41 protein-coding genes (2 of these 41 running past the window's edge) are annotated in these 57,671 nt (G+C 42.3%); 16 read left to right on the top strand and 25 right to left on the bottom strand.

The genetic code is table 11. From position 1 onward, the window contains the following. Together G3569_RS00615 and G3569_RS00610 are read left to right on the top strand one after the other, a co-directional pair. Positions 1 to 239, top strand: partial view of an efflux RND transporter permease subunit gene (locus tag G3569_RS00615; RefSeq protein WP_165265022.1) — the 3' portion only. The gene continues 2,797 nt to the left of window position 1, outside the view; 239 of the gene's 3,036 nt are visible here — the last part of the coding sequence; the start codon falls outside the window, past its left edge; its stop codon occupies positions 237 to 239. A 455-nt stretch (positions 240 to 694) separates the two neighbouring features. Then, complete coding sequence (locus G3569_RS00610) at positions 695 to 1,411, top strand: acyl-[acyl-carrier-protein] thioesterase (protein ID WP_165265020.1); 717 nt, start codon at positions 695 to 697, stop codon at positions 1,409 to 1,411. An 86-nt stretch (positions 1,412 to 1,497) separates the two neighbouring features. Here G3569_RS00610 and G3569_RS00605 read toward each other — a convergent pair whose 3' ends face one another. The 8 genes from G3569_RS00605 to G3569_RS00570 form a co-directional block, all read right to left on the bottom strand. Then, positions 1,498 to 2,316, bottom strand: a complete 819-nt coding sequence (locus G3569_RS00605) for an aldo/keto reductase (RefSeq protein ID WP_165265018.1) — start codon at positions 2,314 to 2,316, stop codon at positions 1,498 to 1,500. Positions 2,317 to 2,426: 110 nt separating this feature from the next. Continuing rightward, positions 2,427 to 2,630, bottom strand: coding sequence for a PID-CTERM protein-sorting domain-containing protein (locus tag G3569_RS00600; protein ID WP_205719983.1), 204 nt, complete (start codon positions 2,628 to 2,630; stop codon positions 2,427 to 2,429). Between the two features lie 17 nt (positions 2,631 to 2,647). Further along, positions 2,648 to 5,644, bottom strand: a complete 2,997-nt coding sequence (locus tag G3569_RS00595) for a lamin tail domain-containing protein (RefSeq protein WP_165265016.1) — start codon at positions 5,642 to 5,644, stop codon at positions 2,648 to 2,650. A 104-nt stretch (positions 5,645 to 5,748) separates the two neighbouring features. Next, positions 5,749 to 6,657, bottom strand: a complete 909-nt coding sequence (locus G3569_RS00590; RefSeq protein ID WP_165265014.1) for a tetratricopeptide repeat protein — start codon at positions 6,655 to 6,657, stop codon at positions 5,749 to 5,751. A gap of 58 nt (positions 6,658 to 6,715) precedes the next feature. Next, positions 6,716 to 8,026 (bottom strand): dicarboxylate/amino acid:cation symporter, encoded by a 1,311-nt coding sequence (locus G3569_RS00585; RefSeq protein ID WP_165265012.1) that lies wholly within the window; start codon positions 8,024 to 8,026, stop codon positions 6,716 to 6,718. Further along, a complete protein-coding gene (locus G3569_RS00580) occupies positions 8,023 to 8,832 on the bottom strand; it encodes a DUF92 domain-containing protein (protein WP_205719964.1) in 810 nt (269 codons plus the stop codon). The genes G3569_RS00585 and G3569_RS00580 overlap by 4 nt, the downstream gene beginning before the upstream one ends. A gap of 10 nt (positions 8,833 to 8,842) precedes the next feature. Continuing rightward, on the bottom strand, positions 8,843 to 9,082 hold the full coding sequence (locus G3569_RS00575) for a DUF3098 domain-containing protein (protein WP_165265008.1): 240 nt from the start codon (positions 9,080 to 9,082) through the stop codon (positions 8,843 to 8,845). Positions 9,083 to 9,238: 156 nt separating this feature from the next. Further along, positions 9,239 to 13,075, bottom strand: a complete 3,837-nt coding sequence (locus G3569_RS00570; protein WP_165265006.1) for a PAS domain S-box protein — start codon at positions 13,073 to 13,075, stop codon at positions 9,239 to 9,241. A 309-nt stretch (positions 13,076 to 13,384) separates the two neighbouring features. On the opposite strand from G3569_RS00570, the gene G3569_RS00565 reads away from it, so the two are divergent. The 6 genes from G3569_RS00565 to G3569_RS00540 all read left to right on the top strand — a co-directional run bounded on the left by G3569_RS00565 (position 13,385) and on the right by G3569_RS00540 (position 21,511). Further along, positions 13,385 to 13,990, top strand: a complete 606-nt coding sequence (locus G3569_RS00565) for a Maf family protein (protein ID WP_165265004.1) — start codon at positions 13,385 to 13,387, stop codon at positions 13,988 to 13,990. A 7-nt stretch (positions 13,991 to 13,997) separates the two neighbouring features. Next, entirely contained in the window at positions 13,998 to 15,929 is a 1,932-nt protein-coding gene (locus G3569_RS00560) for a tetratricopeptide repeat protein (RefSeq protein WP_165265002.1), read from the top strand. A 1-nt stretch (position 15,930) separates the two neighbouring features. Beyond that, positions 15,931 to 17,199 carry an asparagine synthetase B gene (locus G3569_RS00555; RefSeq protein WP_165265000.1) on the top strand — a complete coding sequence of 423 codons (1,269 nt, stop codon included), beginning with the start codon at positions 15,931 to 15,933 and terminating at the stop codon, positions 17,197 to 17,199. A 206-nt stretch (positions 17,200 to 17,405) separates the two neighbouring features. Beyond that, complete coding sequence (gene mazG, locus G3569_RS00550; RefSeq protein WP_165264998.1) at positions 17,406 to 18,188, top strand: nucleoside triphosphate pyrophosphohydrolase; 783 nt, start codon at positions 17,406 to 17,408, stop codon at positions 18,186 to 18,188. A gap of 554 nt (positions 18,189 to 18,742) precedes the next feature. Then, positions 18,743 to 19,906, top strand: a complete 1,164-nt coding sequence (locus G3569_RS00545) for a citrate/2-methylcitrate synthase (protein WP_165264996.1) — start codon at positions 18,743 to 18,745, stop codon at positions 19,904 to 19,906. A gap of 177 nt (positions 19,907 to 20,083) precedes the next feature. Then, positions 20,084 to 21,511 (top strand): GH3 family acyl-acid amido synthetase, encoded by a 1,428-nt coding sequence (locus G3569_RS00540; RefSeq protein WP_165264994.1) that lies wholly within the window; start codon positions 20,084 to 20,086, stop codon positions 21,509 to 21,511. A gap of 113 nt (positions 21,512 to 21,624) precedes the next feature. On the opposite strand, the gene G3569_RS00535 is transcribed toward G3569_RS00540, so the two are convergent. The 5 genes from G3569_RS00535 to G3569_RS00515 all read right to left on the bottom strand — a co-directional run bounded on the left by G3569_RS00535 (position 21,625) and on the right by G3569_RS00515 (position 29,309). Next, positions 21,625 to 22,563 (bottom strand): sodium:calcium antiporter, encoded by a 939-nt coding sequence (locus tag G3569_RS00535; RefSeq protein WP_165264992.1) that lies wholly within the window; start codon positions 22,561 to 22,563, stop codon positions 21,625 to 21,627. Between the two features lie 393 nt (positions 22,564 to 22,956). Continuing rightward, positions 22,957 to 25,542, bottom strand: coding sequence for a leucine--tRNA ligase (gene leuS, locus G3569_RS00530; protein ID WP_165264990.1), 2,586 nt, complete (start codon positions 25,540 to 25,542; stop codon positions 22,957 to 22,959). A 442-nt stretch (positions 25,543 to 25,984) separates the two neighbouring features. After that, positions 25,985 to 27,730: a Na/Pi cotransporter family protein gene (locus G3569_RS00525; protein WP_165264988.1), complete on the bottom strand. Its 1,746-nt coding sequence runs from the start codon at positions 27,728 to 27,730 to the stop codon at positions 25,985 to 25,987. A 272-nt stretch (positions 27,731 to 28,002) separates the two neighbouring features. After that, complete coding sequence (locus G3569_RS00520) at positions 28,003 to 28,698, bottom strand: DUF3307 domain-containing protein (RefSeq protein WP_165264986.1); 696 nt, start codon at positions 28,696 to 28,698, stop codon at positions 28,003 to 28,005. Next, a complete protein-coding gene (locus tag G3569_RS00515; RefSeq protein WP_165264984.1) occupies positions 28,698 to 29,309 on the bottom strand; it encodes a SatD family protein in 612 nt (203 codons plus the stop codon). The genes G3569_RS00520 and G3569_RS00515 overlap by 1 nt, the downstream gene beginning before the upstream one ends. A gap of 189 nt (positions 29,310 to 29,498) precedes the next feature. On the opposite strand from G3569_RS00515, the gene G3569_RS00510 reads away from it, so the two are divergent. Continuing rightward, positions 29,499 to 31,625, top strand: coding sequence for a M3 family metallopeptidase (locus tag G3569_RS00510; protein WP_165264982.1), 2,127 nt, complete (start codon positions 29,499 to 29,501; stop codon positions 31,623 to 31,625). Positions 31,626 to 31,761: 136 nt separating this feature from the next. Here G3569_RS00510 and G3569_RS00505 read toward each other — a convergent pair whose 3' ends face one another. Together G3569_RS00505 and G3569_RS18290 are read right to left on the bottom strand one after the other, a co-directional pair. Beyond that, positions 31,762 to 32,586, bottom strand: coding sequence for a DUF4382 domain-containing protein (locus tag G3569_RS00505; protein ID WP_165264980.1), 825 nt, complete (start codon positions 32,584 to 32,586; stop codon positions 31,762 to 31,764). Between the two features lie 42 nt (positions 32,587 to 32,628). Further along, entirely contained in the window at positions 32,629 to 32,799 is a 171-nt protein-coding gene (locus G3569_RS18290) for a hypothetical protein (RefSeq protein WP_205719963.1), read from the bottom strand. Between the two features lie 414 nt (positions 32,800 to 33,213). Between G3569_RS18290 and G3569_RS00500 the strand changes: the two genes are divergently transcribed. Continuing rightward, complete coding sequence (locus G3569_RS00500) at positions 33,214 to 34,662, top strand: sensor histidine kinase (RefSeq protein WP_205719962.1); 1,449 nt, start codon at positions 33,214 to 33,216, stop codon at positions 34,660 to 34,662. A 34-nt stretch (positions 34,663 to 34,696) separates the two neighbouring features. Here the strand turns inward: G3569_RS00500 and G3569_RS18670 are convergent, their stop codons facing one another. Next, complete coding sequence (locus tag G3569_RS18670) at positions 34,697 to 34,831, bottom strand: hypothetical protein (protein WP_276611260.1); 135 nt, start codon at positions 34,829 to 34,831, stop codon at positions 34,697 to 34,699. Positions 34,832 to 35,268: 437 nt separating this feature from the next. Here G3569_RS18670 and G3569_RS00490 point away from each other — a divergent pair, with 437 nt between their 5' ends. The 3 genes from G3569_RS00490 (at position 35,269) to G3569_RS00480 (ending at position 40,112) form a co-directional block, all read left to right on the top strand. Further along, a complete protein-coding gene (locus G3569_RS00490) occupies positions 35,269 to 36,183 on the top strand; it encodes a glutaminase (protein WP_165264976.1) in 915 nt (304 codons plus the stop codon). Between the two features lie 131 nt (positions 36,184 to 36,314). After that, on the top strand, positions 36,315 to 36,647 hold the full coding sequence (locus G3569_RS00485; RefSeq protein ID WP_165264974.1) for a cupin domain-containing protein: 333 nt from the start codon (positions 36,315 to 36,317) through the stop codon (positions 36,645 to 36,647). 225 nt (positions 36,648 to 36,872) lie between these two features. Continuing rightward, positions 36,873 to 40,112, top strand: coding sequence for a VPS10 domain-containing protein (locus G3569_RS00480; RefSeq protein ID WP_165264972.1), 3,240 nt, complete (start codon positions 36,873 to 36,875; stop codon positions 40,110 to 40,112). Positions 40,113 to 40,733: 621 nt separating this feature from the next. On the opposite strand, the gene ppsA is transcribed toward G3569_RS00480, so the two are convergent. From ppsA to G3569_RS00435, 9 genes are all read right to left on the bottom strand, one after another. Next, positions 40,734 to 43,175, bottom strand: coding sequence for a phosphoenolpyruvate synthase (ppsA, locus tag G3569_RS00475; protein ID WP_165264970.1), 2,442 nt, complete (start codon positions 43,173 to 43,175; stop codon positions 40,734 to 40,736). A 171-nt stretch (positions 43,176 to 43,346) separates the two neighbouring features. Next, the gene (locus tag G3569_RS00470; protein ID WP_165264968.1) at positions 43,347 to 44,420 is read right to left on the bottom strand and encodes an acyl-CoA reductase; all 1,074 of its coding nucleotides are present in this window, start codon (positions 44,418 to 44,420) and stop codon (positions 43,347 to 43,349) included. Positions 44,421 to 44,435: 15 nt separating this feature from the next. Then, positions 44,436 to 45,440, bottom strand: coding sequence for a LuxE/PaaK family acyltransferase (locus G3569_RS00465; RefSeq protein WP_165264967.1), 1,005 nt, complete (start codon positions 45,438 to 45,440; stop codon positions 44,436 to 44,438). A gap of 61 nt (positions 45,441 to 45,501) precedes the next feature. Beyond that, entirely contained in the window at positions 45,502 to 46,800 is a 1,299-nt protein-coding gene (gene purB / locus G3569_RS00460) for an adenylosuccinate lyase (protein WP_165264965.1), read from the bottom strand. 157 nt (positions 46,801 to 46,957) lie between these two features. Further along, positions 46,958 to 48,451 (bottom strand): M48 family metalloprotease, encoded by a 1,494-nt coding sequence (locus tag G3569_RS00455; RefSeq protein WP_165264963.1) that lies wholly within the window; start codon positions 48,449 to 48,451, stop codon positions 46,958 to 46,960. A gap of 73 nt (positions 48,452 to 48,524) precedes the next feature. Then, entirely contained in the window at positions 48,525 to 50,429 is a 1,905-nt protein-coding gene (locus G3569_RS00450; RefSeq protein ID WP_165264961.1) for a DUF2779 domain-containing protein, read from the bottom strand. A gap of 1 nt (position 50,430) precedes the next feature. After that, positions 50,431 to 51,468: a UDP-N-acetylmuramate dehydrogenase gene (murB, locus tag G3569_RS00445; protein ID WP_165264959.1), complete on the bottom strand. Its 1,038-nt coding sequence runs from the start codon at positions 51,466 to 51,468 to the stop codon at positions 50,431 to 50,433. 19 nt (positions 51,469 to 51,487) lie between these two features. Beyond that, positions 51,488 to 52,885, bottom strand: a complete 1,398-nt coding sequence (locus G3569_RS00440) for a hemolysin family protein (protein WP_165264957.1) — start codon at positions 52,883 to 52,885, stop codon at positions 51,488 to 51,490. 118 nt (positions 52,886 to 53,003) lie between these two features. Beyond that, on the bottom strand, positions 53,004 to 53,450 hold the full coding sequence (locus G3569_RS00435) for a single-stranded DNA-binding protein (RefSeq protein WP_165264955.1): 447 nt from the start codon (positions 53,448 to 53,450) through the stop codon (positions 53,004 to 53,006). Positions 53,451 to 53,670: 220 nt separating this feature from the next. On the opposite strand from G3569_RS00435, the gene G3569_RS00430 reads away from it, so the two are divergent. The 3 genes from G3569_RS00430 to G3569_RS00420 form a co-directional block, all read left to right on the top strand. Further along, on the top strand, positions 53,671 to 56,391 hold the full coding sequence (locus G3569_RS00430) for a S9 family peptidase (RefSeq protein WP_165264953.1): 2,721 nt from the start codon (positions 53,671 to 53,673) through the stop codon (positions 56,389 to 56,391). 181 nt (positions 56,392 to 56,572) lie between these two features. Further along, on the top strand, positions 56,573 to 57,127 hold the full coding sequence (locus tag G3569_RS00425) for a transposase (RefSeq protein ID WP_165264951.1): 555 nt from the start codon (positions 56,573 to 56,575) through the stop codon (positions 57,125 to 57,127). A gap of 100 nt (positions 57,128 to 57,227) precedes the next feature. After that, positions 57,228 to 57,671, top strand: partial view of a DUF2207 domain-containing protein gene (locus G3569_RS00420; RefSeq protein ID WP_165264949.1) — the beginning only. The gene runs 1,341 nt beyond the window's last position; the window shows 444 of its 1,785 coding nt (coding positions 1-444); the start codon lies at positions 57,228 to 57,230; the stop codon falls past the right edge of the window.

Raw genomic sequence — 57,671 nt, 5'->3', positions numbered from 1 at the left:
ATCGTATGCGCCCAATTTTGATGACCGCTGCCACTACGGTGCTGGGGCTTCTCCCCCTCTGTTTTGGAAATACCCAAATTGGCGGTGACGGACCTCCCTACTTTCCAATGGCTCGTGCCATTGTGGGTGGCTTAACCTTCTCTACCGTTGTGACTTTGGTTATCTTACCGGCAATTTATCTTATCCTTGATGATATTAAACTCTGGGGTAGTCGGGTTTGGCAGGCAGGTACAAAATGAGCCTGATAGCCTGCCGATCTTAGCCCATTCCTACTGGTAACCATGTGTGTTGGGCTACAATACAAACATTCCAAGTTTTGAAAACTTGGAATGTTTATTACAGAGATCATTCCCAAAAAGCATTGTAAAGGGCTTTGCAAAACTAGTCACATCTTGTGATACATGAACCATGTACTGAGTTTATCAGCCGAAGCCAGACCTACACCTTAGGTTTCAGTAGGTTATACCCTGGCGCAGGTTGGCCTGTCGAAGTATCTCTTTCAGCATCTCGTATACAGTTATTAACTTTAAAAACCGAGATCCTGAACTCATTACTACTACGCCAAGGTGTAATCTGTCGAAACCCTTAAGTGCAGGTATGGCTTCGTAGCACAGGTTCAGGATAACATACCGAATTTTGCAAAACTCCCATTTAAAAGTTTACTTTGTCCTTTCTTTCTAAAAGCCCCATTCCTATGACAACTAAAAAATCAATTTACGAGGAATCATTTAAAATTCGTGCCTCTGAGGTAGATAATAACCATCAGGCTACCCTCCCCGCAATTTGTGATCTACTGCAAGAGATTGCCGGAAATCATGCCCGTAAACTCTCCTTTGATATCACTGATTTGCAACAGGATAAACGGACTTGGGTACTTCACCGCTTGCAGATTCAAATAAATCGATTCCCCGAATGGCGAGAATCGATCCGTATCAAAACCTGGCCATCCGGTGGTGATGGCCTCCGGGCACATCGTGATTTTTTACTGCTAGACGATAATGAAAATATCATTGGAAGAGCCTTGAGCTATTGGCTAATACTGGATCTAAAAAGTCGTCTCCCAGTAAGAATTCCCAAGAAGATCCTGGAATTGGTGCCTCGGGATAGCGAGCATCTACTTTCGCCAACAGAAGCTGAATTTGAGACTTTTGAAGAAGTCGAGTCAAATCACACTTATAATATTCGAAAAACAGATTTAGATCTTAACAACCACCTAAATAATGTTAAATATATAGAATGGATGTGTGCTTGCCTGCCTAAAGAAACAAGAATAAACAACCTTGATGTTATTTTTAAGGCTGAAGCGATGCTGGGAGATACCGTAGAAGCATTATATCAATTGAAAAAAGACCAGCACCAATTTCAAATAAGAAAAACCAATGGCAAGATTTTAGCATTGGCCCATTCTTAGTCTAAGATATCTTGATATCAAAGCTATAAAAAAAGGGGAACGAATAAATCGTTCCCCCTAAAAAGAAATATGCTATGTACTAAGCTCTATCCCCAGTCCGGAGCAAAGCTTGGATTCACCAATCGAGTGCCTTTCTCCAGTTGGTCGATCCTTTCGAAATCCTCATCTTCAAGATAGAAATCAAACACTTCAAAGTTTTCTTTGAGGTGTTCTTCACTTGAGGCTTTAGGGATAGCCACCACATTTTCCTGTTCGATCAACCAGCGTAAAGAGATCTGCGCAGGTGATTTATCGTACTTTTGGGCAATCTCCTGCATTTCATTGTTTTCCGTAACCTTCCCTTGAGCCAGCGGACTATAGGCGGTAACCATAATATCTTTCTCCAGGGCATAATCAAGCAGATCCAGCTGGTCGATAAACGGATGGAATTCAACTTGGTTACAAAAAATAGGTGCTCGAATCTCATCATTAACTACTTTGAGTAGATCCAGCGGAAAGTTACTGACCCCTATATTCATTGCCTTACCCTGATCGCGGAGTACCAACATAGACTCAATGGTTGCTCGAAGGTCGTACTGGTTATTGGGCCAGTGAATCATTAGCAGATCTACGTATGGAGTATCCAGCTGTCTAAGGCTCTCTTCAGTAGATTGTAAAACGTCATCGGCATCGAGGTTGGTGTGCCAGATCTTTGTACTCAGAAAGATATCTTCTCTGGGTACATTAGAAACACTGAGTGCCTCCCCGATTTCACGCTCATTTTTGTACATCTGAGCAGTATCAATATGTCTGTAACCAAGATCGAGTGCTGTTCGAACTATTTTAGAACACTCTCTGTCGTGTAGCTTATAAGTCCCGAGGCCAATTTCCGGGACCTCAAGTCCCTGTATGTTTTTATATTGCATTTTTATTAAAAGAAATACTCCGTATTTATTGAGATTTAAGTAAAGCTATGAATTCTTTTGAATTAATCAACGATGAACTAAAATATATAAACTAAAACGGATCTGAAAGGCTATTTCTGTTTCCGTAATTTCTTAATAGCATATCCTCCGCCTATAGCTGCCAATATTCCTAATCCCCCGTCAATAGGTGTTTGCTCAGGGTTACCGGGAAGGCTCGGTTGAGCAACAGAGTCGCCGGGTAATCCAAGGATTATGATAATTAACAGACACAGTACCGTAACCAGTAATAAGGAGTAATTCTTTTTTATTCCCACTTTTGTAATAATAAACTTTATTTGATTAGTGTCATTTTTCGGGTATAAACCGCTCCACCTACCTCAAAACGTGCGATATAAATACCACTTGGCATATTACTGGCATTCCAGGTGACTTCTTTTTCACCCGCTTCTACCGGCCCATCAACAAGTGTTGCTACTTTTTGACCAATCATATTCCAAACCGTCAACGTCACTTCCATATCTTTAGCAAGTTCATATGAAATAGTTGTAGTAGGATTAAATGGATTGGGATAATTGGGATTTAGTTTAGCAGAATTGGGTATTTCGTCAGAAGATAGTTCGTTTGGATTGGGTCGAACTGAGAGTACAAACCGAGTGTCAGAATCCGCTTCGCCCTTCCCTTTATTTAGTAACTGTCTGTTTCCATTCGTTTTTTGCGGCTGCCCTTCGGTATAATTTTTGAACTCATACTTATTTGAAGTTCGTAAATTTATTTCCCGATTGGTCGTTTTATCTACAAGTACAAACTCCCAATCTTTTGGAGCACCTTGGAGGTCTCCCCACTTAAATACCAGTTCATTGATACTGCCAACTTGAAACTGAAGTGGAATCTCCACCGTGACATCCAGATTAGCAGGCAACACATTTTTCTGCAGACGATTGTTATTCAACGTACTAAAAATATTTATAGAGCTCGGATCTAAAGAAAACAGGTGGTACCCATCAAAACGATCTAAATCGATGGCCCCGTTCTCATTAAACTCCAACTGATAGGCATCATGCTTTTGCCCGGCATGGAGCTTCAGGGCAAAACGGAAAGAAGGCTCAGCAGTTTCTTTATAAAAAGCGGTTCCGGTATTTGCTATCAAATCATCTCTATCAAAAGCAACATCCGTATCAATACCACTTTGAGTGTAGCGGACCCAAAAGGCCTGGTAAGGGGCCAGGAGTTCGCCATCCCCTTTTGACAATTCCACATAGTCTGCCCCTCCACTGTTGTCGTTATCCCAAACATAAATATTGGCATTAACAGTACCGGCAGTCTCCAAAGCCGTAAATAGCGCGTCTACCGAAATATCTGCATCAAAAGGATTCCCCAAAAGATTCCATCCCTCGTTTTCATCAATACCGTTTACACCATTAGCATCATTTGATGAAACAGGCACATTGACCGTTCCACTGTTTTCAGTATTTGTTGATTTAATAATTTTTGGGAATCCCCCTTGGATACCGGAAGTACTAAATTCATCATCTTCAAAAACGTAAATGATATATCCTTTACCGGCCTCCAAAGTAGAAGACATACCGGATGGCGCAGAAAATGCCCCACCACTCGACTCCGTCCACGAAAAGACCGTTTCACTCCCCGAGGGATCATCAGAGCCGGATAGCCCCTGCACCCAGAAGTCGCCAATCATAGTATCAAATGAAGCTCCCTGAACCGGAGATGATATCATGCGCCAGCCCTCACTGCCCCGGATTGCTATCGCATGGCCAGTGCCAAAAGAACTGCCATCTACTTCGGTACCGGGAGAAAAGGGGGCGCCACCACTACCGGACACCCCTGCATGCTTACTGCCAAGTGCACCCGACACATCAGGATCACGGGTTAAAGATTCATCTTCACCGGCCTCACTGCCATAAGAGAAATTATCAACAATAGTACCGGAGGCATCTAGCAATGTTACCTGTCCCGAACTGTTTGACAAACTCAAACTACTTGCAGCATGCACCAATGCGCTGCCGAACTGCCCCGATGGCGAACCTCCTCCAAAAACAACAATTGCTCTACCCGCCGACAACACCGTCCCCTCAGGAAAAGTATAAGTTTTACTGCTTCCCCCATCATCAGAAAGCTGCCAACCCGAAATGTCAATATCTTTAGTTTCGGAATTAACAATTTCAACAAATTCATCATCATAAGTATCCCTGGTACCATCTCCATTGGCATCTCCCGCACTTCCGGATGGCGGATCCGCTAAAAACTCATTGATTACAACTTTGGCAGCATCGTTATCCTCAATAGTCAAGGTCAATACGCCCGGCTTTATAATAGCACCGCCGGTATTATTACTTAATTCAAATACTGCCTTTTCGCTCCCTTCAAAATCGCTGTCATCCGAAAGGGTTATAGATACATCCTGAGTAGTTCCGTCCGCAGCACCGGCTCCAAAACTTACAGTAGTATTAGCATAATTATCAATATCTGAAACATCAGCAGTACTAGCGGTACTCAAAAATTTCACCTCTACATCAACTGCCAAGCCGTTTGATTCCAATAATTTAACGGTAATGGAAGCCGTGCCCCCCTCAGTTCCACTAGCTTTATCAGACGAGAATGCTATGGTGGGTGCCGAAACAATAGTGAAAGGCTCAGTATTAAATGGTAACACTTGAGACGCCTGGCTTCCAGAGCCATTTTCTTCTTGCCACTTGGCATTGTCATTTAACTGAGACAGATACCCTATTGGGGTATTCCCGCTTCGGTCTCCGATATATTCATGAACATCAACAGCATCGGAAAGCAAAATAGCCTCATCATTTTGTGATAGCCCGGTCCCGGTCAAGGTTCCTTCAGTTCCGTTGTATTCATCCACGGAATTTGCCGCCGCAGCCAATATGGTATCGGGTGTATCTTTATCCGATCCGGTATAGGCATAAATGACACTGCTGCTTCCTGATAAATTAATATTCGAATCATCAGTGATTGTACCCGTATTTACAGACGGAGTACTATTTACATCGCTAAAGGCAAGTACGGTACCCGCAGAGATTCCACCCGAAGGTGCCACCCATGTTAGGTCGCCGGCATTGCTGTCAAATGCACTGCCTTCCCAAGGTCCTTCACTAAAATGAATCTCTTCACCGGCTGCAATATTTTTAAACACGACCACTGCAAACCCGTCAGGCGAATCTGCATTAAATCCAGTAAATGCAACATCTCCGGCAGTCAACGATTGTCCGTACCCTACTTGCAATCCCCCCAATACAAGGAAAACTGAAAAAAGAATAGCTTTAAATTTTACCTCAAAAAGTAGCCTTGGGGCCATATAATTCTAGTCATTTCTAATTATCAGCGTCTGTAGTTATAATTAATACTTTTTTAAAGTCATTTTCAATTAAATGAATGTTAAATATTGATTAATAATGCCTGTCAAAAAGAGTTAAATTGTTGTAGGCGTCGGCGACTTTTCTCTTTCAATGATTCAAGATAAACGGTGTCCATTGTTAAGATTCTTTGATATATATTGCTTGCTTTTGCATGGTTTCCGCATTTCTGAAGAATGTTCGCAATGTTATACTGAAATATCATATTTGAGGGATATTCTGATACCAGATCTTGCAAGAATGGCAATGCCTTACGAGGTTGCTCTTCTCTCTCGTAAAGATAGGCCAAGATCATTTTAGCATCATTACTTACATAACTTTGAGAGACAGCTGCTTTCTCCAAAGCTGCAAATCCCGTTTGAATATCTCCCGAAAATCCAATCATATTTGTTACCCATTGCAAACCTTTTGGTACACTACCAACCATGTAATAAAACATCCCTTTGCCAATGAGAGCCCGGGGATCATCAGCATCAAGTGTGAGCAACTGCCGGGTATATTTAAAACCGGTCATGCCACTTTCTACGGCGGTACGGTACTCATTTTGGCTGGCTGCCACCAAACTGCGATATCCGTAGAGACCACTCAGCATGAGAACCATCGTGGTATCTTGAGGATTCTTTTGCAGCTGCTTGCGACTTACCTGAATAGCTTTTTGGGACCGTTCCAAGAACTGTTTTGCTGCTTGTTTGGACTGATCTCCAAAATAGTAAGTCCAAAAAGGGATCATTGATGAGAAGAAATAAGCTCGTGCATCATCATGTTGTACCCTTTTCAGCTTATCAAATATTGCCTCAGACCGTTCCCAGTTAGTTTTATAAAAAGACGCTATTCCCTCTTTCAGCTTACTTTCGTAGCTAGTTGTATCGTTTGCAATAGGTTGAAAAGAAGCATGGGCCCCAGAAATAGAGCCCATGAATATCAACAAAATAACTATGATCGTACCTTTCTTCATAGGACAAAATTATGAATTTTACATTATGGCCCGGTACGAATCTTATCTGTTCTTATCGCTATTCATCATCTTCGAGGTGCATTTCCCCAAGTAACCCTTCTGTGTGGGCCACTGCAACGGATACCGCAGCATCGCCGGTAATATTTACAGCGGTGCGACACATATCCAGAATTCGATCGACTCCAAGGATCAGAGCAATACCTTCGACCGGAACTTGAATAGCTTGAAGCACAATTACGAGCATAATAATTCCCGCGCCGGGTACACCCGCCGATCCTATAGAAGCAAGTGTAGCAGTTATCACAATGGTAAGCTGTTGACCGAGACCAAGGTCGAGGCCCAGTGCTTGTGCAATAAAGACTGCTGCAACGGCCTGGTACAGGCTGGTTCCATCCATGTTGATTGTTGCACCAATAGGCAGTACAAAACTGGCAACTTCTTCGTCAACACCTACGTTCTTTTCTACCCGTTCCATGGTAACCGGTAGAGTTGCAGAACTGGAACTGGTACTAAATCCTAATAACATAGCCGGGCGAATAGCTTTGAAAAAGTCTGTCAGCTTCATTTTGCTGAACATTTTGAACAAACTCGAATACACGATAAAGAGGTGCAATAACAGACCTACCAGAACAGCCACACAATACCAACCCAAGGCCCCCAAAAGGTTTAGGGCCTGTCCGATATCGTCACCGGCCAGATCTACAATCACCCCTGCCATCAAAGCAAATACCCCATAGGGTGCTATTTTCATCACCAGATCAACAATCTTGATAATTACCTCATTTAAGGAGTCAAAAAAGTTAACCAATGATTTACTTTTGTCTGAAGGAATTTGAATAAGCCCTATTCCCAACAAAATAGCAACAAACACTACCTGTAGCATATTGCCATTGTCGGAGGCTGCTTTAAAGAAATTTTGAGGAACAATATCTACAAAGAAGGTCATTGGGCTACGATCTATCACTTCCTGAGCTGATTCAGCTGACCCCTCTATATTTCCCTCATAACTCGACATTAACTGTTCTTGTGTTTCGGCCGGTAAAAAATCCCCCGGTTGAATAATGTTAACAACCGTTAAGCCGATTGTAATAGCACAAATTGTGGTTACCAGGTAAATTCCAATCGTTTTCCCTCCCATTCGAGAAAGTTGGGTAACGTCATTCAGATTTGTTACTCCAACTATCAAAGAGGCGAGAACCAGTGGAACAGCAATCAGTTTCAGCAAATTTATAAATATGGTTCCAACAGGCTGAATATAGTCTATCGTAAACTCCGTAAACCCAGAAACGCTGGCTATGAGCCCCCAGATCAACCCGAGTACCAAACCAATGATAATTTGCCAGTGTAATTGCTTGTACCACTTCTTCATATAATTATCAGTTTTAATATTGCTGCCAGTAACCCGCCAATTCCGGTAGAAATTCCATTAACAATATTATTACTAAAAGGAATTGTCTGATTTAAAACGGGAAGTGTTACTGAACTATTATTACGTTGAAAAATCGCCCCAAAATAAGAATCGGCGACAGATCCTAAAAATCCTGCTGCAAATATGCAGATAAATACAGCCAATTGTAATGAAAAAACGTAAATTGATATAGCAGCGATAAGTGTACTCCCCAGCACCGTAGCTATGGTTCCTTTGATACTTACACCTCCATTAGAACCGGTAGCTACTTTACTAAAATCGGTAACAAGATATGTTTTATTGCTTAGCCGGGTTCCCACTTCTGTGCCCCATGTATCTGCTGTTGCCGTTGCTATTGAACCCAATGCTGCTATAATAAACAGGGGCGAATTAAAAATACCATAGAGTATGAGCGATACAACAAGCCAGAAGCCATTGGCCCAAACTTGTTTACCGTCTCTACGAATATCTTTGGGCAGATCGGCCGGTAATTTACTTTTTGTATTAGAAAGAGCAACACTGCTGATAAAAAAGATCAGTAATACCCCAACCGTTGGCCACCCGCCAAAACCGAGCACAAAAATGCCTATTACAATGGCTGCAAACATTCCATCGAGGGTTAATCGTTGGATCAAAAAAGCCAGAAAAGAAAAAGCGGTAGCCAAGAGTAACCCTAATATGACATGCCATTGCTGTTGAACATTAGCTGCCGAGATAAACACCACCACCAATAAAAAGCAGAATAAAGCATTTAATTTACGATCCACAGGGGCGGCATTAAGAGTCTTCGGATGGGTTGGTTGCGTCGTCATCATGTTTCATAATAGAAACAATAACGGTTATATATCCGGCCATAATTACAATAGGCGAAATATACAGAGAAATAAATCCTTTCACTTCATTTTCGATGTACATTGCTGAAAATCCCGCAATAACCAACAGTATTCCCAGCGCCAACACTTTATAATTCCAGGAACTAAAAATCATTCTATTATTACTGCGCTGTTTTGTAGCCATTATGAAAGATCGTTATTTAGTAATTCAAAAAGTTGAAACGAGATCAGTATAATTTTCTTATACTTATACGTTATCTCTGGGGCTAAAGTAACTATTGATTTAGTGAGCTACAAAAATAAGGATTTTGGCGACTATTGTTGTAATAACAATAGAATTTTATGCCAGATGTGCACTCCCTATCCCTTTGATTTCTGTTCTCTTAAAAGCGATTGTGAAGAGTGTTCCATTCCCTGTTGATTTGTATGTATAATCTGCTTCAAGCTGATTTGATAGTGTCTCAATAAGTTGAACTCCCAGCGAGCTGCCGTTTGTATTTGTGTTAAAATCTTCGGGGAGGCCTTTTCCACTGTCTTCAACATTTAGATATATCCTGTCCTCTTCTTCATTAAGTTCCACTTTCAGCATCCCCTCTTCTTCATTCTTGTAAGCGTGTTTGAGTACATTTGTCACCACTTCGTTAACAATAAGTGAACATGGAATAGCCTGATTAATATTTAGGATCACCTCATCCATGTTAAACTGTAGATTAAGATCTGTATTCGTTTTAAAAGTTTCTGTTATATCAGAAATAAGTCTTTTTATGTTTTTATCAAGCTGGAGTTTCGAAAAACTCTCAGACTTATAAAGAAGCTCGTGGATGGAGCCCATAGTTTTTATGCGAACAACACTATCAAATAATTTTTGTTTGAGGTCCTCATCTTCCGCTTCATAAGCCTGTAGTTGCATCATTCCGGAGACTACCGCCAGATTATTTTTCACCCGGTGATGGATTTCCATCAATAAAATTTCCTTCTCGTTCAGTGATTCGCGAAGTTCATTTTCTCGTTCTCGACGATCGGTAATGTTACGACCTACACAGATCCAATGGCTGTACAAGCCTTCTTCATCTTGAACCGGGGCAAGAGATATTCGTACCCAAAAAGCTTCCCCATCTTTTTTATAATTCAAAAACTCCGCTTCTACCGGTTGCCAGTTTTCAACGGCATGCTTTACTTTTTCATGTTGTTTACCGTCGCTTTCGGGGCCTATGAGCATATCCAAGGTATTACCCAGAATTTCTTCCGAGCTATACCCTGTCATCTTTTTAAATGCTTCATTGACATATAATATTTTTCGGCCGATATCATCAGTTGGCTCTCCCTGTAAAATAGCAACCGACTCTGTGGTATTTGAAACTGCCGACTCAAAAAGTTTTAACCATTTCTTTTCGGCCTTTTGCCTGGTTACATCCTGCATAGCCCCGATCATCCGAATAGGCTTGCCCTGCTCATCTGAAACAATAAAAGCACGATCGTATATAAATTTATAGACTCCATCATACGATCGAAATCGATATTCCATCTGGAATCGATCTTTATTCGACGATAAGGCCTGTTCTATCTGTTCTATAACTCTCGAATAGTCTTCAGGATGAATTTTATCACGCCACCATTTTTTAGGGTTCTTGACCTCCGTATCTTTGTACCCGAATATTTTTTCCAGGTTACTGCTATAGCGGTTTACATCTTCTTCCAAATCATAATCCCAAATGGTATCACTTGTGGCCTTTGAGACGATCTCATAGCGCTCCACGCTTTCTTTCAGCTCTTTCTGCCGTTTAACTTGTTCCGTGACGTCTTTCTGGATGCCGATAAATCCGTCACAATCGCCATTGTTATCAAAAATGGGATCCAGCGTTAGATCGAACCAATACTTTTCGCCGGTTTTGGAATAATTGAGCACGACTTCTTGGAATGGTCTTCGTTTTTTAAAAGCCTTAGAAATACGATTCATCTTTTGTTGATTGTTATCAGGTCCCCTCAGAATATTTCCCGGCGCCTTACCCACAACTTCCTCAAACTGATATCCCAACACCTGCTCAAAAGCGTTATTCACCCAAGTGATTCGTTCATTGGGATCCGTCATAAAAATGCAATCGGTGGTTTTAGAAGCCACCAAAGCTAATTCCTCCAGCTTTTCCTCATATTCTTTTCGTTCGGTAATATCAGTAAGAGAGCCTACAATAGCTACTGTTTCACCATCTTCTACAATTGGTGCTTCATTAACCTGCACCCAAATTTTTTCACCGTCTCTTTTCTTTAGTTGTAATTCAAAAGGGGACTGAGATTCTCCGGTATCAATGGCCTTCTGAGTCTTTTCAAAGCCTTCTTCATTTATAGGATGATCAGTAGCAAACTCGGTCCATTTTCTCTTTGCCTCTTCCGGCTTGTATCCCAAAAATTCTTCAGACTGCGGACTAACATACGAAAGCACATGATTCTGATCATGCCGGTAAAACATATTTGTGCTATGCTCTACAATATCTGTAAGCTTTTGCCGGGTATTTCGCAGCTTCAGTTCAGCTTTTTTGCGTGTGGTAATTTCTTGGGCACTACCATAAATTTTATGACATTTACCATTCTTAAATTCTGCCTCCCCTACGGTCCTCACCCAACGGTTATTCCCTTTAGCAGTAACAATTTCTAACTCTACGTCAAAGCCCTCTCCGGTTTCGATGGCGTTATCAATAATCCTTTTAATAGTCTGGCGACTCATCCCCTTTTTATAGAAATGTATGGCACTTTCCAGATCAGGCGTATAATCGCTCGGCACTTCATGAATCTTCTTAACGCTCGCAGACCAAAACAGTTGATCTTCTTTCAGATTAAATTCCCAATGACCGATATCAGCTAGTTGATAAGCTTTATCAAGCAATTTTTGTTTCTGTTCCAAAGCCTTTTCTGATCTTTTATTCTCAATAAGAACCTGCAAAATATTTTTTGCTCTATTTATCACTTTCTCTTCAAACCGAACAGGTTCTTTAGGCTCTTCATAATAAATTGCGAATGTTCCAATTACCTTATCCGCACTATTCACCAAGGGTTGCGACCAACAAGCTTGCAAACCACTCTCTAGGGCTACATCTCTGGACTCTTGCCAGCGTACATCATTTGCAATATCTGATACAATAACTTTTTCTTTTAAAAAAGCCGCCGTACCGCATGCACCTACATCCGGACCGATAGCTACCCCATTTATCACATCCAAATATTGCTCAGACAAACGATCTGAAGCCGACCAATTATATATTTTGTCATCTTTGATTTTAACAATTGAGGGAATCATCTGCGGAAAAATTTCTTCCAAACGATCAATAAAGAAATCGAGAATTTCTTTCAGAGAAGTATCAGGGTCAATAATCATATTCGCCAAGTGATTTTCCAGATGGTCAATCTCGGACAAATACTTATGCTCCGTAATATCAACCATCAACCCACGCAAAATAGTAGGCTCCCCCTCTTCCCTTACTACCGTAACATAATCGCGCAGCCAGACTTCATTACCATCAGAGGTCATCATCCGATATTCAAAAGAATGGTTTTCTCCTTTCTTGGTTTTATGATGACAAAAGGTAACGGCTTTCTCTCTGTCATCCGGGTGGATGTGGTTTTTCCAAAAATTACTGTTTTCGCACCATTCAGAAGGAGAATAACCCAATATTTCCTCTGATTGCGGGCTAACATAATTAAATTCAAACGTTTTAGCATCTGCTTCCCAAACAATTCCATCGACCGATTGTACCAAATCTTGGTATCGCTTAAGGGATTCTGTTAACTGCTCTTCCTTTTTTTTCTGTTCCCTGTAATTCTGCACTTCTCGTTTTACAGCCGGTAATAACCGTTCTAAATTATCTTTTTTGACAAAGTCGGAAATCCCTTCTAGCATCAAGTCAACCACCTCATCCTCATCAAGAGAATCAGCTATTAAAATGAAAGGGATGTCAGAATGATCATTCTGAATTAATCGAAATGCATCCATGCCTGAATAGCCTGGAAAAGAATATTTACTAACGATTACATCCGGTCGGAAATGATCTATGTTATCAATAAGCTGATCCTTCTCAGAAATAACCTCAAAGGCAATCTGCAAATCCAAACTACTCAACAATGATTGTAATTGCTCGATTTCACTTTTAGCATTACTAATAAGCAATAGACGATATGAATTATACATTTCCTATGCCTTTGATGTTTAATGTAGCCCTTCTACTGTACCTTTTTTTATTTATAAACCAATAACCTACTTAAGACTTATCGGAGAAGATAGAAATATGTTTAGCGTTTAATTACTACTGCCATCCATATTACAACCTATTTACAAGAAATAGTCAGCTAAACCAAGATTTATACCCTTACCGTTAGAAAAATTATTTGTTATTTTTTCTACCCGCTTCGCTGATGCCTTTTTGTTATTTTAACTATCACCTACTTAAATTGTACAATATCTTTTCCAGAAAATCATCTTTAACCCATATTTAATCAGTTGAAACAAATAGTCCTTGCTTCTGCCAGTCCTCGTCGAAAAAAATTACTCCAGCAAATTAATTTACCTTTCGAGGTTCATCCCAGTTCTGTTGAAGAAAACTACAACCCAGAATGGTCACCGGGAAAAATCGTTAAAGAACTATCGTTAAAAAAAGGAAAAAATGTGGCGACCGATTTTAGCAGTGCATTGGTTATTAGTGCAGATACCATTGTTACCTTCGAGGATACCATTCTTGAAAAACCGGAAGATGCAAATGAAGCCTACGATATGCTAACCCAACTGAGTAATAATACCCACCAAGTATATACCGGAGTTGCCCTTTGTAAAACAGATCAAATAAATAACATTGCAGGTACTAAAACGTTTTTTGAAGTTACCGATGTAACATTTGGAAAACTAAACCCGCAAGATATTAAAAATTATGTAGAGGGAGGCAGTCCAATGGATAAAGCTGGCAGTTATGGTATTCAGGATGATTTTGGTGCCATTTTTGTTAAACGCATAGAAGGTGATTATAACAATGTGGTAGGATTTCCGCTTCACAGCTTTTATAATACTGTAAGAAATTTTGCAGGCGAATTCCTACCTAACCCCGGGAACTAAAAATAAGATGAAGAAACACTCAATCTCAATATATCTACTGCTGGTATTGTGTCTTGCCTTTATTCCCCAAACAGGTTGGGCACAGCTCGATAATGAATATTTTGCAGCCGAGCAGCTTTTTCGTCAACAAGAGTATCAGCAAGCTTTTCAAAAATTCAATCATCTGCACAAAGAACGACCCAATAATTTCACCTATTTCAATAAGGCCGTTGAGTGTCTCATAAATCTTAAAAAGTATGACCGGGCAATATCACTGGCTCAACAAGCTGTTGAAGAGAACCACTACAAAGCTCGGGCACAAATACAACTCGGAAAAATCTATCATGTTAAAGGGAGTACCGATAAAGCCTTTTCCATCTGGGATAAACTTGCGAATGAATATACTAAAGACCGGCAAATAAGCCTGCAACTGGCTCGTACGCTGACCCGCCGCCAAGCTTTCGACCGAGCTATTGATATTTATCAACAACTTCAAAGCTATGTTACCAGCTCAAACATGATTAGCTCCGAGCTGGCTGATACCTACTTACAAGCCGGAAAATACGAACAAGCTATTAGAGAATACCTGCAATTAGTCAAGAAAAGCCCGGCACGGATGAGTTTTATGCAACAACGCCTAATCCGGTTTCAGGATGATTATATCTATGACGTAGCAATATTAGAGATATCAGACTTTTTAGAACAGCTTTCTCCCCGCCATCCCAGCTATAGAAATTTACAACAACTAGAGGTTTGGCTGTTGATGGAGCGTGAACTATACAAACGAGCACTCGTTACGGCCAAAGAATATGAGGCCAAATCCTCGAATCTTACCTATCTGCCTTTTAATATTGGGCGCAAATTACTCGCTGCCCAAAAGTTTGAATTAGCAAAAGAAGCCTACTCCTATTACATCAAAAATGATGTGCATTCGCTAAAATATCGATCGATGGAAAAACTGGCTACTGCCTATCGTCGTTGGGCTGCATATTTGGAAAATTATAACCTTGATCTTTCCACAAAGCGCAACAGCCTCTACGATAAAGCTTTTAAAACGCTACAATCGATCAAACAACAAAACCCGAGCTACCGGCGCCTGGATAAGGTACTCGTTGCTATGGCTGAGCTTTCCCTCGATATTACGCATCAACCAGATACCGCAGCTAAATACCTGGAAGAGCTACAAGCACTATCGGGACAATCTTTGCAATCAAAAATACATTATATCCAGGGACGATTACATCTCTATAATCAAGAATACAGCCGAGCCCGTATTGCTTTCACTAAAAGTAATAAGCAGAGCAAAACAGGATCACTAGCCGAAGAAAGCCGCTATTATCTTGCCCTCACCGATTTTTATGCCGGCGATTACGAATTTGCCAAAATACAGCTCAATGCCTTAGAGCGACAAAATACCTCCTATTTTGCCAATGATGCCGTACAACTTCGGCTATGGATCCAAAACGGGCTCCATGCTGATAGTACCGGTAAACAGCTCCAGCCCTTTGCAGATGCCATTGAATACTTCTCTCAAGGTAAAGATCAGCTTGCCCAAAATAGTCTGCACGAACTTTTTGAGGAAAAGGCCTACCACCCTCTCATTGATGATGCAATACTAGAACTGAGTACCCATAAAACAGAAGGAAATATCGGCTACATATATAAAACACTCAGTCATTACCTTGCACAATACGGTTCCGTCTCCCCCCTATATGAACGTCTCTTATGGGAACGCGCCCGGTTAGCTGACCAACTGGTCACCAATAACAATCTTTCTCCCACTTTAAGTGAAGCAGCTGATAACACTAATGCCTTTTCAGCTGATACCGAGGTAGAACTTCCTGAAACGGTAAAACAGCTTATACCGATTTATGAAGAAGTGCTGATTCACTTCCCAAATGGCTTTTATGCCACCTATGTTCGCAATCGAATAAACGAATTGCAAAATATCCAAACCTGATATGCTTCTACGCACTCTCACTGTATTTCTTATTTCTCTTTTTCTGAGCTCGGCAAGCCTTGCTCAACAACGGCTTTTTATCCCCATGGATGCCTCACAAACCAACCATCTGAAAGCCTATGGCATAATTTTTAATAACCTACAGGATGGCAACTCCTCGCAATGGCTGCTAAATTATAAAGGCGGCAGTTTTATGACCGGCTATTCGGATGAACTGTTGCGCACCTGCCGGCTCAAAAATGTAAAAGTAAAAGTCATTTCAAATAAACAAGCTGCCAATATTATAACGGAAGTAGAACAACCGAATTCCAATACCTCAGTTATAAAACTCGACAAGGCTCCCAAAATTGCAGTTTATACGCCTAAGCAAGCCCTGCCCTGGGATGATGCCGTAACCCTGGCCCTAACCTATGCCGATGTTGAATTTGATAAGGTTTGGGATCCCGAGGTACTTAACGGTAAATTATCAGAATATGACTGGCTGCATCTCCATCACGAAGACTTTACCGGACAGTACGGTAAATTCTGGGGCTCCTCCCGAAATCAGCCGTGGTACATACAGCAAGTTCGACAAATGGAGGCCATGGCCAAAGAGCTAGGGTACAAAACAGTTAGTAAAGAGAAGAAAGCCGTAGCAGCCCGAATCAAAGAATATGTAGGCAACGGTGGCTTTATGTTCTCCATGTGCTCCGGAACCGACACCTTTGATATTGCCCTTGCTGCCCAGGGAGTCGATATTGCCCCCACTCCTTTTGACGGTGACCCTATGGATCCCAACGCCCAGCAGAAACTTAATTTCAACAACACCCTAGCATTTACCGATTTCAAAGTCAGTACCAACCCTTCGGAATATGAACATGCCAACATTGATGTGCCCGTACAAATAAACGAAGTAGATAAATCGTTAGACTTTTTTACCCTTTTCGAATTCTCGGCCAAATGGGATCCGGTACCCACGATGTTAACCCAAAATCATGTGAGTAGTATCCGCGGATTCTATGGACAAACTACTGCCTTCCAGAAAGATAAAGTCAAAGAGTCGGTCGTAGTACTGGGAGAAAGTCCCGGACGCAACATGGTAAAATATGTCCACGGTAACTATGGACGCGGAACCTTTACCTTTTATGCCGGCCACGATCCCGAAGATTATACGCACCGCGTTAACGATCCCCCAACCGACCTGAGCCTGCATACCAGCAGCCCGGGCTACCGATTGATCCTCAATAACATCCTGTTCCCCGCTGCTAAAAAGAAAAAACGAAAAACATAAGGCAGTAAACAGTGATCAGTTTACAGTGAACAGTTAATAGGTAAGCAAAGCTAAAAGAAATAGCAGCCAAGAATTAATGTTACTTCCATCGGTACCCAAGTAAACTACCTTATACACCTTATTTCTTGTTTTGAATTCAGTATCTTCTCCATTATCGTAAACTGGACACTGATAACTGCAAACTGATCACTGATCACTGTAAAAACATGGCTGAAGATCGTAACCCCACCTCAAACTTCGATGACCTTGTAGAAATTGTAGGTATCCTGCGCAAAGAGTGTCCCTGGGATCGCAAACAAACTCACGAAAGTATTAAAGACAACTTAATTGAAGAAGCCTACGAAGCCGTAGAAGCGATCGATACCAAAGACTTTGGTGAACTCCAGAAAGAGCTGGGAGATGTTCTTCTTCATGTGGTATTTCACAGCCGAATGGCAGACGAAAAAAAGAACTTCACTATCGATGATGTGATCTATTCCATCCAACAAAAGCTCATCCGGCGCCATCCTCATGTTTTTGGTGATGAAAATGCCGAAGACGAAGAGCAAGTAGCCAAAAATTGGGAAAGTATTAAGATGGATGAAGGGAAGGAATCAGTACTCGAAGGTATCCCCAAGCAGCTACCTGCCCTTATTCGCGCCCAGCGGATGCAAGAAAAAGCGGCAAATGTTGGCTTCGACTGGCCCGAGTTTTCACAGGTTTGGGAAAAGCTCGAAGAAGAACTCGATGAGTTTAAAGAGGTACTTGAAACCGGAACCGAAAAAGAAAAACAAGACGAATTCGGTGACCTCCTCTTTTCGCTGGTCAATGCCGGGCGATTTTTTAACCTCAACGCCGAAGACAGCCTGCGTGCTACAAACAGAAAGTTCATTCATCGATTTCAATACATTGAAGAACAACTAAAAGAAGAAGACAAAGAGATCACAGAAGTTACCCTCGAAGAGATGGATAAGCATTGGGATAACGCCAAAACCAGCACTGACAGCTGATCACTGGTTTTGCTGTACTATTTCCATCAGAACATCCCCAATCATATACTAAGCCTGGTGAGATTTGCGTAGAGTCAGGATAACCCTCTACTATGCTTGTTGCGCCTCGATCTCCCGGTTAAAGCCACCATTACCCAAAATGCTCATTATAACCGACATTAGAATTGTGAGCGATGTCCCCCCTTCGTCGGACGACTGGGATTGTCGTCCGGCGAATGATATAAAGCAGCTAATTACTACTGCTGTAAATTAATCATACCCCACCTTACAATCGCAGCCCTTGATAGCATTAATAATGGAAGCGCTACCAAATGTTTGATCACAATAACGATTACTATTTTGTCAATACTTCTGGCCTTCGCCCCAAAAAAAGAGTAAAAAGTATTAAATTATGTGACCAACTAAACGCTGTTAACTAGTTTAACGTTATAAACCACTCAAACAAACGTTAAACAGCGAAAAACAAGAAACTAAAACCTGATTTTTTGATCACTTTATATTATATTTGACCCGCAACAAAAAGTTTATATCCAATCTAAAATTCGGAGTACAGAATGGCTGAGAGCTTAAAGACAGAAATTGACCTAAGTCAATATCCGCACATTAACAAAGGTTTGGCAGGTATTGTCGCTTTTTCTTCCAATAAAAGTTTTATAGACGGAGAAAAAGGCGAACTTATCTATGCCGGATATGACATCGACACCTTAGCAGAAAACGCTAGTTTCGAAGAGGTATGCTTCCTGCTTTGGAACAATCGTTTGCCCAACCAAACAGAATTAGATGACCTCAATACCAAGCTGCAAAACAGTCGCGAACTGCCCCAGCCGGTATTGAATTATATTCAAAACACCTCAAAAAATGCCGAGCCGATGGCGGTACTCCGAACGGCCGTTTCCATGCTCGGCGATTTCCATAAAGTAGAAGCCGATGATACCGAAGAATTCCGTATCAACAAAGCTATAACTATTACTGCCAAAATTCCTACGATCATCGCTGCTTTTGACCGCAGCCGTAGCGGAAAAGATATTATTGAACCCCTCAACGAAAAAAGTACGGCGTTCAACTTCCTCTACATGTTAAACGGTGAAGAGCCGGGCGAAGAAGCCGAAAAGACGATGGACCTTTGCCTCATCCTACATGCTGAACACGGTATGAATGCCTCCACCTTTACCAACCGTGCCATCTGCTCAACAGAATCTGATATGTATTCCTCTGTCACCGGTGCTATTGGTGCACTCAAAGGGCCACTTCACGGCGGTGCCAACCAGCAAGTAATGAACATGCTGCTCGATATTGATGAAAAAGATGCCGATCCCGTTGAGTATATCCACCAGCGGCTGGATGCAAAAGAGAAAGTAATGGGCTTTGGCCACCGCGTTTATAAAACGATGGACCCTCGTGCCCGTATTCTCCGTGGCATGTCAAAGCAGCTTTCCGAAGAAACAGGGCATACCGATCTCTACGAATGGTCCGAGGCTATCCTCGAAACCATGAAGAGCGAAAAAGATATCGACCCCAATGTCGATTTCTTCTCAGCTACGGTATACTACTCCATGGGAATCAAGCCTGATCTTTACACATGCATTTTTACCATGAGTCGCGTTTCCGGCTGGACCGGTCACTACATCGAACAGGCAGAAAACAACCGCCTCGTTCGTCCCCGTGCCCTGTACATCGGCGAAAAGAATAAAGAATGGGTTCCCGCAGAACAGCGCTAAAGCATATCCATTTTACTGATTATCAAAGCCCCGAAATTTCGGGGCTTTTTTATTTTTATTATTATACGCCGAATTTGTATCTACCGACGAGCCAGACACCACAATCATGCCCTATGGTCGGGCATCCTCATCCTACATCACATTGGCAATCAATAAAACAGCAGAACACCTACAACCTTGACACTCAGAGATTACCAAGAAGAACAGCTTTTTATACTCATCCGGGCGGCACGGGAAACAAAGTTTGGCCGACAACATCGGTTTAGCGAGCTGCAGCGCTACGAAGATTTCTGCCAAGAAGTGCCTCTCTCTTTCTTCAAAAACATTGCAGAAGAAATAGAGCAGCTCAAAGAAGGGGCAGAAAATATCCTGTGGCCCGGCTCCATCAGCCAATTTGCGATCTCTGCGGGCACGTCGGGCGACGGCAAGCACCTACCCCTGCCGGATAGCCGCCTGGCGTCAGACCAGCGATTTATGCGGAAGGTAGTATGGAGCTATCTCAAACAGCGCCCAAATATATTCAGGCTCTGGGGCAAACATGTGAGCCTGCCCGGGACACTGGAACAGCATGATGGATACGATACGGGTGAGATCAGTGCTTTTACAGCCTGCAACGTCCCTTGGTGGCTCTCCCCTTTTCAACTCATAGATACGCAACAGCTCGTAACACTACCATTTCAGGAAAAGATAGATCGTATTGTAGAAGAAGCCATAACCAACGATGTACGCGTTATTACTGCCGTGCCCAGCTGGATGCTTACCATTTTTCAGCGGGTACTTAACAAAACGGGTACAAACTGTATTAAAGAGATATGGCCCAACCTCTCCCTGCTCGTCTGCGGAGGAGTTAAACTGGAGCATTACTGTTCTCACCTTCAGAATCTTATCCAAAATTCCGATGTAGATTTTATCGAAACCTATGGCGCCTCCGAAGGGTACTTTGCCTACCGCGATGATCTCCAAAAAAATGATATGAAGCTGGTCATCGATAATGGGGTCTTTTACGAATTCATCCCCAATCCTCTGCCCGATAAAAACTCCATAGCCATACAGCAAGCCGTGCCCATCTGGGAAGTCCAGCCCGGTATCCCCTATGCAATGGTAGTAACAACCAATGCCGGGCTATGGCGCTATGCCCTCAACGATATTGTAGAATTTACCCAAACTGATCCACCCCGTATCAACGTAATGGGACGCGTCAGCGAAATGTTGGATGATTACGGAGAAGCCCTATACAGCTATGAGGCCCGTGAAGCACTGACTAAGGCCGCTGAAAACCTGGATATTGAAACATGCTCCTTTACTATTGGAGCAACCCTGCAAGATAAGCACTCCATCCCTCGGCACTTTTGGTTTATTCAGAGCCCAGCACCGCTTCACCCTGATACTCTTGATCGCCTGGCCGAAAAAGTTGATTCTATTCTACAAGAATCCAATCGACACTATGCTATACGCCGAGAAAGTGATGCCCTCGCTCTGCCGAAGTTTCATACAATATCCCAACAACAGATAAACAATTGGCTTAACCAGCAGGGAAAACAAAAAGCCCAGGGAAAGCTCCCCGCTATACTGCAGGATGAAGAGGATATCAAATTCTTCAGCTAATATGATCGGCTACTCAATGTTTCAAGCCCTTCGTAACTTATGTTGAAACACTCCATCTTGCTCCAATAACCTCACGTACAATTCTATTCAACCTCCTTTTAAAGGTGCTGAATCTAAAAATATCCCCACAGAAAAAAGCCCACATAGGCGACCACCAGTATCGCCCCCGCCCAGCGCCCGATTGATTTTTGAATCATAAGAGAGGTAACAAATAAAACGATGGCAAGACTTACCGGCAGGTAAAAATTTATTAGTTCGGATCCAATAGGTATGGGGTTAACAAGCGCTATTATCCCTGCGTTAAAAAGGAAAAAAGCTAAGACTGATCCTATTACATTTCCCATAGTAATTTCGGGATGACCTTTCAATGCCGCGGGAATCTCACGAGCCAGCTCTTCAATACTTACCACCAGTGCCAAGGCAGACATCCCAAAAACAGTATCTGAAAGTTCCAAGCCTGCTAATATATCAGAAGAGGCATCTACCACGATTTCACTGCCCGCGATTATTGCTAGTAATGAAATAACCAGCAGACCTATCGCTTGCCATTTACCAAACTCTTTGCCCTCTTCCAGTGCTTCTGCAGCTTCGCCAGTGGGACGAATATCGAGTCCCCTATTACCCAAATAAATCAGATACCATAGAGCTAACCCATAACCCAGAAGCAATAACATACCATCAACCCGCGAAAGCATTCCGTCTAAACAAAGGCCGCCAAAAAGTAATACTGCCCCCACCTGTATCAGGGGAATTTGCATGGGCACTTTTTTAAATTTCATTGGAGCAATCAGGGCTGTAATCCCCAAAGCCAAGGCCAAAGCCACCATTGCCGATCCCATAACGGTTCCCATTGCAATGCCGGAAACGCCCTCATATGACGCAACCGAACCAAGGGCTAAGTTTTCGGGGTCAAAGCCGATAAAAATAACGCTGATTAAAAAGGTTGATAATCCAACATGCAGAGAGGTACCTACCGTCGACTCTACCAGTTTTTCAGAAAAGTATACAATAAGCATGATACCAACTACACAGGTCAAAACTGAATAGATCATATAGCCTCAATACCGTATAATTCATCTTTGGTGCTCAATGGAAGAACGGGTTTATAATTAAAAAAGAAAAGAAGTATTCTTTCTGATACGACAGAATACTGGATGCCAGTTTCTAAATGATGTGCTCAAAATTTAGAAGTCAGGAACCAGAATTCAGAAAGGAGTTTGGTTGATACCTGATGACCCCCGGATACTCATTCCTCTTTTTCTAAAACGATGCACTGCAAACTTCATATTTCTGCACTTCAACGATATAGCTTACCCCTCCCAAAAAGAAAAACACCGCAGCAAGACTGCGGTGCCATTTTTAAAAATGCTCAGTGCTAAACAGAATACACGGATTGATATAATTTGCGCAGAAAATTCTCAATCTGCGTCTAACCGTGTTCTATTTTACTTCACTACAAGATTCACAATCCGCTCTGGGACAAAGATCTCTTTTACAAGATTCCCGTCCTCTAAATACCGCTGAACGTTATCTTCGGCTTTAGCCTCTGAAAGGACATACTCTTTGTCTTTCGCTTTTTCTCGCGGCACATGAATCTCTCCGCGAACTTTCCCATTAACCTGTATGGGATACAGTTGCGTATCAGAAACAAGATACTCTTCATTGAACTCCGGCCAATCGGTATAAGCGATGGTTTCATCATGGCCCAATCGGTACCATATCTCCTCTGCGATATGCGGTGCAAAAGGTGATAACAGCTTGATAAAACTATTTAACACCGACTTCGGATGATTATCCCACTTATTTGCCTCATTGACGAAGATCATCATGGCAGAAATAGCCGTATTAAACGATAAATCTGTGATGTCTCCCGTTACCTTTTGAATGCATTCGTGGAGCACCTTCAGCTGCTCTTTGGGAGGCTCCTCATCAGTAACAGAGTCATTTAACTCTCCACTGTCTTCATCGATGATCATCCGCCAAACACGCCCCAGGAATCGGTACACTCCGTCTACATCCTGTGTACTCCATGGCTTCACTTGCTCCAGTGGCCCCATAAACATCTCATAAAGGCGCATTGAGTCGGCTCCATACTGATCTACAATATCATCAGGATTTACGACATTCCCGCGTGACTTCGACATCTTATGGGCCTTCGCATCCACTCGGATTTCAGTGCCTTCAATAACAAAGTCATCGCCTTTCTTTTCTACCTGCTCTTCGTCGAGCTTTATCCGCTCAACCTCTTCAAAATCGTCCTTGGTGTTGGCAGAAATCCAGTTCCCTTCGTGTTTATAACCGGTAAATTCGACTTCTCCCAAAATCATACCTTGATGGACCAATCGCTGGAACGGTTCTTTTGTGGATACTACTCCACAGTCGTAAAGCACTTTGTGCCAGAACCGCGCATACAGCAAGTGGAGCACGCTGTGTTCCGCACCGCCAACATACATATCCACCGGCATCCAGTACTTTTCCTCATCCGAATCAACAGGTCCGCCTTCAAACTCAGGACTACAATAACGCAAGTAATACCAGCAAGAACCGGCCCACTGTGGCATTGTGTTGGTCTCACGCTTTGCAGGCTCACCGGTCTCAGGATCTTCCGTATTGACCCAATCAGTAGCTTTTGCCAATGGCGGGTTACCGTCATCAGTAGGCTCAAAGTCGTCCATCTCCGGCAACGTTACCGGCAGGTTATCCTCTCCTACCGGTTTGGGTTCTCCGTCAACATGAATAATAGGAAATGGTTCGCCCCAATAGCGTTGGCGTGAGAATAACCAATCGCGCAGCTTGTAATTCACCGCTTTCTTACCGGCATCATGTTCTTCAAGCCAGTCAATAATTTTCTCTTTGGCCTCGTCAACTTCTAATCCATTCAAAAACTCACTGTTGATCGCTTTGCCCTCGCCGGTATAGGCATCACCCTCAAAATCTTCTGGCGGCTGCACCGTTCGAACAATTGGCAGATCAAATTTTTCGGCAAACTCCCAGTCTCGCTCATCCTGTCCCGGTACGGCCATAATAGCTCCGGTACCGTAGCTTACCAACACATAGTCGGCTACCCAGATCGGAATTTCTTCTCCCGTGGCCGGATTGATAGCATAAGCCCCCGTAAAGACGCCGGTCTTTTCGTCGCTAAGCTCGGTACGCTCTAAATCGGACTTGCGTGCGGCCTCTTCCCGGTAATTGGCTACCGCTTCTTTTTGATCTTCAATTGTAATCTCATCTACCAAATCATGCTCGGGCGCTAATACCATATAGGTAGCACCAAAGATCGTATCGGGGCGAGTGGTAAACACACGAATTTCCTCGTCATGATCTGCCACTTTAAAATCGATATCTGCCCCTATGGACTTGCCGATCCAGTCGCGCTGCATTTTCTTTGTGGAATCCGGCCAGTCTAAGTCATCAAGCCCTTCGAGCAGACGCTCGGCATATTCGGTAATCTTCAACACCCATTGGCGCATCGGCTTTTTAATTACCGGGTATCCTCCGACCTCACTCTTGCCATCAATAACTTCTTCATTGGCCAGCACCGTACCCAATTCAGGACACCAGTTGACCGGCACATCGTCTTCATAGGCCAATCCTTTTTCATAGAGCTTCAAAAAGATCCACTGGGTCCATTTATAATAATCAGGATCAGTAGTATTTACCTCACGGTCCCAATCGTAGCTAAAGCCCAGATCTTGCAGCTGCTCACGAAAACGATTAACGTTTTTCTCAGTGGTCTCGCGAGGATGCGTACCCGTTTTTACGGCATACTGTTCAGCCGGCAGTCCAAAGGCATCCCAACCAATAGGATGAAGTACGTTAAATCCATTCATGCGTTTGTAACGAGCCAGGATATCCGTTGCAGTATAGCCTTCCGGGTGCCCAACATGCAGTCCCGATCCGCTGGGATACGGAAACATATCCAGCACATAATATTTGGGCTTATCGTGATCTTCCGGCGTTTTAAACGTTTTGTTCTCCTGCCAATATTCTTGCCACTTCGATTCAATATCTTCCGGCTTATACGAGCTCATTCAGTAACTGCTAAATCTTTATTCATTGTTTTTGTGAAGGAACACGGATGTTACAGTAAACATGGATACTTGCTGATCATAAAACAACACACTGTCGAACTGCCTACCATTTCTACTTTAGCCGTGCTCTACAAGTTGCCAAAGATAAGCAAAATTTGGGCTGTTTTGTAGTAAGATATTGAAGTGTTGCTTTCTACCAGCTTAACTATTGAGTCTACCGAATAATATTTTGTTCTAAACTCACAACATCTATCAAGCAGTAAAAAGTCAACTTAGAAAATCTATGTAAAGCAATAGAGTAGGAACCAGTTCTCTTTTTGTCAACTATATTGATAGCCGTGTTGGTAAATAAAAAGCCGGTCCTGACAGACCGGCTTTCATATAAAATATTACCTGCTAATTACTACGAAGAAATACAGAAAATGCAACTTACAAATAGCTTCTATTTATTCCCCTCAAGTACCTCTTCGTAAGCCGCTTTTACCTTAACACCCGCCAACGCCTCATTTACATTAAACAAGTGATCCCCAATCTTCTCAAGTCGATTGATATAATCGAGGAAGACAAATCCTACCTTGTTTGAGTATACATTATTTTCGAGTTGAGCATAGTGATATGTCATCAATTCATCACGACATTTATTAATGGCCTCTTCTATTTCTACTGCTTTATCGAGATCAATGTCTTCAACCTCTAGATCCAGGTTCTGGCGCACTTGTCGAATGGCATCATGGGTTAAATCGAGCAGTTGAATGATCTTGTCCATCGCCTCTTGAGGTAGGTTTGTACCCTCGTTTTGCATCCGCTCATACGTCTTTGACATCTGGTAATAGATATCCCCAACTCGTTCAAGATCATTAATTATGCTGTGCATACCGCGAATACGTCGGCTTCCACCTTCTGTTAAATTTTCACTGGAAATCTTGGTCAGATATTCGGCGATTTCCAGTTCAATATTATCTGTAATGCCTTCACGTTTCTCAATTTTCTTCAAAAACTGAGACTTTTTATTCAGCTTATTTGACAGCAACCCTTCCATGCTAAAGTGCATCTTATCAATCAGTTTGGCAAATAGCTTAATTTCTTTATGAGCCTGTGAAATTGAAAGCTCGGGTGACGACATCATCCCAGAAGAGATATACTTTAATCGATGCTGGCTGTCTTCTCCTTCTTTATCCTTTTGATACTTCTTGATGAAGTTTACAATATAAGGGACAAACCCGATCAAGAGAAGTACATTGAGTATATTAAACGTACTATGGAATAATGACAGTGCTAACGTGGCATTTGCCCGCCCTATTTCATCGGTGGCATGCAAAATCGATTCTGCCCCAGGGATAAAATATCCCATAAGAGAATCAATTCCCATAAGAAACGGCTGCATTAAGGCCAGCATCCATAATACTCCCACTATGTTAAAGACAAAGTGAAACCGTGCAGCCCGCTTCGCATATACATTTCCAACGATAGCCGCAATATTAGCGGTAACCGTAGTTCCAATATTTTCTCCCAGTACCATAGCTGCAGCCATAGGAAAATCGATCCACCCCTGGAACAACATTACCAAGGTAATAGCTGATGCTGCAGAAGAAGACTGGGTAATAAGTGTCAATAGCGTTCCGGCAATTACAAATATGATGATTGAAGCAAAACCAAACTCCGTGAACTGATCCAGGAACATAAACATCTCGGGATTCTGCTCAATATTGGGCACTCCATTTTTGATAAAATCCAGTCCAATAAAAAGAATTCCAAACCCCATCATGGCTTCGGCCAGGTTACGCAGTTTTTCTCTTCCAAAAAACATAAACGGAAAAAACACCCCAATAAGAACCATTGCTACAGGGGTTATTTTCATCTTAAAACCAAAAATTGAAATCATCCAGGCCGTTACGGTCGTCCCGATATTGGCTCCCATAACAACTCCGGTTGACTCCAAAAAAGTGATCAAGCCTGCGTTCACAAAGCTTACAACCATCACGGTGGTGGTAGAGGAAGATTGTGTAATCGTAGTAGTACCAAAACCGGTAAGTACCCCTCGAAATCTCGTGCTTGTCATTCCTTTAAGGATGGACCGTAATTTATTACCGGCAACCTTCTGAAGACCATCACTAAAAACCTTCATTCCATAAATAAAAATACCCAGCGACCCGATCAGTTGCAGAAAATCCCAAAACGTATACGTCATTGTAGAAGCAAATTGTGTTCTTTTTTATTTGTGCTGATCCATCCCCCTAAAGAAATGGCTGCAAATATACCTTTTTTTTAGGATTTTTGATAGTTCTAAAGACTTCTCATGCTTAACACTCTTTCTTAAAGAGATTCAATTTAAAAAAGGGCTTTGCAAAACAATGCATTTAGCGGTTGAAATAGCTACTGTGTCAGCCCATACTTCCGGATCTCGCTAAATCTCCTGTTTTAACCTTGATAAAGGTTCTTAGTCTCTCTTAGGTAGCTACTCTACGACAGATACCGAACAGCAGCCGCAACAATAGTTGCGACACCAACACTCATAAGGGTCCCAATCAAAATGTACTCGGTGAGTTTGCGATCGTTCGCCTCCTTTAAGTCGCCAAAACGAAATACCGATTTGGCCGCTATTAAAAACCCTAACGCCCCCCACTGTCCGGCTAATACAAAGATAAACACAAAAAGGCGTTCAATTACTCCAATATAAGCTCCTGCCCTTTCGAGCGAATCAGGCGAATCATCATCGGGGTCCGGATCCCATCGCGAAATAGCATTTTGTATTATGATGGAGGCCGGCTTTGTCAAAAATATAAGACCGGTGATAAGGTAAATATGTTCCAGGAACAGCTCACGCAATATTCCGGCATTATCAATATTCAGCCAGCCCACCACGCCCAAAATCACTACTGTATGCGACAGCTGGTCATAAAAAAACCATTGCCGACGATTACTTTCGCGCTGCATTAACAGTTTCGTAATATCAATGATGGCATGAGTACCACCCACAACCACCGCTATAATCCACGACTGAACAAATAAGTACACCAAAAGCCCATGAATTAAGATATGAAGATATAAGATCCCCGACTTTAGTCCCTTTTTCTTTTTGTGTTTCACCCAGCTCAGCGGCTGAAATACAAAATCACCTAAAATATGGGCCAGTATCAGTTTACAAAATAGTAGCATTATAAATACTCTTTGAGCCTACGTTTATACCGTTGTTCCAGTTCCAAAATTTCGTCACAGTTTGCTCGTTTCTTTCGTTCACTAACAGAAGATTGACCGATACCCAATTTTTTTGCCAGCTCCTTTTGCGTGAGATTTCTATATGTCAATTGGGTATCCATAAATTCAGCTGATGCCTCACTCCAGTGATCCATTGCAATAAGAGCCAACCGAATATAGAGGTTCATCTCATCATCAAAAGAACGCCAAGGTGTTTGAACAGCCAAGTTTACTTTTTCTTTTTCGAGCTGTTCAAACCGAGCGCCCGAGCGAACAAACGCTTCTCCATTTGATTCTGTCACGGTCTCAGCCTCGTAGTCAACATCCCCAATACCAATCGCCATTCTGACGTCTCGTTTTTTTACCGTTTTCAACGCTGCTTTAATCCGAATTGCAATACAAAAACTCTCCTGGGGTTGAGCTGTCATCAGCTGAAAGCTGTCACCTCGATATATCTCCCATTGCCGGGGAGATCCACCATACTCTTGCAACACTGATTTTAGGCTGTTTAACGCCTCTTCCGGTGATTTATCCCGCGAATTAATGATATCTCCAGTAATAACTGCTTTCATAAGGTTTATTATCGACATTATATCGGATATATCAAAATATCGTCTTAAGAGCCGATAATATACTATATCTGCTTTAAACCCGATAACTTTATATCACAACCAATGCTGAATTAATAAATCGTCGGTTTCACAATTTTCTTTATATTCGTCATACCAATAAATCATATTTTTCTTTAATTCTGTGGTACCATGAAAACCCAATCACTCTTTATAATAATACTGGCAGTTAGCATGATGTTAGCCGCCTGCAGTAAATCAACCGACATGAACGACAACCCCCTATTTTCACCGAGTACGCTCCCCTTTGAAACTCCCGATTTTGATGCAATAAAGGTCGAACATTATCGCCCTGCTTTTGAAACAGGTATGGAACAGGAGCTAAAAGAGATGGAGGCTATCGCTTCAAACTCAGAAGCTCCTACTTTTGAGAATACCATTGTTGCAATGGAAAAAATTGGTGAACTGCTAAACCGAACAAGATCGGTCTTTTATAACCTTACTTCGGCCCATACCAATAATGAAATCCAGGAAATTCAAAAAGAGATGGCACCAAAACTGGCCGCCCACTCTGATAATATTTTGCTGAATGCCGACCTTTATGATCGCGTCAAAACGCTGTATAACAAGCGCAAAGAGTTGGATCTTACAGAGGCAGAGCTAAAACTACTTGAAGATACCCATCGAGATTTTGTTCGTGCAGGCGCACAGCTAAGCGAAGATGAAAAACAACGTATGAGAGAGATTAACGAACGTCTCTCTACACTTACGACCCAATTCCAGGACAATCTGCTAAAAATTACGAAAGAGCGTTCTGTTCTGGTTAAAGATAAAGCAAAGCTTGATGGCCTCAGCGAAGACCGTATTGCAGCAGCCAAAGAAGCCGCAGCTGATCGTGGCAAAGACAACCAATACTTGCTTACCATTACGAATACTACCCGTGTTCCCACCCTCAAAAGCTTACATAACCGCGAGCTGCGTAAACGCCTGTGGAAAGCTTCGGCCTATAGAGGAGTCGGGCAAGACGAGGGCATCGACAATCGTCCCCTTATACTAGAACTGGTTAAACTGCGCGCTGAACGAGCTGAACTCCTTGGCTATGCCAATCACGCAGCCTATAAGCTGGATCCCCAGACAGCGAAAACGCCCGACGCTGCGCTTAATATGCTCACCGATCTTATTCCACCGGTGATCGATAATACCGAAAAAGAAGCGGCTGCCATTGAAAAGATGATGCGGAAAGACGGTATCGAAGAAGACGTTAAGCCGTGGGACTGGAACTACTATGCAGAAAAAGTCCGTCAGGCCAAGTACAACATCGATCAATCCAAAGTACGTCCCTATTTTGAACTAGATCGTGTTCTCAAAGATGGTGTTTTCTTTACCATGAATAAGCTGTTTGGCATTAGCTTTGAGGAACGTACCGACCTGCCCGTTTACCATCCGGATGTACGTGTATTTAACGTCTATGATAAGGATGGAGAACAACTTGGACTGTTTTATGCCGATTATTTTGCTCGTGATTCTAAGCGTGGAGGCGCATGGATGAACGCTTATGTTTCGCAATCCCATCTGCTGGACAAAAAGCCCGTGATTGTTAATGTGATGAACATCCCCAAACCCGCCGAAGGTGAACCTGCACTTATCAGCTTCGACAATGTTACCACCATGTTCCATGAAATGGGTCATGCCGTACACGGTCTGCTTTCGGATGTAAAATATCCCTCACAAGGAGGCACCTCCGTACCACGTGATTTTGTTGAATTCCCATCAACTTTTGAAGAAGATTGGGCTATCCAGCCGGAAGTACTCGAAAACTATGCTGTGCACTATAAAACAGGAGCGCAAATTTCACAAGATCTACTCGATAAAGTGATTGAAGCCAGTAACTTTAATCAAGGCTTTGACACCCAGGAATATCTTGCAGCTACGATGCTGGATATGGAATGGCACCTGCTTGGCACTAATGATATCCCTTCTGAGGTGCAAAACTTTGAGCAGAGAGCCCTGGCAAAATATAACCTTGATACCGAAGCCATCCCTCCTCGCTATAAATCTCCCTACTTCGCGCATATCTTTTCCGGTGGATATGCTGCCAACTACTATGCCTACATCTGGAGTGGCGTATTAGCTGCCGACGCATTTGCCTATATACAGCAAGAAGGTGGGCTTACCACTGAAAATGGAGACCGTTTCAGAAAGTATATTCTCTCGCAAGGCGGCAGTAACGAAGCAATGGAACTTTACAAAAAATACCGGGGGCAAGAACCCGAAGTTAAACATTTGCTTAAGCGCAGAGGACTGGATACAGACAATTAAAAGGGAACCTAAAAAGTGAGCTACTCCATTTTACGAGTAGTACGCTATATTTCACACAATAAAAAAGGCCTGCAATTTCACTTGCAGGCCTTTTTCTCTTTTCAACGCTTCTCAGGTCTCTAGACCTGGAAGATCATTAATTTTGTGATAGCTGAATTGTACCTAACTCATTCGTTTTATCTACCGTTACATCAACACCAGACGTATCACTGGCTTGGTAGGTGTCATTCGTAGGGTCTACCGATACTGTATACGTGCCTTCTTCTAGCCCTATTAGCTTAAATGAACCATCAGAAGTATCCGCTTTCGTTGATGACAACGTATCATCGGCTGCAATAGCATACACAAACGGATTGGCATCCACAGGCTCTACAGTTCCGGCGATATTACCGGTTTCTGCCTGGTTACTGGCACTAATAACCGGCTGAAGTAAATAGCTTATCCCTGACTGTTCATTTCCACGTTCAACCACAGAACGTGCAGCATCAAAATCTAACAACAGTGTATAGGTAATATCAGGTTTAATCTCGGCATTAACCGGTAATTTGACCCCCGTTTCATTACCCCCCGGAACAAATAAGTTATGCGATTTGCCATCAACAACAATATAACTTTGATCTACCTTAACAATCAGTCTTATCTGCTCATAGGTGCCGGTTTCCAGTTCTTTGGAACCTAACACCGTTGTTGCTCCGTTGGTTAACTCAAGTAGGTCATACGTTTGTTGGGGCTCGTTAATTACAACCCAGCCGGTGTCGGTATCCGCATTATTAACCTCTACACTTTTTACAAATATATTTACTTCTTCGTAATTGGCGGGAGCATCATGCATCTGTACTTCCAATGTTCCTGTTTCACCGGAAGTGCCTACCCCTGAATCAGAACCGCTACACCCTACCAAAAGAATCGAAAATGCTAATGTAATCGCAAATGGAATAAAAGATAGTTTCTGTCGTAACATAATTATACCATTTTTAAGATTTTTTTTAACTGTAGTGATTTATTATGTCGTACGACGAGCGAAAACGGAATTGGTTACTAACTTTTTTTGAGAGGGCTTTGCAAAACCTTTGATTTCGTCATTCTGAGCTTGTCGAAGAATCTCCAGTATCCATCTGCTGCCCTTGAAAGGGAGATCCTTCATTACATTCAGGATGACTGCCTGGTTTTGCAAAGGGCCCTTTGAATTAAAACAGTGCAATAATTCTACTCTCACTCTCACCAATTATAAAATTCGCTTAAGGAATATTATTTTTTTTAATATATTAAGACATAATAAATTTTTGCGGTGGTAACGGGATTTACAGTACAAAAGAGTGACAAAATTTTAGGGTACAATCGTTCTACATATTATAATTCTTCAACTAATGAATAATTATTGACTGAATGTTTTACTAACATGATCCGATATGTGAAATATTCAGTTTCCTACCTCGAATTATTCTTTAAAGATAATTCGACCACCCTATTAGCTGGTTTAAGTAAAAAATTGAGTATCTAACATTTAGGTTCGTCTGCGGTGGATTATTTCGGAAGGTACAGTCTCAATAGCTCAGTATATTTTATAGCTTTACCATTTATCTCATTCTTGTTGGTTATAGCGACCTCCAAGGTTTCAGCTGAAACAACCTCTGACTCGACACAAATTAAAACCGTTTCTGAGGTCTTAATAGATAAAAATAACGACGGAAAATTAGATCTATTAGGCAGTAAAGTTACGGTAACCGGCCGCGCTACCGTCTCCTCTTCTGTATTGCATGCAAACTCAATGATTATTTATGTACAAGACCAGTTGAAAGGAGTCTTAGTATACTCTGATGAACTCAAGCAAGAAGTACAAAAAGGAGACAGCTTAGTAGTCTCAGGAACCCTCAAACTTTACTATGGTAAGGCCGAAGTCGTAGCAGATGAGTATCAGGTAATAGAAACTTCCTCAAACATCCCTCCTGCTGTTTCTATCGACAAAACTTATGAAAATCCCGAAAGATACCTCGGGACCTTAGTACAGGGTAAAGCCGTTGTTGTAAGCAAACAACAAGAAGAGGCTTGGAAGAAACTGGAAATTGCCCCCTCTACTTCCGCCGAAAAGACGGTCTCAGTTTATATTGATAAAGGCCATGAAAAATTTGCAAGCTTTGATTTTGATATGCTTAGTATTGGTGATCCCATTACTGTTCAGGGAATCCTAGATAAGTATACGTACCAAGAATCAAATAAGACTATTTACCAAATTATTCCACGCAGTTCCCAAGATCTGCGGTATATAGGGGTTCCCCAACGGTACTGGCAAATTATCATTTGGGGGGGAAGTATATTAGCAGTTCTGATTATCCTTGCTATTATCTTTTTAAGACAGCAAGTAAAATCGAGAACGGCAGAAATAACCTCTGCCTTGGAAAACAACCAGGTACTCATGGAAGAGATCCACCACCGGGTAAAGAACAACCTGGCTGTTATCTCCGGTTTATTACAACTTGAATCGATGAACTGGGATGACAATTCTCAAATAAAGGGCGTGCTCAATGAAAGCATGCTTCGTATTAATTCTATTGCCATGATTCATGAACAACTTTACCAAACCAAAGACTTTGCAAACCTTTCCTTTGATGATTATGTAGAAGAACTTGTCGAAAACATATCTACTACCGTCAATACTGATGGTAAGGAGATATCATTAAAAGTATTCAGCAATAATATTAAGCTAAATGTCAATCAGGCGATTCCCTGCTCTCTTATCATCAATGAGCTGGTCACCAACGCTTACAAACACGGTTTTGATAAACAGGCGAAGGGAGAACTAAAAATTAAAATGAAGCAAAATGACAAGAATGTCAGTATTATGGTTGATGATGACGGTAAAGGACTGCCAAAAGATTTCGACCTCCAAGAGTCAAGCTCTTTAGGCCTCTCCATGGTCCAACAGCTTACACAACAGTTAAATGGGGACCTCAGCATCAAGAATGGTCAGGGTGCCTGTTTTGAAATAAACTTCAAGATAGAACGTAATTCCGGGTCGGCCAGTAATTATTTTGTGTAGTAAATTGGGTTGACCATTCTCTTTGGGTTATTTCTTATGCAGCATTAACCAGCTTTGATTTCTCTTTTTGCTTCCCATTTCGGCGGGATTGATGCATGACCTTTTTACGACGCCCCCACCAGATCATAAAACCGGTAACAGGAAGGCTACCAACTATCAGACTACTCAAAAAGACAATTATTTTACCGTTCCCTGCGGGTATGATCGGTCCTTAAGAACCGCGTTTTTTTCTTTGCCAATCTCTCAGTTCCAATGGTTTCGAAAGTAGAAACAATATCACTTTCATAAGTGGGATACGTTCATCAAGAGACCTGATAGCACAAAACCTTTTATCTATTTAGATATTAATCTGCATAAGCTAATAGGCTAAGATTTCCCTTTTGGATTATATAAAAGATTCCCTTTCTATTATTTTTTTGATTATTTAATAGGGGGCTTTGCGAAACTAGTCACATCTTGTCATGCTGAACTTGTTTCAGCATCTCATATACAGTTATTAGCATTAAAACCGAGATCCTGAACTGAATTCAGGATGACATTACCGAGTTTTGCAAAGCTCCCTAATAATTTCCCTAACTACTAAATTGTATCAGTACTACCTTATCTATGGACTACCAACAGATTATTCACAATATCTCTGAACAGATTCGTGGCATCCCCTGCCAGGGTGAAGTTGCTTCATACATTCCTGAACTTTCTAAGGTACCTTCTAATAAATTTGGAGTGCATTTATCCACCTTGGATGGTGAAGATTTTTCTTTTGGGAACAGTGATGAATCCTTCTCAATCCAGAGTATATCAAAAGTTATCGCTCTTACACTTGCATTTAATCTTGGGGGCAATGACATATGGACTCGAGTTGGAGTAGAACCTTCAGGTAATCCATTCAACTCTTTGGTTCAGTTAGAATATGAGAAAGGAATCCCCCGCAACCCATTTATTAATTCCGGGGCACTGGTTATATCTGATCTATTGATAAGTATTCTTGAAGAACCCAAGAAAGATTTTTTGCATTTTGTACGTTCTATTTCCGAGAATCATTCTATTAGCTACAATCATAGAATAGCCAAGTCAGAAAAAAGGCACGGCCACCGCAATGCGGCTTTGGTAAACCTTATGAAATCTTTCGGGAATATTACGAACAATGTTGAGGAAGTTCTCGACTTCTACTACTATCAATGTTCTTTGGAAATGACCTGCAAGGAATTGGCTCACACCTTTTTACTGTATGCCAACCGGGGCCTCTCCCCTTCTTCGGGCGAACAGATAATAACAGCCAGTAAAGCCAAACGCATTAATGCTATTATGCAAACCTGTGGTTTCTACGACCAATCCGGGGATTTTACTTTTAAAGTTGGCCTGCCCGGTAAAAGTGGAGTTGGCGGGGGAATTGGAGCCGTAAATCCAGGCGTTTATAGCATTGCTGTATGGAGTCCACCACTCAATAAAAAAGGAAATTCTGTTCGGGGTATGCAGTTTTTAGAACGACTCACCACCGAGACCAAATCATCAATTTTTTGATTTTTCTGCATCCTGACACCTCCACTGAGTTTTACGGACGACCGTAAAAATTTATGCAATAATACTTTCCCGGAACTCTTTTTCTGGTTAGATTTGAAACAGCATATCAAAAGAAAAAGACAGGGGTTGTCATGAGCACAGGTCACATTGTATCAGGCGAACCAATTAATCTGGAAAACCTAACAGATAATTTACAGGATGACTCTACCTATGCTCTTGTAAAAACATCTGACATGGAGGTTATCCGCATGTATTTGCCTCATGGTAAGTGTATCGAAGAACATAGCGTAGAAGGCGAGATGTCGATACATTGTCTCAAGGGTGACATTTTCTTTAATATAGATGGACAGGGCATGGAGCTGACTGAAGATGATTGGTTATACCTCGAGAAAGAACAATCATATTCATACAGTGTAAAATCTGATACAATTCTGCTCGTTACCATTTTATTTAATAATAAGTAACTGGTAATTAAATAAGATTAGTTAACATACTTATTTGTATCCCTTCTTTGTCTAATAAACAGTATAGCATTTCTCTATTGTATTAGGACCAGCCTTTTCATATTCACATAACATTATTTTATCAATCTAAAGCTTCGTTTTAAATCCTGTAAATAGAATTGGTAATGAACATCAAAAATAATTATAGTTTCAAATACTATTCTTTCTAATAAATACCAGTTCAGTATGAAAACAAAACTTAGTGCTCTTCTGCTGATCCTCTTTGCGGTATCTACCCTACCAATGGCCGCACAGGATAATGGATCAATTGTATCAGAAACGAGTTATAATGGATTAAAACTACGAAGTGTTGGTCCGGCTCTTACCTCGGGTCGTATTGCCGATATAGCCATACATCCTAATGATGAAAATACATGGTACGTGGCAGTAGGTTCAGGAGGCGTATGGAAAACCAAGAATGCAGGAACTACCTGGGATACTATTTTTGATAACCAATCATCCTATTCTATTGGGTCGGTTACTATAGATCCGAATAACCCGAGTACTATTTGGGTTGGCTCCGGTGAAAATGTTGGCGGACGCCATGTCGGCTATGGGGATGGGGTATATAAAAGTACAGATGGAGGCTCCAGCTGGAAAAATATGGGGCTTAAAGATTCTGAACACATTTCTAAGATTGTTGTGCATCCCGAAAATTCGGATATCATCTGGGTAGCTGCACAAGGCCCACTTTGGGATAAAGGTGGCGACCGTGGTTTATATAAATCTACCGATGGTGGACAGAACTGGAAAAAAGTATTAGGTGATGATGAATGGGTTGGTGTAACTGATCTCGTTCTTGATCCCCGTAACCCTGACAGAATGTATGCCGCAACTTGGCAACGACACCGTACCGCAGCAGCATATATGGGCGGTGGTCCCGGTACCGGCATCTACAAAAGTACCGACGGTGGCGAAAGTTGGGATGAGAAAAAGAGAGGACTGCCCGGCTCCAACATGGGCAAAATTGGGTTGGCAATATCTCCTCAGAAACCCGATATCGTCTATGCTGCCATAACGCTTGATCTCACTACCGGCGGAGTTTATAAATCTGATAATCGCGGTGCATCCTGGAAAAAAATGTCTAACACTGTAGCAGGCGGTACCGGACCTCATTATTATCAAGAACTGTATGCCTCCCCTCATCATTTTGGTAGAATCTACCTGATGGATGTCAGAATTGAAGTATCAAATGATCACGGAGCAAACTTTAGTAATCTCCAGGAAAAGGCTAAACACTCAGACAGCCATGCTATGGCATTTCGAAAAGATGATCCTGATTATCTATTAGTAGGATCTGACGGTGGAATTTATGAGAGCTTTGACCATGGCGACAACTGGAATTTCATCAATAATATGCCGATCACCCAGTTTTATAAAGTGGCTGTAGATGATGCCAAGCCCTTCTACAATATTTATGGCGGTACCCAGGATAACGGTTCTCAAACAGGGCCTTCGCGAACCGATAATGAAGATGGAATCCGTAATGCAGACTGGAGCAAAACTCTTTTTGCGGATGGGCATGACACCGCTACTGAACCGGGTAACCCCAACATCTTTTATGCTGAAACCCAGCAAGGAGGACTACACCGTATCGATAAAACAACCGGTGACCAGGTTTACATTCAACCCCAAGCCGGTAAAGACGATGAGTCTGAACGCTTTAACTGGGATGCCCCGGTAGAAATCAGTCCTCATAATCCCAAAAAACTGCTTGTAGCTTCACAACGCGTTTGGGTGTCAGAAAACCGTGGTAACAGCTGGACCGCGATCTCGGAAGATCTCACTTTGGATCAAAATCGTCTCAAGCTCCCAATCATGGGTAAGCAGCGCAGCTGGGATAATCCATGGGATATGAACGCTATGTCAAATTTTAACACCATTACCTCACTGGCTGAATCTCCCAAAAAAGAGGGATTAATATATGCAGGTACGGATGACGGTCGCATACAGGTTACTGAAAATGGCGGCGAAAGCTGGCGTGAAATTGAACTTTCCGATATTGATGACGTGCCTTCTAAAGCCTTCATTAATGATATTAAAGCTGATCGTTTTGACGTTAATACCGTTTATGTAGCGATGGATGATCACAAGAATGGAGACTTAAATCCTTACCTCATCAAAAGTACCGATCGTGGTGAGTCCTGGGAATTGATTAGCGATGACCTCCCCGATCGGCACCTGGTATGGAGAGTTATACAAGATCATAAAGATAAAGATCTTTTATTCGCAGGAACGGAATTTGGCATCTTCTTTACTGTTGATGGTGGCGAAAACTGGCAACAGCTGAAAGGTGGTGTACCAACAATCTCTTTCCGCGACTTGGAAATTCAGCGTGATCATAATGACCTCGTCGGGGCGTCTTTTGGCCGAAGCTTCTATATACTGGACGACTACAGTCCGCTTCGTGAGGTTGATGATGAGACACTTAGTCAAGAGGCCAAACTCTTTACACCTCGTGATACCTACTGGTATATTGAAAATAGTGTGGTAGGCTCAATGGGTGCTAGTCACTTTAAAGCTGATAACCCACCTTTTGGTACTGTTTTCACTTATTATCTCAAGGACAGTTATAAATCACTGGAGGCACAGCGTAAAAAACGCGAGCAAGATCTTGAGAAGGATGAAGATGTCCCCTTCCCCGGCTGGGATAATCTTGAGAAAGAGATGCGTGAACAAAAACCCAAAGTTGTTATCACTATCAAAAATGAAGATGGCAATGTGGTTAACCGAGTTAAAGGACCAGCCACAAAAGGTTTTCACCGGGTAAACTGGGAGCTGCAATATCCATCGAAAGATGTTGTAGAGATGGAAGAGACCCCCCAAGGATACTTTGGTGGCGGCTTTATGGCTACTCCGGGCACCTACACCGCTACGCTTTCGAAAGTGGTTCGCGGTGAAGTTACACAGCTTTCTGATCCGGTTACCTTTGAGGTTGTTCCCCTTCGTGACGGTGCGTTAGAAGGAGCATCCAACGAAGAGGTTATTGCATTCCGTGAGGAACTTGAAAAGTTCCAGCAAGACCTAACTCAAACGACCAATTCACTGCAGGATGCAATGAACCAGGTTGGAGCTATGCAGCGTGCACTCTCCAGGGCAGATCAAGAAGCTCCTGACGTATACAAACGCTTAAATGAGACCCGTTTACAGCTTAAAGAGCTCAATGAACAGATGAATGGCAGCGAAGCTAAACAACAAGTGGGACAGTTGGGGGATGAACCGTCAGCGCGTTCTCGCTTATTTGTGGGATACCGTGCCCTTCGTACTACCTACGGTCCTACCGAAATGCACAAAGATGCCATTAAAACAGGAAAAGAAGAGCTGGCCTCATTTAAGAAGGATCTCAGCAAATTCACTGAAAATGTGATACCTGAACTTAAGCAAGCGGTACAACAAGCCGGTGCTCCTCCTATCGAACAAAACTAAATCTAAAAAAAGCACCAATGTGAAAAGGGGTGCGTGAGCACCCCTTTTTTTATTCACAACCTTCCGTTGTCTTCTGGCACCTCCTTCGATTCACCTCCCAGCTTTTTCACCAATAGTGCCACAAGGAATGCTATGACTTTTTCTTGCTCTTCAACGGCTGTCATAACTTCTCACAACAACGCTTGTCATCGCGAGCGAAGCGTGGCGATCTCCATGAAGCAACTGGTTGATGTATGATGGTTGCCCTTTAGATCCTAGACGAACTAAGAAAGGGAGACTGCCGCGGTCTTCCGAAAAATCGCCGGAATCCCTCGCAGTGACACTGCTTTTGAATTTTAAAATCAACGCCTGTCATTGCGCGGTGCCCATTTTACGGGGAGGAGTACCGTGGGTTGCCTGTAAGGGTGTGGCAATTTCCCTGAAACGATTGGTTAATCCATGAGGGCTTCTTATTTGACGCTAGATGAACTTATTCTGGGAAATTCCTTGATTTCGCTACGCTCCCCTCGGAATGACATGGTTTTTCAATCATCGGGATTTCACTTTTCCTTGCTTTATATGATTCGTCGGACGACAACCCCGGTCGCCCGACGAGAGATGTGCTTTGAGGGAAAGGGGGCGTTATTCAGCCTTCACCAGTTTTTTCTCTAGCTCACTGATTGAATATAACGTTTTGAACATAGAGTCTGGTGTTACGGAGATTGTATCGATTCCATTTTTCACCAGGAATTCAGCGAAGTCGGGGAAATCTGACGGACCTTGTCCACAAATTCCAACTTTCGTCCCTGTTTTTTTAGCCTTTTCCAGCAGCATAAGAATCATGCGTTTGACGGCTTCGTTCCGTTCATCGTAGACATGAGCTACGAGCGAGGAATCACGATCTAAACCTAAGGTTAGTTGAGTTAGATCATTAGATCCAATAGAAAATCCATCAACATGTTCAGCGAACTCTTCGGCCATCATAATATTGGATGGCAGTTCAGCCATCAGGTAAACTTCCAAGCCATTTTCACCGCGTTTGAGGCCATATTCTTCCATGACTGCAAGTACTTTTTGGAGCTCTTCGGGCGTACGGCAAAATGGAATCATTACCGTAATATTGGTAAGTCCATAAACTTCCCGAACCCTTTTAATAGCCTGACATTCTAATCCAAATGCCACTTTATATTTGTCAGAGTAATAACGTGAAGCTCCCCGCCAGCCGATCATAGGGTTCTCTTCTTCGGGCTCAAAATAGCTGCCCCCTACCAGGTTTCGGTATTCATTGGATTTAAAATCCGAGAACCGAACGATGACCCTGTTGGGATGAAAGGCTGCACCAATATGTGCGATCCCATAGGATAGCTTCTTGATAAAGAATTCCGATTCGTCATCATAGCCATAGGTAATTTCATTGATTCTTTCGGTGAGTTCTTCATCACCAATATCTTCGTGATACAATAGTGCCAGCGGATGGGCATGGATATAATTATTGATGATAAACTCTTCCCGGGCCAACCCCACACCTGAATTGGGAACCTTACTAAATTTGAATGCCATATCCGGGGAGGCTACATTTAGCATAATTGGCGTTTCGGTTTCCGGCAGGTCTGATATCTGATGATCAATTTCTTTAAAGTCAATTAATCCCTCATAAACTTTTCCCGAACTGCCCTCAGCACAAGAAACGGTCACTTCCTGTTCGTTATTAAGCGTCTGTGTGGCTACTGTTGAACCCACAATAGCGGGAATACCCAGCTCCCGGGCGACAATAGCAGCATGGCATGTTCGTCCCCCTTTATTAGTAACAATAGCTGATGCTTTTTTCATCAGGGGTTCCCAATCAGGGTCGGTCATTTCCGTAACTAACACTTGTCCATCTTCAAAGTCTGCTTCATCGGCAGAACCATCGCGTCCATCAAGCGTATGGATAACATTGACTTCTCCTTTGCCTATCCGGTCGCCAACAGCTATGCCTTCAAAAATGAGGCGTTCGTGCCGATTCTCATCATCAATATTAAACTGGGTGAGACTTCCCACCTTTTGATTGGCATGCACCGTTTCGGGCCGGGCCTGTACAATAAAAAGCTCCTCTGACAGCCCGTCATATGCCCACTCGACATCCACCGGGGTCCAGCGGTCATTACGTTTTGTATAGTATTCTTCAATTTCTACGACCCATTTAGCCAGTTGAAGTGCTTGCTCGTCAGTCAGGCAAAATTGTTTTCGCTGCTCTTCTTCCAGGCTTAATTTCCGAGTTAATTCATTTGGTTTATGTCCATATGCCAGTTTATGCGTTTTCTCCCCCAGCTTCTTTTCAATAATAGCATCTTTCCCTTCTGCTAAAGTGGGTTTAAAAACAATAAACTCATCAGGAGATATTTCTCCCTGCACCAACAGTTCACCAAGCCCGAATGTACCATTGATTATTACGGCATTATCAAATCCACTTTCGGGATCTATAGAAAATGAAACGCCCGAGGCTCCCAGGTCGGAACGAGCCATCTTCTGAATACAGACCGATAGTTTGGCAGTCATATGATCGAAACCAGCCGAAGTACGATATGAAATAGCCCGATCTGTAAATAGTGAGGCGAAACAAGCTTTTATGGAGTTAATTACATTATTATGGCCACGGACATTCAGAAAAGAATCTTGCTGTCCTGCAAAAGAGGCATCAGGCAGATCTTCAGTTGTTGCCGATGAGCGAACTGCTACATCCGTTGCCGGCTTTCCGTAATTCAATGACAGCTCTTCATAACGATCTTCGATAACTTCTTTTAGATCATCGGGGAAATTACCATCCATAATAAGCTGGCGAATCTGCATACCCGTTTTTCTAAGCTGTACCAGGTCATCAACATCCAGCTGATCTACGAGTGTTCGAATATGGTCTGTAAGTCCGTTGGCCTCCATATATTTATCATAGGCTGCTACGGTAACCACAAAGCCATCTGGCACATTAATACCCCGATCGGCGAGATTGCCAATCATTTCGCCCAGTGAAGCATTTTTACCACCTACTTTATCAACCATATCCAGGCTAACTTCTGATAGTCCTAAAATCATCTTACTCTTGTCCATTGTTCTCTTTAAATATGTGTTTTCGGATGTTTATCCGTTATTATGATGATATTTGCAGAAGAAGTGCTACTTAAATAACGCTCTTGAGATCTCAATAGAAGAATGCAATGGCTGCGAGACCATCACATACAGAAAATGCAACAAAAAAAACTTTTTAACAATATGTAATCATTACCTCATCAACCAAACTAAGGTATCAATACCATCGGGCTCCCATGAGATTGGGGGAGTTTGGGCATTTTCAAGAAGTTCAGTATTTGATTCCCATCCCGGAATCGTAACATCCTGGTCCGCTACATAAATGCTTTGAATTTGACCTTCGTATTTCTCAGCACACTGTGCGGCTGTTTTTTCATCTCCCTTTATCCAGTAGCAAATAAAATCCTGGTTCAGCTCCAGTCCCTCTTCCTGGATGAGAAAATAATCCAGCCAGAGCTGATCGCGCCCCACTGCTTTATTATATGCGACCTGCTGTTTTAGACTGGGTGCAGGAGTTTCGTGCTGAGGATTCTCTAACCAGAATGATTTAGCGCATTCTGTAAACTTCTCCTTAATTTCATTAAGCTCATAGGGAGAAACTACTATGGCCACTGACCGACATCCTTTTCCACTATAACGTAGAATGCTGTTTGTCAGATCCTCGACCGTTTCTAAATCGTCACGATCTACATACGCCAACGAAAAGTGTGAAGTACGAATTAAGAATTGTGTGTGTTCTTTGGCAAGATTATATTGCTGAATGGCATCTTTCACTCCTGGAACCGATGATTCCGAGCCGGCAAAGATAATAGCATCATGCTGCATTCCTTCGAAATCATCCAACCGATGAGTCCACTGAACATCCATATCAGACCATAAATCCATCTGCTTCACTTCATTCAAAAAGGTTGGCAGCAGATAAGGATCTTTGCGTGATATTTTACCCGTATACTTTGCCCCACTCAATAAGGTAGAGAAGGCATCCTGGAATCCAACCAGTGGCAAATTTCCGGCATGCAAGCATAACACATTTTGCCCTTCTGCACTATTTTCAGAATTGGGGTTCACGTGACCGACCCAATCCTCAAGGGCTTCTTTGGTAATACTTTCTTTAATAGCTGCAATGGCATACTCAATATCTTCAAGACTGAAGTATCCTTCCCGCGCCGTACGATCAATTGCATCTGCCAGGTACTTATTATCTTCTTTCAACCAATTTTCAGTTGCTTCCAGCAGTGCTTCTACTCTTTTCTGCATATTTTTCATAAAATGATACCCGTTTTAATCTACTTCAATTAAAAAATTACAGCCTCGCGGATTATTGGGATTCCTACGCCCCAATACCTTAAAACGTCCCCTCTCATCCATCACTCCCATATCATCGGTCAACAGGAAAGAACAACTATGAACATTGGCTAAATCAATTATCCCAATTAATCCTTCATCAAAAGGTGATAGTACTTCTGCCGGATCTTGGGGATTACGAATACTCACCTGCATCCACGGCACTGTATTAAACCACTGTCCACCGGTAGCGTATGCCTGACTGAGTAGTTCTGCCATTCCATATTCCGAGTGAATACGATTACCATTCAATCCGAATCCGGAAGCCAGCTTTTTATGCAGTTCAACACGGGAAATTTCACGCTTATAGGTTTTCATGCCCCCTGTTTCGATGATGATACTGTCTGAGGGCAAATCGATATCTTGTAACTCAAGTAGATCCAACAACCCAAAAGCAGCTCCAAAAATAATCAACTGCTTTCGTTGACGTTTTACTTCTTTAACAGCTCCCGGGTTTATGGGTTCATCCAGTGGCAGAAACCGACTTAACCCACTGTTATCTTGGTCAATAAGCTTCTGAATCATGTATACAAGGGAAGAGTCCGGGTTATCTGAATAACCGGGAGTATAGCCCCAAATCACCGTATCTTCCAGCTCATAAAATTGCTGGAATCCTCTGAGCAGTGACTCTTCATACAGTGAGGCATCCACCACGGTATGGATACTGCGTTGCATATCAGAGGTGCCACTGCTTTTAAAAGTGAGCTCCGGTTCTTTATCAGGACTACTTGTAACCGTTGTATCCTTAAACGCTTTGATGGGAAGCAACGGTACCTGGTTAATATCATACTGCACTCCTTCCAGGATATCAGTCCCTACATCCAGCGCCTCACAGTAATTGCGATAGACCGCATTATGCTTAAACTGATGTTTAAAAACTTGCTTTGCCTTTTCTTCAAAAAAAGGTTCGTCGTTGAATATAAATTCAGACCAATTTTTCATCGATAATATAAAAGTAATTTAACCGACCCGATCTAAACCCGGGCGGTCTTAAAAAATGAATCTATGCTAAGTCAACGCGCTCAAAGATGCGATCAACATTTCTCATATGGTGATCAAGATCAAAGGCTTCTTCAATATCCTCATCAGAAAGATATTCCTGCACCGTTTCGTCGGCTTCGACCAAATCGCGGAACATTGTTTTCTCTTCCCAGGCCTGCATCGCCAGCGGCTGTACCGTATCATAGGCTTTTTCCCGTGACATCTCCCCTTCATCAATCAGCATATGCAGCAAACGCTGAGAAAAAGTAAGGCCATATGTTTTAAAAATATTCTCTTCCATGTTGTCCTCATAGATCGTCAGCTTTTCAACCACCCCTGAGAAACGGTTGAGCATATAATCTAACAGTATGGTAGCATCGGGCAGGATGATACGCTCTACGGAGGAGTGTGAAATATCACGTTCATGCCACAACGGTATATTTTCATAGGATGACATCATGTAGCCACGAAGTACACGCGAGCATCCCGATATATTTTCAGAACTTACCGGGTTGCGCTTGTGCGGCATCGAAGAGGAACCCTTTTGTCCTTTTCGGAAAAACTCTTCTGCTTCGCGTACCTCACTTCGCTGCAGGTGACGGATTTCAACAGCCATCTTTTCCATGGTAGATCCAATAAGTGCCAATGTAGAGACATAATCGGCATGACGATCTCGCTGGAGAGTTTGAGTAGAGATAGGCGCCGGACTCAGTCCCAACTCCTCACACACTGACTCTTCAACTTCAGGTGGAATATTAGCAAATGTCCCAACGGATCCACTCATCTTGCCAAATTCTACCGCTTCTGCTGCTTTTTCGAAGCGCTCTAAATTTCGTTTCATCTCGGCATACCACAACGCACATTTCAGTCCGAATGTAGTAGGTTCGGCATGTACCCCATGGGTACGCCCCATCATAACGGTAAATTTATGCTTCTTAGCCTTCTCAGCCAATACCTCAATGATATGCTCAAGATCTCTTCGGAGGATCTCATTCGCCTGCTTCAGGCGATATCCATTGGCTGTATCGACTACATCGGTCGAAGTCAGGCCGTAGTGAACCCATTTCTTTTCTTCGCCGAGCGACTCTGAAACAGACCGTGTAAACGCCACCACATCATGGCGGGTTTGCTTCTCAATCTCTTTGATTCTGTCAACATTAAAAGAAGCCTTATCGTACAGCTTTTTAACATCTTCTTTTGGAATTTTTCCTAGTTTACTCCAGGCATTACAGGCGGCCAGTTCAACTTCCAGCCACGCTTGAAATTGGTTTTCCAGTGACCAGATATCGGCCATCTCTTCGCGTGAATATCGCTCAATCATGAAAAATGGGTTCCACTAAATTTGGGGTTTCGATGCTGACCCAAAGATATTGGTTTTGGATGAGAAAGACAGACCTAATTATGATGTGTTTTAACCTCGGCAAAGATGACTAGTTGCAGGCTAATTTCCTTTTGTCAACCACTCTGTTTCCAAAAGGTTATTGTCTTGGTATCTTAATCCAATCTCCGTTCTCAATCGTCTCGTTCATCTCTACCTGATTTATAATAGCGATATCTTCCGGTTCAATATCCATTGGTAAATCTTGTGGTAAAAATGATCGGAAATCACCGGTACGATCTGCCCTTACCGCCTGCAAACGAACGGGCTTAATATTGAGAATGTCCGGATCATTCAGTTCAGCAAATGAGCTGCTGATATCAACAAACTGCGGTTGGTATGCGGCAAATTTATCGGCAAGACTATACGAAGTAAATCGATAAATATTATCATCATAAGAAACAGCATATACATGGAAACGATACTGGGTACTATCTTTAGTCATTGCTGTAGCATTAGCCTTATAGGCACTTAATCCATTATTCTGGGTCGCTTCTTGGGATACCACCGTAAAACCCTCTTGGCTTACATAATTAATCACTGAACTTTTGGGGGTTTCAGCTTCCCCATCAATTTCCATCACAGAAACCGCATCCTGATCTTCATTGACAGCAGCAACCAATGTAGGTCGATTTACAATTTTCCAGCTTTCAGGGTAGCTAAATTTAAAAGCCAACTCGGGGTGGTAAAAGGTACCCTCTTCTGCAAAACCTTCTCTGGGATTGTTCCCATAAATCATACCGTCAACCATACCCATATACTCATCCGTATCTTCTATGGTCTGATCGTATCCTTTTTCTTTCCATTTCTCTGCCAGCTCCGGGATCGTATTAGCACGCTCTGAAGGATCCGGGTGCGTTGATTGCCAGTCAGGAATGTCCTGCCCCGACTGTTTGGATATACGCTGTAAAGCTCCAAAGAATCCGGCTCCCTCGGCAGCCTCATAATTTTTCATCGCTGCATATTCCACGCCCAGGCGATCTGATTCACGTTCATCATCGCGACCATAACTTAAAAACAAGAACTGAGCAGCCTGGCTACCCAATTGCAACACACTGCCGCCCGGTACGCCCAGAAGCTCCTCTCCTGCCACAGCTCCGCCGATAAGGGCTATCTGACCTATCTGTTGCTCAAGGGCCCGTTGAGAAGCATGCCTTGCTGCCACGTGCCCGATCTCATGTCCCAATACAACAGCCAGTTGTGCTTCATTCTCCAAGTGAGCCAACAACCCTCGTGTTACATATACATAGCCACCCGGCAACGCAAAAGCATTGACAACGGGACTATTTAATACTCTGAAATGAAATTCTGTTTCCCGATATTTTTGAGGGGTATCATCGCGCCTCATATGGCTCACCTCTAACACGCTGTGTCCAACGCCTTTTACATACTCAAGCACATTTTCATCATCATACACCCCATATTGCTGCTGGATCTGTTTATCTGCCTGTTTACCAATTTTTATCTCCTTTTCCCAACTATAACCATAAGCTCTTTTTGAACCGGAAACCGGGCTTCGCTGAACAACACATGAAGCAGTAAAAAGTACAACAAATAAGAGTAGAATAACTTTCTTGAAATATGATATTACCATAACGAATAGTATAGGTTAGCAATCATTAGAATATATAAAGATAAGAATTACCAAGAAGTTCCGCTCAAATAAATTACTGCTCTTCGGCAATTTTATTCTTCCAATGCTGGTAAATCATCACCATAGCTAACGTATCGAGCTCACAATATTTAAGCAATGCATGTTGATAGGCCTGCACTTGTTCATCTCTGAATTCCGTTGCACGAAGTTTACCATATACCACCATCGCTTCAGTGCCCCGACGAATGGGAGAATCCCCGGTTTCGGTCAGTATGGTATAGGGATTTCGAGCGCCCCCCTCTCCATCATCTTGCCACCATTTTATATTGCTGAAATTATCGCTTGAGTACGGTTTAGAATACAGTTCTTTCAAATAATTGCTATGGCTCATTACCGACTGTAACACCCCTTTGATACTCAAAGAGTTATTCATCTCCCTGTTATAATAGTAATTCTTCACCAACCTGCTCAAATCAGCGACATATGGGGGATGATGATGTGATGAGTCATTCCGTCGAATAATCCTAGTAGTCCACTCCAATAACTGTTCACTGCCTTCTACCTCAGTCTCCTCATTCATAAGCTCACGACGTATGGTCTTCAGGGCCGTACGCTCAAAGTTTGAATACTGTACAATGGTCCCCTTAGTTATATTTGGGATCTGCATGAGCTGTCGTACCAGTTCATAGTTGGGATACTGCCCGTTATTACTGTCAATCCACTGGTGGTGCTCCCATTCTCCATTTTGATGTAAGGTGTGGCACGAGTATTGAAATACAATCAACTGATAAGGAGAACGACCAGCGCGGATGGGCACCGTATAATTACCGGCCTCAAAATCCAGGAAATGAAGTGGATATTGCCACCTATCCAGCTCATCTATCAACTCCGGACGCATAATTTCTGTCGGTACCGGTTGACCCTGCGCTTTATATATCTGCAGTGCCTGGCGCATTTTGTGACTAATTCCTCCCCTGCTATTAACAATGGTAGTAATATCAAAAATATCAGCTTGCTCAATCTCTTGTTTACTATACACCCCCTCTTCAACCCACTGGTTTACCCCCGGCCCAATAAGATCAAAAACATGCTGCTCGGATGGGGTTTTCTGGGCCATTTCTGGGGCCCAGCAGTTATTAAAACCACTCTCTTCTCCTTCCTGGATGCGCTCCGACTCAATACGAAATTCGCAGTCTTTGCATTTTGTGCCAACAACAGGAGCTTCTTTCTTTTTATTTAAATACAGATCTCGCAGGTAATACAAAGACTCCTGAAAACTAGATCGGGGTAAATGTTCAGTGGCAAAGTCCGTCTCATCCCAAACCACTGAAATAAGGTCCGAAACCTCTATCTTAGCCAGCAACTCTTGGTTTTCAGCAGGAACCAAAATAGGTTGTTTCCTTTTATCCAACGGTTTAAGTTTAAAAGGAAGGTTCCCCGTATGGGCTTCTCCACTCTTTTCGGGCATCACCAGTATCGGCACAATTTTAAAATCCGGCCAGTTATTTTGAACCATATACAGCTGGTAGGCAAAATCAAGCAGGTACTTTCTCCATTTGCTGTATATATTACCTGAACTTGTAATGAGGCGATCTCTGCGTGAGTCAAATGCCTTTGTTTGGATATGAAAGACCGTCAGCGTATCACCCTTTTTGGCTACAATAGGCAGGCGAGCCATCATCTGATCATGCTCAAAGATGGCATCAAACAGTACACTATCTTCCTGCTCAAGTAGCTTTTGAGTTTTTTCGGCAGCATCTTGAATTGAACTTTCCTTAACAAAAATTCCCTGGGGGTAAACGGAGCGGGCCAGAGCCTTTAACAGTCTTTTATTAAAAACAGCGTGGCGGATAAATGGAATGGCAGTTTTACTTTCTGCAAAGTCCCGAGACTTATAGTATAACTTCGTAGCACACTGAATACCTGCCCCAAACAAGTGTTTGGTGAAATAAGTGGTCTCCGCAGATTTTTTTGCCATATCAACTGATGATATTTACTTCAGGTACGAGATCTATTTTAAATTCTTTGGCTACTGATGCCTGTATCATTTTTGCTAACGCTAATATTTCTTGTCCGGTAGCCCCGCCGTGATTTACAATAACCAAAGCCTGTTGTCGATAGGTCCCGGTATTACCTACAGCCTTTCCCTTCCAACCGGCCTCCTCAATCAGCCAACCGGCCGGTACTTTAATTTTATCATTCCCCATATCATAACCCGGGGCCTGGGGGTAATTTTCTTTAATTTGATCAAAAATTGACCGGTCCACAATGGGGTTTTTAAAGAAACTGCCTGCATTACCTATTTCTTTGGGATCGGGCAGCTTACTATTGCGGATATCAATTACAATATCACTGATATCTTTGATAGTTGGTTTACTGATTTCTCGCTTCTCCAATTCCGTTTGGATAGCGCCATATGAAGTATTGAGCTCAGGTTTTTTCGATAATTTCAAAACCACCTCAGTCACAATCACCTGCCCCTTGAGTTCATTTTTGAAAATGCTGTCACGATACCCAAACTGGCAATCAGCTTTATTGAACCGCTGTTTTTCGCCACTAACAAGATTAACAGCCTCCAACTCTTCAAATACTTCCTCAAGCTCTACACCATACGCCCCGATATTTTGTATAGGCGCGGCCCCTACCGTGCCGGGAATAAGAGAAAGGTTTTCGATACCGCCCCATCCCTGTTCCACACAATAACGAACTGTTTGATGCCAGTTCTCTCCGGCACCGACTTTTAACCAAATATTATCTTGGGTTTCTTTAACAACCTCCCGTCCCTCAATTTCTATATGAAGCACCAGTCCATTAAAATCACCGGTAAATAACATATTACTCCCGCCTCCCAAGACCAGCAGGTTGTTTTCTTTGGCCCGGGGATGGTTTAAAACCTCTTTTAAATGAGATGGGGTTTTTATAGCCGCAAAATGTTGTGCCACTGCAGAAATATGTAACGTATTGTAGGGCTGTAAATCAACATTGGAGTCGACCAATGTGTCGAACGGCTGTACCATTAAAGTATCAGTTTAGCTTTTATTCCTTGGTTTGTTGGTGTTCTTTAGAGGAGGCCGGGCGGTCTTGCACTTTAACTCGTAGCTTGCGGACCCGATTATTTTGTACAGAATGGATCGTCAACTCCAGGTTTTTGTAGTAAACACGTTCTCCAACATTTGGAATACGTTCTGTTAAATGATAGACCAATCCACCTAATGTCTCGTACTGATCATCATCGGAGGTCAGTTCCCGGTCCAGAATATCTTCCATATCATCCAGATCAATACGGGCATCAAAAATATATACCCCGCTTTTGAATTTGGTATAGAGTTTATCTTCATCCTCATCGTATTCATCAGAAATATCACCCACGATCTCTTCGAGAATATCATCCAGGGTAATCAGCCCCTCTGTACCGCCGTACTCATCTACTACAATAGCGATATGGGTTTTTTCCTGTTGGAAATCACGAAGTAGGTCATCCAGCTTTTTAGTAGCCGGAATAAAGAGCGCCTTTCGGGCAATAGTTCGCCAATTAATGGTTGTACGCTCTATATCTGAATTAATGTAGGGCAACACATCTTTAGAATGGATAACACCTAAAATATTATCCAGATCATTTTCATAGATCGGCATGCGCGAGAGTCCCTCTTTGCGGATCAAACTTAACACTTCATCAAGAGAATTACCCATAGAAATTGCTACAATATCAACGCGGGAAGTCATAATTTCTCGTACTGTGGTACTGCCAAACTCAATAACGTTTTCAATAATCTCGCGCTCATCACTTTTGATAGACCCCTCCTGCTCGCTAACTTCCGCCATTGTCATAATATCTTCAGAGGTCATTTTACTGGTAAGTTTGGGTAGCCGTTCCTCTAAACTCAGGGTACTGCTCGCAATCAATTTTGAAAGAGGTTTAAAGAGTATAAAAAAGGTATAGATAAACCGACTCATGCGCCGAGTGGCCTTTAATGGATTATTGATAGCAATAATCTTGGGAGTGATTTCACTGAGAATCAAAATCATAAACGTTAATACGATCACCTCAATAAGGTAAACCAGAAACTCACCTAATCCATAATAGGCCATTATGTTACCGGCTACTACTGCTGCCAAAACCGAGGCAATAATATTGGCAAAGGTGTTGCCGATAAGAATGGTGGCCAATAGTTGACGTGGCTGTTCGAGCATACGAACAATTAACCGATCTGCTGTGCCTTCAATATCTCCCTCTGTAAGTAAATCTTCTTGGTTAGACAGTGAAAAGAATGCAACCTCTGATCCCGAGAAAAGAGCAGAGAAAAACAACCCCAACAATATGCAACCAATTTGAATAGTGAATTCAATAGGATTAATGGTAGGCTCAAAAAGAAAGTTCTCTTCGGCCTGTATCAAAAAGTCGACAATAAAAAGTAAACTACTCGGGTCGTCCAATTACCTGGTTTTATACTTAATTTTGTTTAAAGCTATGTACTGTACGACTGTGGTGCAAGAATAGAAAAAGCGGTAAAGCAAAACTGCCCTACCGCTTTTTAATGTATCCATTTTTTATCTAAAATGGCAGATCATCATCGATATCATCAAAATCTTCGTTCAGATCTACACTGCTAGAGACCGGCTGTGTGCTATCCGGTTTGCTGGGGACATTTCCGCCGCCTGAGCTGTCTCCTTTGCTGTCGAGCATCGTCATTGTTAAAGCCTTAATTTCGGTGGTATATCGTGTTTGACCTTCTTTATCTTCCCACTTTCGTGTTTGTATAGGTCCTTCGATATATACTTGTGAACCTTTCTTAAGATATTCCTGGCAAATTTCAGCTAAGCGTCCCCAGGCAACCACGCGGTGCCATTCGGTATTCTCTTTCCACTCGCCCATGTTATCTTTATAGCGCTCGGATGTCGCTACGGATAAGTTTGCTACAGCTGTGTTCGACTGTGTATAACGTACGTCAGGATCTTGTCCCAACCGACCGATTATCATTGCTTTATTGAGTGAACTCATAATATATTCCTCATTTTATTTTATCATTTCTGTCTAAAGGTAAGATATATTTCGGAGGAATTCCTTACAGAAAAATTTGCTCAAAACCCTATTACCTATTAATAAATAGGTAAAAAAAATTATTAAGGGTTGAAAGTAAGCCCGGCTATTGCTATCTGTTCACACTGGTAATGTTCTTTTTCAACTTCTAACTGTCGACAAAAAACTGAATCTATCTCCCATGAAAATACTTCGTCTTTCTTGTATTTTACTCATTACTCTCTTCATTAATGCTTCACTGGCATATGGCCAATCGAATGATTGGACCGTTGCCGATGTCATAAATCAAGAACGGGCGTCGGGCTTGCAATTTTCGCCGGATGGTAATTTGCTGGTTTGGGTTAAGTCCAAACCAAATGAGGAAAAAGACCGCAGTGAAAGTGATCTTTACCTCACTCGCCTCGATGTTAAAGACGATGGAACGTACAAAACCATTCAATTGACACGGGGTAAAGAATCGGACTATAGTCCTCTTTTCTCAAAAGACGGTGAAACCATATACTTTCTTTCATCGCGCGAGAAAGGAAAAAAGCTTTGGGCGATGAGTGTGTATGGCGGGGAACCCTATGAAATCCATACATTTGAAACGGGAATTTCTGACATTCAATGGCTTGATGACAAAAAGCTGGCTTTTGAATCTAAGGAGGGCAAAACTCTTTACGAGCAAAAGTTGGAAGAGGAAAAAGATAATACGATTGTTGTTGAGGATACGGCCCATTTTAAACCCAGCCGTATTTATTCTTTTGACCTGAAAGAGAAAGAAATTACCCGCCTTACGGATAACGAATACCCGTTGGGAGAATACACGGTCTCTGAAAATGGCAAATGGTTGGTGAGTTCGCATATCACCAGTCCCGACTACCGGGGCGATGCCAATCCTAAACCCAATTACTATCTTTGGAACCTGGAAAAGGGTACAAAAGAGGAGATCCTGGAAGAGGGCTACCAAACGCCCGGTAATTTTGAGTTCACCGAGAATAATAACGGTTTCTATTTTGTATCAGTGAAATCATCTGACCCCCAATGGAATGGCGCCGGCATCAGTATGTTACATTATTACAGCATAGCAAACAATAAAGTCATTGATGTACCCATTGACTGGAATTGGGGATTAGGTTCCGGTTTTGATGTATTCGGCAACGATGTAATGGTTGGGCTTGCCAACGGTGCTACTACTAAACTGGCTTACTTGCAGAAAGATGGAGATGAATGGGATAAAAAATCTGTAGATGCCGGCGAGATGAATGAACATCTCACTGTGACTGTAGTGGGCAATAACCACAAAAAACTGGTGTATGTTTACTCAACCGCCTCTACCCCTCCCGAATACCGACTGGGTGATCTTAACATAAAAAGACGCAAAGTCAACATTTCGGAAGGAACCGAAGTTATTACCCTCAATGAGTATCTCGACAAAAAGCCGAAAGCTAAAAGTGAAGTGATTAGCTGGACCGGTGCCAAAGGAGATGAAGTGACAGGAATCCTTTTTTATCCCGAAAATTATGAAGAAGGTCGCGAGTATCCGCTTATTGTTTCTATACATGGCGGACCCTCGGGCGTAGATACCGACCGATGGAGCGAATCCTGGGCCTATTTCCCCAATATCTATTCTCAGAAAGGAGCTTTTGTGCTAAATCCCAATTATCACGGCTCCTCAAATCACGGGCAAGAGTTCGTGGAATCCATAAAAGGCCATTACTACGAATATGAGCTCCCCGATATCATTGCCGGTATTGATATGCTGGAAGAGAAAGGAATGATTGATCGCGATTCGCTGGGCGTCAAGGGATGGTCCAACGGGGCTATTCTTACGACAATGCTCACCGTTGAACACCCCGATCTATTTAAAGCTGCAGCACCGGGAGCCGGAGATGTTAACTGGACCTCTGATTATGGGACCTGTGCTTTTGGGGTCTCTTTTGACCAAAGCTATTTCGGCGGTGCTCCATGGGATAATACCAATGGAAAGATATTTAATGAGGCATATATCCAGAAATCTCCCCTTTTTGAGATGGAAAAGGTTAAAACTCCTACCATCATCTTCCATGGCAGTAAAGATCGGGCGGTACCTCGAGATCAGGGCTGGGAATATTATCGGGCACTGCAACAAATTGGCAAAGCTCCGGTTCGCTTCCTCTGGTTCCCGGATCAACCTCATGGACTTCAAAAGATCACCCACCAGACTCGCAAAATGGAAGAAGAAATTCGTTGGTTCGACAAACATTTATTTGGGACCTACGAAGCCGAGAATGAAGCTTTCAAAGAAGAAAGTCCGCTTGCTGAACTCCTGAAAAAGGATAATGCCCAAACTGAAGATGGACGGTACGGTATATTGACGAATGACACCTTGATCCCCGAAACCGTTAGTATCAAAGAAGATTCCATAGCGATCGGGCGATTTGAAGTCACCAATGCCCAATATGCTGAATTTGATCAAGAACACAGTTACCCGAAAGTACGTGCTAATTATCCCGTATCCGGGTTAAGCTTGGATAAGGCCCAACAATACGTTCGTTGGTTGAGCAAGCAAACAGGTCATAATTACCGTCTGCCTAACAAGAGCGAAGCCAAAGAGCTCAATAAAAAAGCAAAGAAAGTAGCAGCAAATGAGAATACCCTCAACTACTGGGCGGGATATGACATTACGATCGACGAGGTATCAGAATTTCGTAAGAAACTGGATAAACTGGATCATACGATGCTTAAAGAAGTAGGCAGCTATCCCGGTGTTTCTATTGGAGAAGCACATATTTATGACCTTGGCGGCAACACTGCCGAATGGTATACTACTGAAAATGAACCTCAAGCATATGGATATTCGGCAGTAAGCTATGTTGATGACCGAAGTGAAATTCCTTCGGTTCCTAAACACTATACCGGTTTTCGAGTCATTAAAGAATAGTGGGTTATTAGTGATGCTATCGCTCCGAGCGATAGCATCACTCGTACTAATGTTTTGCCTATCTCTTTTACTTGTGTTCAGATAACAATAGCATTATTTCCGGATTTTAATTTACTTACTAAGTGTTTTCATCACTTGAAGTGATGGAAACACTATTTTTTCAAGAAAAAGAGAGAATCTTATGTTTGAGCCTGGCAATTTATATCATGTCTATAACAGAGGTAATAACAGAGAAAAAATTTTCTTTAAGCCTGGGAATTACCAATTTTTTCTGGACCGTTATAAAAAATACCTTAATGAATATATCCAAACCTTTGCATACTGTCTGCTACCAAATCACTTCCATTTAATGATTGGAACAAAAGATGAGATAGATACTGGCAAAAAAGTATCGGAACAGTTCCGAAAACTCTTTATCTCTTATGCGCAAGCTATTAACAAACAAGAGCGTCGGACCGGCAGTTTATTCCAAAAGAATTTCAAGCGAAAAAAAGTAGAGACCCAAACGCAGCTCACCTGGCTTCTATATTACATTCATAGAAACCCAATTCACCATGGGTTAGATAATCAATTGGATTATAGATGGAGTTCATACAACGCATTGGCATCTCAAAAAATGACCTACCTGGATAGAGAAAGCGTTCACGGCTGGTTTGGCGGGCGAACGGCATTCATTAACTTTCATCAGCAAAATAAAGAAATAGACATAAAAAAATTACAAGACGAATTGAACTGAGTGATTCCATCACTCCAAGTGATGGAATCACTATTAATCCATAACTTATGCTATATTCATCCGTATGATCTTGTCTGTTAACATGAAAGAATGGGATCATATGGTTAATAACATACAATGGATGACAATTATGTGGCTTAGAACTCTTTCTTTAAGTATTCTTTTGTGTTGCTTGGGATTTGCTAGCAGTAACGCTAAGGAGTATGAAATTCCTTATATTAAGGTAGAAGTCTCGATCAACCCGGATGGCACGGTGCAGGTTACTGAACATCTCACCTACGATTTTGACGGCGACTTTTCCTGGGCCGAATATAAGCTTCTTATGAAAGGGTTTGCCTCAATCTCCAATATTGAGATTTCAGAAAAGGGGCAAAACTATACGAATGAAAATTCAGAAGCGCCCGGAACCTTTAGTGTAGCAAAGAATAATGATGCGGTTAAACTCAAGTGGCATTATAATGCAGAGGACGAAAAACGCGTTTTCACCATCTCCTATACCCTGGAAGGAGCATTAACGGTCGGTCCCGAGTGGTCACAATTCTAC

The sequence above is a fragment of the Fodinibius halophilus genome, assembly GCF_011059105.1.
Lineage (GTDB): Bacteria > Bacteroidota > Rhodothermia > Balneolales > Balneolaceae > Fodinibius > Fodinibius halophilus.
This window is presented reverse-complemented; position numbering and strand designations above follow the sequence as displayed.

Excerpts from the sequence above, each read along its gene's own strand:
- G3569_RS00610 (WP_165265020.1), top strand. The coding sequence starts at position 695 with ATGACAACTAAAAAATCAATTTACGAGGAATCATTTAAAATTCGTGCC.
- G3569_RS00605 (WP_165265018.1), bottom strand. The coding sequence starts at position 2,316 with ATGCAATATAAAAACATACAGGGACTTGAGGTCCCGGAAATTGGCCTC.
- G3569_RS00595 (WP_165265016.1), bottom strand. The coding sequence starts at position 5,644 with ATGGCCCCAAGGCTACTTTTTGAGGTAAAATTTAAAGCTATTCTTTTT.
- G3569_RS00590 (WP_165265014.1), bottom strand. The coding sequence starts at position 6,657 with ATGAAGAAAGGTACGATCATAGTTATTTTGTTGATATTCATGGGCTCT.
- G3569_RS00585 (WP_165265012.1), bottom strand. The coding sequence starts at position 8,026 with ATGAAGAAGTGGTACAAGCAATTACACTGGCAAATTATCATTGGTTTG.
- G3569_RS00575 (WP_165265008.1), bottom strand. The coding sequence starts at position 9,082 with ATGGCTACAAAACAGCGCAGTAATAATAGAATGATTTTTAGTTCCTGG.
- G3569_RS00570 (WP_165265006.1), bottom strand. The coding sequence starts at position 13,075 with ATGTATAATTCATATCGTCTATTGCTTATTAGTAATGCTAAAAGTGAA.
- G3569_RS00560 (WP_165265002.1), top strand. The coding sequence starts at position 13,998 with ATGAAGAAACACTCAATCTCAATATATCTACTGCTGGTATTGTGTCTT.
- G3569_RS00555 (WP_165265000.1), top strand. The coding sequence starts at position 15,931 with ATGCTTCTACGCACTCTCACTGTATTTCTTATTTCTCTTTTTCTGAGC.
- mazG (WP_165264998.1), top strand. The coding sequence starts at position 17,406 with ATGGCTGAAGATCGTAACCCCACCTCAAACTTCGATGACCTTGTAGAA.
- G3569_RS00545 (WP_165264996.1), top strand. The coding sequence starts at position 18,743 with ATGGCTGAGAGCTTAAAGACAGAAATTGACCTAAGTCAATATCCGCAC.
- G3569_RS00535 (WP_165264992.1), bottom strand. The coding sequence starts at position 22,563 with ATGATCTATTCAGTTTTGACCTGTGTAGTTGGTATCATGCTTATTGTA.
- leuS (WP_165264990.1), bottom strand. The coding sequence starts at position 25,542 with ATGAGCTCGTATAAGCCGGAAGATATTGAATCGAAGTGGCAAGAATAT.
- G3569_RS00525 (WP_165264988.1), bottom strand. The coding sequence starts at position 27,730 with ATGACGTATACGTTTTGGGATTTTCTGCAACTGATCGGGTCGCTGGGT.
- G3569_RS00520 (WP_165264986.1), bottom strand. The coding sequence starts at position 28,698 with ATGCTACTATTTTGTAAACTGATACTGGCCCATATTTTAGGTGATTTT.
- G3569_RS00515 (WP_165264984.1), bottom strand. The coding sequence starts at position 29,309 with ATGAAAGCAGTTATTACTGGAGATATCATTAATTCGCGGGATAAATCA.
- G3569_RS00510 (WP_165264982.1), top strand. The coding sequence starts at position 29,499 with ATGAAAACCCAATCACTCTTTATAATAATACTGGCAGTTAGCATGATG.
- G3569_RS00505 (WP_165264980.1), bottom strand. The coding sequence starts at position 32,586 with ATGTTACGACAGAAACTATCTTTTATTCCATTTGCGATTACATTAGCA.
- G3569_RS00490 (WP_165264976.1), top strand. The coding sequence starts at position 35,269 with ATGGACTACCAACAGATTATTCACAATATCTCTGAACAGATTCGTGGC.
- G3569_RS00485 (WP_165264974.1), top strand. The coding sequence starts at position 36,315 with ATGAGCACAGGTCACATTGTATCAGGCGAACCAATTAATCTGGAAAAC.
- G3569_RS00480 (WP_165264972.1), top strand. The coding sequence starts at position 36,873 with ATGAAAACAAAACTTAGTGCTCTTCTGCTGATCCTCTTTGCGGTATCT.
- ppsA (WP_165264970.1), bottom strand. The coding sequence starts at position 43,175 with ATGGACAAGAGTAAGATGATTTTAGGACTATCAGAAGTTAGCCTGGAT.
- G3569_RS00470 (WP_165264968.1), bottom strand. The coding sequence starts at position 44,420 with ATGAAAAATATGCAGAAAAGAGTAGAAGCACTGCTGGAAGCAACTGAA.
- G3569_RS00465 (WP_165264967.1), bottom strand. The coding sequence starts at position 45,440 with ATGAAAAATTGGTCTGAATTTATATTCAACGACGAACCTTTTTTTGAA.
- purB (WP_165264965.1), bottom strand. The coding sequence starts at position 46,800 with ATGATTGAGCGATATTCACGCGAAGAGATGGCCGATATCTGGTCACTG.
- G3569_RS00455 (WP_165264963.1), bottom strand. The coding sequence starts at position 48,451 with ATGGTAATATCATATTTCAAGAAAGTTATTCTACTCTTATTTGTTGTA.
- G3569_RS00450 (WP_165264961.1), bottom strand. The coding sequence starts at position 50,429 with ATGGCAAAAAAATCTGCGGAGACCACTTATTTCACCAAACACTTGTTT.
- murB (WP_165264959.1), bottom strand. The coding sequence starts at position 51,468 with ATGGTACAGCCGTTCGACACATTGGTCGACTCCAATGTTGATTTACAG.
- G3569_RS00435 (WP_165264955.1), bottom strand. The coding sequence starts at position 53,450 with ATGAGTTCACTCAATAAAGCAATGATAATCGGTCGGTTGGGACAAGAT.
- G3569_RS00430 (WP_165264953.1), top strand. The coding sequence starts at position 53,671 with ATGAAAATACTTCGTCTTTCTTGTATTTTACTCATTACTCTCTTCATT.
- G3569_RS00425 (WP_165264951.1), top strand. The coding sequence starts at position 56,573 with ATGTTTGAGCCTGGCAATTTATATCATGTCTATAACAGAGGTAATAAC.